This is a genomic window from Actinoplanes sp. NBRC 101535, assembly GCF_030269225.1.
In the GTDB taxonomy this organism is placed as follows: domain Bacteria; phylum Actinomycetota; class Actinomycetes; order Mycobacteriales; family Micromonosporaceae; genus Actinoplanes; species Actinoplanes rectilineatus.
Window position 1 is genome coordinate 1 of the sequence record NZ_BSSY01000026.1, and the last position, 57,671, is coordinate 57,671.

Annotated in this window: 53 protein-coding genes, 1 tRNA gene and 1 riboswitch (1 of these 55 running past the window's edge); of the genes, 28 read left to right on the forward strand and 26 right to left on the reverse strand. The window is 70.3% G+C overall.

The features are described 5' to 3' along the window. Positions 1–2: 2 nt before the first annotated feature. The gene (locus QSK32_RS45635) at positions 3–422 is read left to right on the forward strand and encodes a zinc ribbon domain-containing protein (protein ID WP_353051017.1); all 420 of its coding nucleotides are present in this window, start codon (positions 3–5) and stop codon (positions 420–422) included. Positions 423–454: 32 nt separating this feature from the next. After that, positions 455–1,198: an aminotransferase class IV gene (locus QSK32_RS41405; RefSeq protein WP_285475055.1), complete on the forward strand. Its 744-nt coding sequence runs from the start codon at positions 455–457 to the stop codon at positions 1,196–1,198. A 55-nt stretch (positions 1,199–1,253) separates the two neighbouring features. Here QSK32_RS41405 and QSK32_RS41410 read toward each other — a convergent pair whose 3' ends face one another. Beyond that, positions 1,254–1,856, reverse strand: coding sequence for a heme-binding beta-barrel domain-containing protein (locus tag QSK32_RS41410; protein WP_045747834.1), 603 nt, complete (start codon positions 1,854–1,856; stop codon positions 1,254–1,256). Further along, complete coding sequence (gene mtfM / locus QSK32_RS41415; protein WP_045747835.1) at positions 1,853–1,957, reverse strand: small membrane protein MtfM; 105 nt, start codon at positions 1,955–1,957, stop codon at positions 1,853–1,855. Before mtfM ends, QSK32_RS41410 begins: the two co-directional genes overlap by 4 nt. Before the next feature lie 14 nt (positions 1,958–1,971). Between mtfM and QSK32_RS41420 the strand changes: the two genes are divergently transcribed. Further along, positions 1,972–2,346, forward strand: a complete 375-nt coding sequence (locus tag QSK32_RS41420) for a DsrE family protein (RefSeq protein ID WP_045747836.1) — start codon at positions 1,972–1,974, stop codon at positions 2,344–2,346. A gap of 60 nt (positions 2,347–2,406) precedes the next feature. Here the strand turns inward: QSK32_RS41420 and QSK32_RS41425 are convergent, their stop codons facing one another. After that, on the reverse strand, positions 2,407–3,243 hold the full coding sequence (locus QSK32_RS41425; protein WP_285475056.1) for a hypothetical protein: 837 nt from the start codon (positions 3,241–3,243) through the stop codon (positions 2,407–2,409). Between the two features lie 98 nt (positions 3,244–3,341). Here QSK32_RS41425 and QSK32_RS41430 point away from each other — a divergent pair, with 98 nt between their 5' ends. Next, on the forward strand, positions 3,342–3,713 hold the full coding sequence (locus QSK32_RS41430) for a type II toxin-antitoxin system RelE/ParE family toxin (RefSeq protein WP_285475057.1): 372 nt from the start codon (positions 3,342–3,344) through the stop codon (positions 3,711–3,713). Then, on the forward strand, positions 3,710–4,042 hold the full coding sequence (locus tag QSK32_RS41435; protein WP_045747837.1) for a helix-turn-helix domain-containing protein: 333 nt from the start codon (positions 3,710–3,712) through the stop codon (positions 4,040–4,042). The genes QSK32_RS41430 and QSK32_RS41435 overlap by 4 nt, the downstream gene beginning before the upstream one ends. Positions 4,043–4,053: 11 nt before the next feature. Here the strand turns inward: QSK32_RS41435 and QSK32_RS41440 are convergent, their stop codons facing one another. Then, positions 4,054–4,464 (reverse strand): NUDIX hydrolase, encoded by a 411-nt coding sequence (locus tag QSK32_RS41440; protein WP_285475058.1) that lies wholly within the window; start codon positions 4,462–4,464, stop codon positions 4,054–4,056. Positions 4,465–4,469: 5 nt separating this feature from the next. Further along, positions 4,470–6,464, reverse strand: coding sequence for an ATP-dependent DNA helicase (locus tag QSK32_RS41445; RefSeq protein WP_045747839.1), 1,995 nt, complete (start codon positions 6,462–6,464; stop codon positions 4,470–4,472). A 55-nt stretch (positions 6,465–6,519) separates the two neighbouring features. Here QSK32_RS41445 and QSK32_RS41450 point away from each other — a divergent pair, with 55 nt between their 5' ends. Next, complete coding sequence (locus tag QSK32_RS41450; protein WP_045747840.1) at positions 6,520–7,029, forward strand: DUF402 domain-containing protein; 510 nt, start codon at positions 6,520–6,522, stop codon at positions 7,027–7,029. Here QSK32_RS41450 and sigJ read toward each other — a convergent pair. Then, positions 7,009–7,899 (reverse strand): RNA polymerase sigma factor SigJ, encoded by an 891-nt coding sequence (sigJ, locus tag QSK32_RS41455; RefSeq protein ID WP_045747841.1) that lies wholly within the window; start codon positions 7,897–7,899, stop codon positions 7,009–7,011. The genes QSK32_RS41450 and sigJ overlap by 21 nt on opposite strands. Positions 7,900–7,990: 91 nt before the next feature. On the opposite strand from sigJ, the gene QSK32_RS41460 reads away from it, so the two are divergent. From QSK32_RS41460 to QSK32_RS41470, 3 genes are all read left to right on the forward strand, one after another. Next, positions 7,991–8,944, forward strand: a complete 954-nt coding sequence (locus tag QSK32_RS41460) for a PI-PLC domain-containing protein (protein WP_045747842.1) — start codon at positions 7,991–7,993, stop codon at positions 8,942–8,944. An 85-nt stretch (positions 8,945–9,029) separates the two neighbouring features. Then, positions 9,030–9,656, forward strand: coding sequence for a DUF47 domain-containing protein (locus tag QSK32_RS41465; RefSeq protein ID WP_045747843.1), 627 nt, complete (start codon positions 9,030–9,032; stop codon positions 9,654–9,656). 3 nt (positions 9,657–9,659) lie between these two features. Continuing rightward, positions 9,660–10,667 (forward strand): inorganic phosphate transporter, encoded by a 1,008-nt coding sequence (locus QSK32_RS41470; protein ID WP_045747844.1) that lies wholly within the window; start codon positions 9,660–9,662, stop codon positions 10,665–10,667. On the opposite strand, the gene QSK32_RS41475 is transcribed toward QSK32_RS41470, so the two are convergent. Continuing rightward, positions 10,637–11,422, reverse strand: a complete 786-nt coding sequence (locus QSK32_RS41475; protein WP_169792569.1) for an NUDIX hydrolase — start codon at positions 11,420–11,422, stop codon at positions 10,637–10,639. The two genes, QSK32_RS41470 and QSK32_RS41475, sit on opposite strands and share 31 nt — an antisense overlap. A 39-nt stretch (positions 11,423–11,461) precedes the next feature. Between QSK32_RS41475 and QSK32_RS41480 the strand changes: the two genes are divergently transcribed. Next, complete coding sequence (locus tag QSK32_RS41480) at positions 11,462–12,439, forward strand: Gfo/Idh/MocA family protein (RefSeq protein ID WP_285475059.1); 978 nt, start codon at positions 11,462–11,464, stop codon at positions 12,437–12,439. A 163-nt stretch (positions 12,440–12,602) separates the two neighbouring features. Here QSK32_RS41480 and pstB read toward each other — a convergent pair whose 3' ends face one another. The 6 genes from pstB to QSK32_RS41510 form a co-directional block, all read right to left on the reverse strand. Next, positions 12,603–13,379, reverse strand: coding sequence for a phosphate ABC transporter ATP-binding protein PstB (gene pstB / locus QSK32_RS41485; protein ID WP_045747846.1), 777 nt, complete (start codon positions 13,377–13,379; stop codon positions 12,603–12,605). Between the two features lie 11 nt (positions 13,380–13,390). Beyond that, positions 13,391–14,476, reverse strand: a complete 1,086-nt coding sequence (gene pstA / locus QSK32_RS41490; RefSeq protein ID WP_285475060.1) for a phosphate ABC transporter permease PstA — start codon at positions 14,474–14,476, stop codon at positions 13,391–13,393. Positions 14,477–14,549: 73 nt separating this feature from the next. Further along, positions 14,550–15,620, reverse strand: a complete 1,071-nt coding sequence (gene pstC, locus QSK32_RS41495) for a phosphate ABC transporter permease subunit PstC (RefSeq protein ID WP_045747848.1) — start codon at positions 15,618–15,620, stop codon at positions 14,550–14,552. Between the two features lie 60 nt (positions 15,621–15,680). Next, positions 15,681–16,772, reverse strand: a complete 1,092-nt coding sequence (gene pstS / locus QSK32_RS41500; protein ID WP_045747849.1) for a phosphate ABC transporter substrate-binding protein PstS — start codon at positions 16,770–16,772, stop codon at positions 15,681–15,683. A gap of 502 nt (positions 16,773–17,274) precedes the next feature. After that, complete coding sequence (gene mshD, locus QSK32_RS41505) at positions 17,275–18,177, reverse strand: mycothiol synthase (protein WP_285475061.1); 903 nt, start codon at positions 18,175–18,177, stop codon at positions 17,275–17,277. Between the two features lie 16 nt (positions 18,178–18,193). Next, on the reverse strand, positions 18,194–18,910 hold the full coding sequence (locus QSK32_RS41510) for a winged helix-turn-helix transcriptional regulator (RefSeq protein WP_045747851.1): 717 nt from the start codon (positions 18,908–18,910) through the stop codon (positions 18,194–18,196). Positions 18,911–19,216: 306 nt separating this feature from the next. Here QSK32_RS41510 and QSK32_RS41515 point away from each other — a divergent pair, with 306 nt between their 5' ends. From QSK32_RS41515 to QSK32_RS41530, 5 genes are all read left to right on the forward strand, one after another. After that, positions 19,217–20,209 (forward strand): hypothetical protein, encoded by a 993-nt coding sequence (locus QSK32_RS41515; protein WP_245674335.1) that lies wholly within the window; start codon positions 19,217–19,219, stop codon positions 20,207–20,209. A gap of 158 nt (positions 20,210–20,367) precedes the next feature. Next, entirely contained in the window at positions 20,368–21,075 is a 708-nt protein-coding gene (locus QSK32_RS41520; protein ID WP_245674336.1) for an LmeA family phospholipid-binding protein, read from the forward strand. Between the two features lie 85 nt (positions 21,076–21,160). After that, on the forward strand, positions 21,161–21,232 hold the full coding sequence (locus QSK32_RS45640) for an Ms5788A family Cys-rich leader peptide (RefSeq protein ID WP_342669831.1): 72 nt from the start codon (positions 21,161–21,163) through the stop codon (positions 21,230–21,232). A 174-nt stretch (positions 21,233–21,406) separates the two neighbouring features. Next, entirely contained in the window at positions 21,407–22,255 is an 849-nt protein-coding gene (locus tag QSK32_RS41525) for a sulfurtransferase (RefSeq protein ID WP_045747853.1), read from the forward strand. 2 nt (positions 22,256–22,257) lie between these two features. After that, a complete protein-coding gene (locus QSK32_RS41530) occupies positions 22,258–22,593 on the forward strand; it encodes a DUF1416 domain-containing protein (RefSeq protein ID WP_045747854.1) in 336 nt (111 codons plus the stop codon). Positions 22,594–22,874: 281 nt separating this feature from the next. Here the strand turns inward: QSK32_RS41530 and QSK32_RS41535 are convergent, their stop codons facing one another. Continuing rightward, positions 22,875–24,134 carry an AI-2E family transporter gene (locus QSK32_RS41535; RefSeq protein WP_045744536.1) on the reverse strand — a complete coding sequence of 420 codons (1,260 nt, stop codon included), beginning with the start codon at positions 24,132–24,134 and terminating at the stop codon, positions 22,875–22,877. A gap of 167 nt (positions 24,135–24,301) precedes the next feature. Here QSK32_RS41535 and QSK32_RS41540 point away from each other — a divergent pair, with 167 nt between their 5' ends. Continuing rightward, a complete protein-coding gene (locus tag QSK32_RS41540) occupies positions 24,302–24,598 on the forward strand; it encodes a GroES family chaperonin (protein ID WP_211275439.1) in 297 nt (98 codons plus the stop codon). Between the two features lie 291 nt (positions 24,599–24,889). On the opposite strand, the gene QSK32_RS41545 is transcribed toward QSK32_RS41540, so the two are convergent. Both QSK32_RS41545 and QSK32_RS41550 read right to left on the reverse strand, forming a co-directional pair. Next, positions 24,890–26,821, reverse strand: coding sequence for a PrsW family intramembrane metalloprotease (locus tag QSK32_RS41545; RefSeq protein ID WP_285475062.1), 1,932 nt, complete (start codon positions 26,819–26,821; stop codon positions 24,890–24,892). Positions 26,822–26,878: 57 nt separating this feature from the next. After that, positions 26,879–28,057: an FUSC family protein gene (locus QSK32_RS41550; protein WP_045744534.1), complete on the reverse strand. Its 1,179-nt coding sequence runs from the start codon at positions 28,055–28,057 to the stop codon at positions 26,879–26,881. A gap of 29 nt (positions 28,058–28,086) precedes the next feature. Here QSK32_RS41550 and QSK32_RS41555 point away from each other — a divergent pair, with 29 nt between their 5' ends. Next, positions 28,087–28,725, forward strand: a complete 639-nt coding sequence (locus QSK32_RS41555; protein WP_045744533.1) for an HD domain-containing protein — start codon at positions 28,087–28,089, stop codon at positions 28,723–28,725. Here QSK32_RS41555 and QSK32_RS41560 read toward each other — a convergent pair. Both QSK32_RS41560 and QSK32_RS41565 read right to left on the reverse strand, forming a co-directional pair. After that, positions 28,697–28,981 (reverse strand): DUF4031 domain-containing protein, encoded by a 285-nt coding sequence (locus QSK32_RS41560; RefSeq protein ID WP_045744532.1) that lies wholly within the window; start codon positions 28,979–28,981, stop codon positions 28,697–28,699. The genes QSK32_RS41555 and QSK32_RS41560 overlap by 29 nt on opposite strands. Then, positions 28,978–30,777 (reverse strand): glycerol-3-phosphate dehydrogenase/oxidase, encoded by a 1,800-nt coding sequence (locus QSK32_RS41565; RefSeq protein ID WP_045744531.1) that lies wholly within the window; start codon positions 30,775–30,777, stop codon positions 28,978–28,980. Before QSK32_RS41565 ends, QSK32_RS41560 begins: the two co-directional genes overlap by 4 nt. A gap of 168 nt (positions 30,778–30,945) precedes the next feature. Here QSK32_RS41565 and QSK32_RS41570 point away from each other — a divergent pair, with 168 nt between their 5' ends. Beyond that, positions 30,946–36,315, forward strand: a complete 5,370-nt coding sequence (locus QSK32_RS41570) for a beta strand repeat-containing protein (RefSeq protein WP_285475063.1) — start codon at positions 30,946–30,948, stop codon at positions 36,313–36,315. A 1,861-nt stretch (positions 36,316–38,176) separates the two neighbouring features. On the opposite strand, the gene groL is transcribed toward QSK32_RS41570, so the two are convergent. Beyond that, the gene (groL, locus tag QSK32_RS41575) at positions 38,177–39,799 is read right to left on the reverse strand and encodes a chaperonin GroEL (protein ID WP_045744530.1); all 1,623 of its coding nucleotides are present in this window, start codon (positions 39,797–39,799) and stop codon (positions 38,177–38,179) included. 419 nt (positions 39,800–40,218) lie between these two features. Here groL and QSK32_RS41580 point away from each other — a divergent pair, with 419 nt between their 5' ends. Further along, complete coding sequence (locus QSK32_RS41580; protein WP_045744529.1) at positions 40,219–40,722, forward strand: GNAT family N-acetyltransferase; 504 nt, start codon at positions 40,219–40,221, stop codon at positions 40,720–40,722. 17 nt (positions 40,723–40,739) lie between these two features. Further along, on the forward strand, positions 40,740–41,180 hold the full coding sequence (locus QSK32_RS41585; RefSeq protein ID WP_285475064.1) for a hypothetical protein: 441 nt from the start codon (positions 40,740–40,742) through the stop codon (positions 41,178–41,180). Positions 41,181–41,355: 175 nt separating this feature from the next. Here QSK32_RS41585 and thrC read toward each other — a convergent pair whose 3' ends face one another. The 5 genes from thrC to QSK32_RS41610 form a co-directional block, all read right to left on the reverse strand. Next, a complete protein-coding gene (gene thrC, locus QSK32_RS41590; protein ID WP_045744527.1) occupies positions 41,356–42,636 on the reverse strand; it encodes a threonine synthase in 1,281 nt (426 codons plus the stop codon). Positions 42,637–42,647: 11 nt separating this feature from the next. Then, a riboswitch (SAM riboswitch) is annotated at positions 42,648–42,784 on the reverse strand. A gap of 355 nt (positions 42,785–43,139) precedes the next feature. Further along, positions 43,140–44,042 carry a GNAT family N-acetyltransferase gene (locus QSK32_RS41595; RefSeq protein ID WP_285475065.1) on the reverse strand — a complete coding sequence of 301 codons (903 nt, stop codon included), beginning with the start codon at positions 44,040–44,042 and terminating at the stop codon, positions 43,140–43,142. 42 nt (positions 44,043–44,084) lie between these two features. After that, a complete protein-coding gene (locus QSK32_RS41600) occupies positions 44,085–44,951 on the reverse strand; it encodes an ABC transporter permease (RefSeq protein ID WP_045744525.1) in 867 nt (288 codons plus the stop codon). Then, the gene (locus QSK32_RS41605; protein ID WP_285475066.1) at positions 44,948–47,764 is read right to left on the reverse strand and encodes an alpha/beta fold hydrolase; all 2,817 of its coding nucleotides are present in this window, start codon (positions 47,762–47,764) and stop codon (positions 44,948–44,950) included. Before QSK32_RS41605 ends, QSK32_RS41600 begins: the two co-directional genes overlap by 4 nt. Positions 47,765–47,855: 91 nt before the next feature. Beyond that, a complete protein-coding gene (locus tag QSK32_RS41610; protein ID WP_157411210.1) occupies positions 47,856–48,488 on the reverse strand; it encodes a hypothetical protein in 633 nt (210 codons plus the stop codon). Positions 48,489–48,594: 106 nt separating this feature from the next. On the opposite strand from QSK32_RS41610, the gene QSK32_RS41615 reads away from it, so the two are divergent. The 4 genes from QSK32_RS41615 to QSK32_RS41630 all read left to right on the forward strand — a co-directional run bounded on the left by QSK32_RS41615 (position 48,595) and on the right by QSK32_RS41630 (position 53,400). Continuing rightward, entirely contained in the window at positions 48,595–50,832 is a 2,238-nt protein-coding gene (locus QSK32_RS41615) for an AAA family ATPase (protein WP_285475067.1), read from the forward strand. A 40-nt stretch (positions 50,833–50,872) separates the two neighbouring features. Continuing rightward, positions 50,873–51,853: an ABC transporter ATP-binding protein gene (locus tag QSK32_RS41620; RefSeq protein WP_045744521.1), complete on the forward strand. Its 981-nt coding sequence runs from the start codon at positions 50,873–50,875 to the stop codon at positions 51,851–51,853. Further along, the gene (locus tag QSK32_RS41625; protein WP_285475068.1) at positions 51,850–52,848 is read left to right on the forward strand and encodes an ABC transporter permease; all 999 of its coding nucleotides are present in this window, start codon (positions 51,850–51,852) and stop codon (positions 52,846–52,848) included. The genes QSK32_RS41620 and QSK32_RS41625 overlap by 4 nt, the downstream gene beginning before the upstream one ends. 96 nt (positions 52,849–52,944) lie before the next feature. Continuing rightward, positions 52,945–53,400 carry a DUF3263 domain-containing protein gene (locus QSK32_RS41630; protein WP_285475069.1) on the forward strand — a complete coding sequence of 152 codons (456 nt, stop codon included), beginning with the start codon at positions 52,945–52,947 and terminating at the stop codon, positions 53,398–53,400. Between the two features lie 75 nt (positions 53,401–53,475). Here the strand turns inward: QSK32_RS41630 and QSK32_RS41635 are convergent, their stop codons facing one another. Then, a complete protein-coding gene (locus QSK32_RS41635; RefSeq protein WP_045744520.1) occupies positions 53,476–54,261 on the reverse strand; it encodes a DeoR/GlpR family DNA-binding transcription regulator in 786 nt (261 codons plus the stop codon). 231 nt (positions 54,262–54,492) lie between these two features. On the opposite strand from QSK32_RS41635, the gene QSK32_RS41640 reads away from it, so the two are divergent. The 3 genes from QSK32_RS41640 to nagA are packed head-to-tail and all read left to right on the forward strand — an operon-like array spanning position 54,493 to position 57,442. Next, positions 54,493–55,416 (forward strand): SIS domain-containing protein, encoded by a 924-nt coding sequence (locus QSK32_RS41640; RefSeq protein ID WP_045744519.1) that lies wholly within the window; start codon positions 54,493–54,495, stop codon positions 55,414–55,416. Next, positions 55,413–56,348: an ROK family protein gene (locus QSK32_RS41645; RefSeq protein WP_045744518.1), complete on the forward strand. Its 936-nt coding sequence runs from the start codon at positions 55,413–55,415 to the stop codon at positions 56,346–56,348. Before QSK32_RS41640 ends, QSK32_RS41645 begins: the two co-directional genes overlap by 4 nt. Then, positions 56,345–57,442: an N-acetylglucosamine-6-phosphate deacetylase gene (nagA, locus tag QSK32_RS41650; protein WP_285475070.1), complete on the forward strand. Its 1,098-nt coding sequence runs from the start codon at positions 56,345–56,347 to the stop codon at positions 57,440–57,442. The genes QSK32_RS41645 and nagA overlap by 4 nt, the downstream gene beginning before the upstream one ends. 6 nt (positions 57,443–57,448) lie before the next feature. Here nagA and QSK32_RS41655 read toward each other — a convergent pair. Next, positions 57,449–57,525 (reverse strand) — tRNA-Thr (locus QSK32_RS41655). Between the two features lie 139 nt (positions 57,526–57,664). On the opposite strand from QSK32_RS41655, the gene QSK32_RS41660 reads away from it, so the two are divergent. After that, positions 57,665–57,671: the beginning of an ABC transporter ATP-binding protein gene (locus QSK32_RS41660; RefSeq protein ID WP_045744516.1), read on the forward strand. Its footprint extends 1,079 nt past the window's final position; the window shows 7 of its 1,086 coding nt (coding positions 1–7); its start codon is at positions 57,665–57,667; its stop codon lies off the right edge, out of view.

A 57,671-nucleotide genomic window follows, 5' to 3' on the forward strand; every position in this document is an offset into this window, starting at 1 on the left:
TCCTGCAGGACAAGGCCGCCCTCGCCGGGATCCGGGTCCATCTGGTCGACGAACGCGGCACCTCGTCCACCTGCCCGCACTGCCGCACACGCATCACCAAACCGAAGGGCAGGGTCATGACCTGCCCTCACTGCACGTTCACCGGGCACCGCGACCTCGCTGCGGCGTCCACCATCGCCACCCGTATCCCGGGAGGCGCGACCACCACCCCACCGAGAATCACCTCAGGTGGGTTGGTCATGCACCGTCGGGCCGGACGGCACCTCCCCGGTGTCGCAACGGCACGGCGTGACCCCCGACGCCCACCAGCGCCGACAGGGTCGAATGGCCGGCGGAGGCCCGCCCCACCCCTACGGGAGGGGAGTCGCTCGCACACACCCGTGCGCGAGGATCCACAACGCACACCGACACCCACCCGGTGAACGCTCGTGGACACCGCACTAGTTTCCGACTCGTGAACGACCGCATCCCGGTTCCGCCGGCGGACCTGCTCGGCGACGGTGTCTTCGAGACCCTGCACCTGCGTCCGTCCGGCCCGTGGCTGCTCGACGCCCACCTGGATCGGCTGGACCGATCGGCCGCGCTCCTCGACATGCCGCCCCCGCCGGACGTCCGGGACCGGGCGCTCGCTGCGGCACGAGATACCGGGGCGATGCGCATCGTCTACACCCGGAGCCTGATTCTGCACATCGACGTCTCGCCGGTGCCGGAGCAGGTCCTGCGGGAACGCCGCGACGGCGTGCGGGTGCTCAGCGCCGACACGGGCGTGTCAGCCCTCCGGCGGCCGCCGTGGTCGGTCACCGCGGCCAAGTCACTCTCCTACGCGAGCAGCTTCGCGGCGCGGCGCTGGGCGAGGCGGCACGGGGCCGAGGACGTGGTCTGGCTCTCCTCCGAGGGGTACGCGCTGGAAGCGCCCACGTCATCGATCGTCTGGCTGGTGGGAGACACGCTGTGCACGGTCCCGCCGGAGCAGGCCGGGATCCTGGCCGGCATCACCGCGGCACACCTGCTGTCGCTGGCGCCGTCGCTGGGCCTGACCGCCGCGGAGACCATGGTCACGCTGCCGGAACTGGCCGCGGCCGACGCGATCTGGCTGGCCTCGTCGCTGCGGGGCCTGGCCGAGGTGACCAGCCTGGACGGGGTCCCGCGGCAACGTTCCGCCTGGACCCCGCGGTTGCTGGACGCGCTCGGTTTCTGAGAACCGCCGGCGCTCTCGCTTCCGAGGAATCGCCGGCGGAACCATTTCTTGTGCTTTATCCGCCGATGCGGGGGAGGCGCGCCGACATGTGCGGCCTCAGGCCGCTGTTGCCGACCGCGATCTCCTGCGCGTAGAGCAGGGCGCCGTCGACGATGCCGAAGAGCCGCTGGCCACCGGTCACCGGCAGGCCGGACGGCGTGTAGGCCACCGCGTCCGCCTCCATCTCCAGCCGGGTGGCGCTGACGGTCTTGCCCAGGTAGATCTCGGCCACCCCGTCCGGGCGGATCATCGTGGCCTCCATCTCGTCACCGGGACGACCGTCGACCAGCACCGGACGCCAGAAACCGGACTCGGTCAGCGCCATCCCGGTCGGCTTCGACTCGTCGTCGAGCAGCCAGGCACGCGACTCGTAGCGCAGGAACGGCCGGCCGTCGTGGCTGATCCGGATCTCCTGGGCGAAGTTGTAGTCCTCCTCCGCCGGGAAACCACCCTGACCACGGCCCCGCCACAGGCCCACGAACGGCAGCAGGCCGAGCAGCTCCGGATTCAGATCCGGGCCGACCCGCAGGTCGTGCGTGTCCTCGTAGGGGTACCCGTCGACCGCCGGCGCATTGAGCCACGGCGGGGGTCCCAGTGGGTTGTCCTGCTCGCCGGTCACCAACGCCCCCTTGAAATACGCATCGCCAGATATCCGAAGCCGCCCGCCATGCCGCCCAGAGCGGCCACCAGCAGGCTCACGAACCCGATTTCCGTAACCATGACGCGCCCATCCTATGCTGACCGGTATGGCACGCTTGCTGGTCGTCAAGACCACCGCCGGAGCCGATGCGCCAGAACGCTGCTCGCAGGCGTTCACCGTGGCGAGCACGGCTGCCGCGTCCGGGGTCGAGGTGTCGCTCTGGCTCACCGGGGAGTCGGCGTGGTTCGCCCTGCCCGGACGGGCCGCCGAGTTCACCCTGGAGCACGCGGCACCGTTGCCGGACCTGCTCGAGGTGCTGCTGGAGGCGGGCCGGATCACGCTGTGCACGCAGTGCGCGGCCCGGCGCGGCATCGGCCCCGACGACGTGATCCCGGGCATCCGGATCGCCGGCGCCGCCGTCTTCGTCGAAGAGATCATGTCCGAAAACGCCCAGGCACTCGTCTACTGACACACCCGTCTCGATCTTGGTGCACTGACCGGCGCACCCAGGGTCAACGGGGTCACGGCGCTATGCGGGGCGGCAGTTCGTGGTGACGTTCAGCAGGAGGCGGCCACCCTCGGCGGCGACCACCACCGCGTCACCGCCCGCCCGGTAGGCCCACCCGTCCGCGCCGGACCACAACAGTTCGGTGCCGCCCGGCACCCCGCGCGGCGTGATCTCCGCATCGGCCGGTCCCACGTCCACCGTGAAGGTCACCGTGGTCCCGCCGTCCGGGCAGCTCACCGCCCGCGTCCCGGTCACCGGCGTCCCCACCGCGTCCAGCCCCTGCAGCGCCGTGGTGAGCGCGGCCGGCTCGGCCCCACCGACCGGGTCACCGATCTCGGGAACCCCGGACGACGGCCGGCACCCGGTGTAGACCCGCAGGCTCAGCTCCTGGTCGGTCGACTGCCCGGTCGCCTCGATCCCGACGAACTCCCCGGCGTCGGCGGCGAACAGCAGTTTCGTCCCGCCCCGGGTGGCCACGGTCACCGCCTGGTAGTCCTCCGGCAGCCGTTGGGCGACCGTCTCCAGGGCCGTGCGAGCGTCGCCCTCCGCCACATAGAGCACCACGTCCCGGGTCAGCTCCTGCCCACCACGGACCGGGGTGATCGCGCAGTCCTCGACCCGGGTCGCACCCAGCCGGATCGCCCAACGCTCGTCCTGCGCCGCCGCGGCCAGCGCCCCGAACGCCGTCCGCAACTCGGGCACGGCTTTCGCGACGTCCCGCTGCTCGGCCACGGTGGGCGGATCGTTGCGCACCGACCAGACGATGCCGCCGGCCAGCAGCACCGCCCACCCCGCGGCCACGGCGGGCAGCACCCAGCGCCGCCGCTCCCGCGTCCCTCCAGCACCAGGCCCCGTCACGGCAGCCATGGTGGCACGCCCCGCCGACAACGCAAGCCCCACCTCGCCCACCGAGGCCACCCGTCCAAAGATCATAAGTTTTACTTATAATCAGAGCCATGTGGGAGGTCGTACTTCATCTGGAGGTGGAGGCATGGTTTCCACGGGTTTGCGAGACGGATCCGGTCAGCGCCGATCAGATCGCCGAAGCGATAGAAGTTCTCGTCGCACGAGGTCCCGCCCTCGGGCGCCCTCTTGTCGATCGGCTGAAGGGCAGCGCATATCACAATATGAAGGGACTACGGACCGCCTCGACCGGGCAGTCGGAGCTGCGGCTGATCTTTGCTTTCGACCCGGCTCGTCAGGCGATCTTCCTAGTGGCAGGAGACAAGTCCGGGCAGTGGCAAGAATGGTACGAGGCCGCGATTCCGCTGGCTGACGCACGATTCACCGAACACCCGAAGAGGCTCGGCAAGGAGGGTGAGCGATGACCGATGCCGTGAACTGGCGTGATGTCAAAGCGAAGGCGCGTGCGGCGGATCCGGACTGGGATGCGCCCGACCGGATGGAGCGGCGCCGTCACATGCGCGAGCAGATGCTCGCCTCCGTCAGCGGCGCACGCCTGGCCGAAATCCGCAAAGACCTGGGTATGACGCAGAGCCGGCTCGGTGAGGCGACCGGCCTCACCCAGGCCCGGATCAGCCAGATCGAGAACGGCGAGGCGGTCAGTCTCGACGTTCTGCGGGTGTACGTCGCAGGGCTGGGCGGCCAAGTCGACGTCGTGGCCAGGATCGGCGACATCCGGCTCGACGTGGCCTGACCTCCGGGCTGTCAGAACAGCGCCGCGTATTCCGGGGAGTTCAGGAAACGGGTGATGACCTCGACGCTGCCCGGAGTGAAGGGCCGTTCGAGGACCTCGGACGGCGGGATGAAGAGCATCGCGGCGCCCTCGCCGAGCACCACGTCGTCCTGCGTGGCCGACGTGCCGCCGTAGAAGTAGTGCTTGAGGCGGTCCTGCTCGGGCAGCTCCTGCTTGGCGAACAGGCGCAGCGGCCCGTCGGCCCGTAGCGACGTCTCCTCCCACAGCTCGCGGGCCGCGCCCTCCTCCGGCGTCTCCTCGCCCTCGATCGCGCCGCCGGGCAGGCCCCAGACGTTCGGGTAGTACGGCGCGTGTTCGTCGCGGAGTTGCAGCAGCAACGCGCCGGAACGGTCGACGAGCAGGGTGCAGGCGATCCACATCATGGCTGTCAGCCTTTCGCGAGCCGGTTGAGCGCGCCGATCGCCACCTCGGTCTTGGTGGTGTACCAGAACGGGGGCAGGGACCGGCGCAGGAACGTGCCGTAGCTGCGGGCGGTCTCCAGGCGCGAGTCCAGGATGGCGACCACGCCCTTGTCGCCCGTGGAGCGGATCAGCCGGCCCACGCCCTGTGCCAGCCGGACGGCGGCGATCGGGACGCTCACCGACGAGAAGCCGGAACCGGGCCGGGAGGCGTCGGCGGCGGCCGAGCGGGCGGCAGCCAGCGGCTCGTCGGGGCGGGGGAACGGCAGCCGGTCGATCACCACGAGCTGGCAGGAGTCACCGGGCACATCCACGCCCTGCCAGAGTGACATCACCCCGAACAGGCAGCTCTCCTTCTGCTCCCGGAATTTGCGGACCAGGATCGGCAGGGTCTCGTCGCCCTGCAGCAGGATCGGCAGGTCGGTGCGGGCGCGCAGAAGCTCGGCGGCCTGGCTGGCGGCCTTGCGGGAGGAGAACAGCCCGAGGGTCCGCCCGCCGAGCGCCTGGACCAGCTTGAGGAGTTCCTCGCCCGCGGCCTCGGGCAGGCCCGACATGGCCGGGCGCGGCAGGTGCGCCGCCACGTAGAGGATGCCCTGTTTCGGATAGTCGAACGGGGAGCCGACATCGAGGGAGGTCCAACCGTCACCCTCGCTGTCGGTGGTCCCGGCGGGCAGGCCGAGGGAGCGGGCGACGGTGTCGAAGCGCCCGCCGAGGGTCAGCGTGGCGGAGGTGACCACCACGGTCCGGTCGGCGTAGAGGCTCTGGGCGAGCGTGCCGGCCACCGAGAGCGGCGCCACGACCAGGGCGCGACGACCGCTGCCCATGTCGGATTTCTCCACCCAGGCGACGTCGGACGCGTCCTCCTCGAGGAGGCGCTGCGCGGTGGTGGAGATGTCGTCGAGGACCGCTTTGGCCTGCTGTTTGGTGACCGGGTCGGGGTCGTCGGACTTGACCTCGCCGATGCCGGTGAGCCCCGCCCGGGTGGCCGACTCGATCTGGGAGACGGCCAGGCGCAGCGATTCGGGCAGGCCGTCGGTGAGCCGCCCGGCGGGGATGTCGGCGAGTCCGACGGTGAGCGCGTCGGCTGCGGCGGCGAGGGCCTCGGCGGTGGCCGGGGAGATGAGGGTGCGGGACCGGCGGCCGGCCCGTTCGACCGCCTCGGCGGTGAGCTCGGCCTGCGCCGCCGAGGAGACCCGGTCGGCCAGTTCGTGGGCCTCGTCGACGACGAGCAGTTTGTGCGGCGGGACGATCTGGTGCTCGGCGATCATGTCGACGGCGAGCAGGCTGTGGTTGGTGACGACGATGTCGGCTTCGCGGGCGCGGACCCGGGACGCCTCGGCGAAGCACTCCGCGCCGTACGGACAGCGGGCGGCACCGACGCAGTCGCGGGCCGGCATGGAGACCTGTTTCCAGGCCGTGTCGTCGACGCCGGGGTCGAGCTCGTCACGGTCGCCGGTCTCGGTCTTCTCCGCCCAGGCGCGGACCCGCTGGATCTGCTTGCCGAGTTTGCCGGCCTCGCCGAGCCACTGGCCGGCCCGGGGCGCGGGCGCGTCGTCGAACAGCGTGTCGGTCGGGGTCTCCTCGTCGGCGTGTTCGAGTTTCGCCACGCAGAGGTAGTGGTGGCGGCCTTTGAGGACGGCGAACGACGGCCGCCGGCCGAGGACCGGCTGGACCGCCTCGACCAGGCGGGGCAGGTCGTGCTCGACGAGCTGGTTCTGCAGGGCGAGGGTGGCGGTGGAGACCACCACCGGACCGTCGACGAGCAGCGCGGGCGTGAGGTATCCCAGGCTCTTGCCGGTGCCCGTGCCGGCCTGGACGAGCAGGTGTTCCTTGCTCTTGACTGCCTTGTCGATGGCTTCGACCATCGCCTTCTGGCCAGGGCGGGAAGCCCCTCCCGGGACGGCTCCGACCGCGGCGGCGAGGATCTGCTCGGCGGTCGGCTTCTTCTTGGAGGCTGCGGGCACGCAGGAACCGTACCCGCCACCACCGACAGAACCGGACCACCGTTAGGGTGCACCCATGCCGAGCGAGATGGTCCGGGTCATCTTTACGAAGTACGACGGTTCGGCCCATCGTGACTACCCGGCTCGACGACTGGCCGAGGACGACCTCGGCGTCTGGGTGGGTGTGACTCGCGGGACGGCGTCGGTCTACCACGGACGGCCCTCGGTGGAGCAGATTCCGTTCGTGCTGCTCATCCCCCATTCGGCGTGGTGGACCGGGATGTTCAACCCGCCGCCGCGGACCAGTGAGGTCTACTGCGACATCACCACTCCGGCGCGCTGGGAGGGTGACACTGTTCACCTGATCGACCTCGATCTGGACGCGGTCCGCCGCCGTGAGAGCGGCCTGGTGGAGTTGCGCGACGAGGACGAGTTCGACGAGCACCGCGCCTCGTTCGGTTACCCCGAGGACGTGGTGGGACACGCCCGGGCGGCCGCCGAGCAGCTGCTGGTCTGGCTGGGCGACGGCACCGAGCCGTTCGCCACGCACTACCGCAAGCACCTGCTACAGGTCACCGAGGACTAGTTTCTCCGGGTTCTGCTGGTTGAACACCCCGGTGATCCGCCCCTCGTCGACCGCGACGGTGATCACCGCGAGCAGCCGGGCGCCGTCGGTCCGGGTGCCGCGCACCAGCAGCGCCGCCGCCCCGTTGACCAGCACCGGCGTCACCTCCATGTCGGTGATCCCGGCCAGCTTGCGGGTGAGCAGGCCGACGTAGAAGCGGGCCACCTTGTCGGCGCCGTACACCGGCTGGAGTGCGGAGCGGACCACACCGCCGCCGTCGCTGACGGCCACCACGTCGGGGGCGAGGACCGCCGCGAGGGTACGCATGTCGCCGCTGCTCGCCGCGGTGAGGAACGCCTCCAGGACCTTGCGCTGCTCGGCCAGTCCCGCGGTGTGCCGGACGCCACCGGCGGCGACCGCCTTGCGGGCGCGGGAGGCGTGCTGGCGTGCGGTGGCGACGGTGGTGTCCAGGACCGCGGCGACCTCCTCGAACGGGACGGCGAACGCGTCGTGCAGGACCAGGGCCACCCGTTGTTCCGGGCTGAGTTTCTCGAGCACCACGAGCAGGGCCACGCTGACCTGGTCGGCGAGTTCGGCGTGGTCGGCCGGGTCGGCGTCCGGCGCGACCAGGTAGGCCGGCAACCACTGGCCGGGGTACGCGGTGCGGCGTACCCGTGCGGAGTTGAGCTGGTCCAGGCAGATGCGGGCGGTGACCGTGGTGAGCCAGCCGCGGACGTCGCGGATCTCGTCGTGGTGGGCGGCGTACCGCAGCCAGGCCTCCTGCACCGCGTCCTCGGCCTCGGACCGGTTGCCGAGCATGCGGTAGGCGACGGCGATCAGGTAGGACCGCTGCGCCTCGAACTCACCGGTGACCACCGAAGAAGACGGCATGGCACGAATTCTGCGCGACATTACGCGATCGGAGCTAGCGACTATGCCACAGTATTAACCTCTCATTTCGTACGAATCGGATGGTGTTGTCGTGCAGGACATCGCGACTGTCGCCGGCGGCCTCGTCGGTCTGGCCGGGGCGGGCGGCGCGATCTCGGTCGCGGTCCTCCGCCGCGCCCGGCCCTACCTGCCCACCGGCCACGCGCTCACCGGGACCTCGGCATACCCCCTGCCCACGGCCCTCAAGCTGGGCTTCGCCGGGATGACCGCGCAGGTACGGCCGGGCCCGCACGGCGAGCTCTACCTCGGCTCGGGCGCACCACAGCCGGGACGCACCCTGCGCCGGCTCGTGCTGGCGCCGCTCTTCGCCCGCGCGCACGCCGGCGGTGGACGGCTCTGGCGCAACCAGCAGGCGCCGTTCCGGCTGGTCATCGAGTTCGGCGGGGACAACCGGGACACCGAGGCGCTGCTCCGGGCGTACCGGATGCTCGACCGGCAGCTGCAGGACCACGCCGCGCTGCTCAGCAAATGCCGCGGCGACGAGCTGGTCCCGGGGGTGGTGACCGTGACGGTCACCGGCGTCGTCGACGTCCGTGAGCTGCTCGCCGCCCAACCCGAGCGGTACGCCTTCGCCGACGGCACCTTCGACGACCTGGGTTCGCACTCCGCCCCGCCCAGCCTGGTCCCGATGATCAGCGAGCCGTGGAACCGCCGGTTCGGCTGGGACGGTCAGGAGGCGATCACCGCCGAGGAGCGTCACCAGCTGCACGCGCTGATCCGGGCCGCGCACGAGGACGGCCGTACCGTGCGGATCTGCGGGCTGCCCGAGGGATCGTCGCGGCGGGCCCGTGCGGCGGTCTGGTCCGAGCTCGGGGCCGCCGGGGTCGATGTGATCGCGGACACCGACCTGACCGGCCTGGCCCGGCACCTGCGACGACACCCGGTGAGCCCGCCTCCCCGCTCCCACCTGCCCACCAGGGCGGTACGGCGGTCGGCGCCCCGCCCGACGGCACCACGGACAGTCACCCACCACGAGCCGGTTTGAGACCATGGCGGACGGGTGACCCTCCGTGGACCAGTAGCATGCCCTCCGGAGATCCAACAAAAGCCCGTCGATCGAGGTCGCAGCCGTGAAGTTCTCTTTCCGTCCCGTCGAGGGCGCTTTCTTCGATCTCTTCACCAGAGCCGCGCTCAACCTGGTGAAGGGCACCGAACTGCTCAACGAGCTGGCGCTGCCGGGCGTGGACGTCGCGTCGGTCGCGGACCGGCTCGGCGATGTCGAGCACGACAGCGACTCGATCACCCACGAGCTCTACAAGAAGATCAACTCCACCTTCATCACGCCGTTCGACCGGGAGGACATCTACTCGCTGGGCTCCCAGCTCGACGACGTGATGGACCACCTGGAGGCGGCCGGCAACCTGCTCTACCTGTACGGGCTGACCGCCCTCCCGTCGCTGCCCCGCGAGATGCACGAGCTGGTGACCGTCCTCGACCAGCAGGCGAAACTGACCGCGGAGGCGATGCCCCGGCTGCGGTCGATGAAGGGTCTCGAGGAGTACTGGATCGAGATCAACCGTCTGGAGAACGACGGCGACCGCGCCTACCGGATGCTGCTGGTGCGCCTCTTCTCCGGCGAGTACGACGCTCTGACCGTCCTCAAGATGAAAGAGGTCGTCGACGAGCTGGAGGCGGCCTGTGACGCGTTCGAGCACGTGGCGAACACCATCGAGACCATCGCGGTCAAGGAGTCCTAGGCCTTGACTCCCGAACTGATCGCCGTCCTGGCGGTGATCGCCGCCGCGATGGTCTTCGACTACACCAACGGCTTCCACGACGCGGCGAACGCCATCGCCACCAGTGTCAGCACCCGCGCCCTCACCCCACGGATCGCGCTGGGGATGGCCGCGATCGGCAACTTCATCGGCGCGCACCTGGGCACCGAGGTCGCGAAGACCGTCGGCGACGGTCTCGTCACCCTGCCGCTCGGCGTGCCGAGCCTGGGCATCGTCTTCGCCGGCGTGCTCGGCGCCATCGCCTGGAACCTGATCACCTGGTACTTCGGACTGCCCTCCAGCTCCTCGCACGCCCTGTTCGGCGGGCTGGTCGGCGCCACGCTCTTCGCCACCGCCGGCGAGGTCCAGTGGGGCAACATCGTCGCGAAGGTCCTGGTCCCGATGGTGGTGTCGCCCGTGGTCGGCCTGATCCTCGGGTTCTTCATGATGATCGCGATCATGTGGATCTTCCGGCGTGGTCACCCGGCGAAACTGAACCGCGGCTTCCGCATCGCCCAGATGGTCTCCGCCGCCGGCATGGCGATCGGCCACGGCATGCAGGACGCCGCCAAGACCATGGGCATCGTGGTGCTGGCCCTCTACACCGGCGGCTTCCAGAGCTCGTCGTCGCACATCCCGGAGTGGGTGTACTGGGCGTCCGCGACCATGCTGGCGGCGGGCACCTACGCCGGCGGCTGGCGGATCATCCGCACCCTGGGCCGGAAGATCATCGACCTCGGGCCCGCGGAGGGCTTCGCCGCCGAGACGGTGGCCAGCTCGGTGCTCTACTTCAACGCCCTGGTGCTGCACGCGCCGATCTCGACCACGCACACCATCACCTCGGCGATCATGGGCGTGGGCGCGACGAAACGGCTCAGCGCGGTCCGCTGGAACGTGGCGAGCAACATCATCATCGCCTGGGTGACGACGTTCCCCGCCGCCGCGGTCATCTCCTGCCTGGTCTACTTCGCGGTCCGCCCGCTGTTCGGCTGATCCGGCACCCGCAGCAGCCACCGGCCGTCCGGCGCGGCCTCCACCCGCGGGTTCAGCGGCGTCGCCGCGTCCCGCTCCAAGGAGGCGGCCACCACGGCGTCGACGCTCCCCGCCCCGGCCAGCTGGTGCAGCGTGTGCCGGGTCGGCGGCAGCATCGGCAGGTCACCGTGCCGGTCCGGGTCGATCCACGCGGTCCGGTCCGCCTCACCGGAGACGTCCCGCGCCTGCTGCCCGTCCGGCAGCAGCGCCGCGAAGAACCAGGTGTCGTACCGCCGCGGCTCGAACTCGGGCGTCACCCAGCGGGCCCACGGCAGCAGCAGATCGTCGCGCAGCCGCAGGCCACGGCGCTCCAGCAGCTCGGTCATGGTCAGCTCCCGGCGCAGCACCGCCAGCCGGTCCGCCTCCCAGTCCGGCGCGTCCACCCCGATCACTCCGGGGCCGGCCAGCAACACCCCGGCCTCCTCGAACAGCTCCCGCGCCGCGGCACCCACCACCGCGCGGGCCTGCTCGTCCGGCACACCCAGCCGCGCCGCCCAGTCCGCCCGCACCGTCGCCGGCCGGTCCGACGGGTCCACCGCGCCACCGGGGAACGCGTAAAGCCCTCCGAAGACCATGGTTTTCGCCCGGCGCAGCACGTACACCTGAAACGCCGGACCGGAAGGTCGCAGAAGGACCACGGTCGCCGCCGGACGGGCCGGCACCGGCGGCCCGGTGAACTCTCGTGCCCGCTGTGCCATCGCCTCGGGCAGCACCATCGGATCCATCCCGCCACTTTTGCATATACCGTGCTGATCATGACGGAACAGAACGTGCGCTGGGGCATCCTCGGCCCCGGCGGGATCGCCAACGCCTTCGCCGCCGACCTCAAGCTCGTGCCGGGCGCCGAACTCGCCGCCGTGGGCTCACGTTCCGCGGCCACCGCGGAGACCTTCGCCGCGCGCCACGGGTTCGCGCGGGCGCACGGCTCCTACGCCGAGCTGGCCGCCGACGACGACGTGGACGTCGTCTACGTCGCGACGCCGCACGCCTTCCACCTCGAGGGTGCGCTGCTCTGCATCGAAGCCGGCAAGGCCGTGCTGGTGGAGAAGCCGCTCACCCTGGACCTGCCGACGTCCGCGCATCTCGTCCAGGCCGCCCGCAGCGCCGGTGTCTTCCTGATGGAGGCCATGTGGATGCGCTGCAACCCGGCCATCCGCAAGATCGCCGAGTTGGTCGCGGACGGTGTCATCGGCGACGTGGCCTCGGTGCACGCCGACTTCGGCCTGCACGGGCCGTTCGAGCCCTCGCACCGCCTGCGTGACCCGAAGCTCGGCGGTGGCGCCCTGCTGGACCTGGGCGTGTACCCGCTGCACCTGGCCCATCTGGTCCTGGGCACGCCGGCCTCCGTGCACGGCTGGGCCAAGCTGACGCCGGAGAACGTCGACGAGACCAGCGGCATCCTGCTCGGTTACGAGTCCGGCGCGGTGGCCGCCCTCACCTGCAGCATCAACGGCGAGAGCCCGAACGGCGCCTCGATCTCCGGCACTCTCGGCCGCATCGAGATCCCGCCGGGCTTCATGGTGCCGCGGTCGTTCACGCTGCACCGCCCGGGTCAGGACGTGGAGACCTTCGAATTCCCGTTCGAGGGCACCGGCTACCAGTTCGAGGCCGCCGAGGTGCAGCGCTGCCTGGCGCGGGGCGAGCTGGAGAGCCCGCTGGTCTCGCACACCACGACGCTCGAGGTCATGACGCTCCTCGACACGCTGCGGGAGCAGATGGGCGTCGTCTACTGACGTCCGGTCGCGGCCGTCGCTGATCACCCTCTCTCGGGGGTACGCGTCAACGGCCACCCCGGTCCGGCACGAAGACACGGAATGATCGCCAGGTCGATCCGCCCACGAGAAAGGGGAGTCGCGTCCGCGACTCCCCTTTCTCGAAGCGGTGCAGAACGGGGACTCAGCCGAACCGGCCGGTGATGTAGTCCTCGGTCTTCTTCTGCGACGGGTTGCTGAAGATCTTCTGGGTGTCGTCGTACTCGATCAGACGGCCCGGGTCACCGGTCTTGTCGATCGAGAAGAAGCCGGTCTTGTCGCTGACGCGGGCCGCCTGCTGCATGTTGTGCGTGACGATGATGATCGTGAAGCGGTCCTTCAGCTTGAACATCAGGTCCTCGATCGCCAGCGTGGAGATCGGGTCGAGGGCCGAGCAGGGCTCGTCCATCAGCACGACCTGCGGCTCGACGGCGATCGTGCGGGCGATGCACAGACGCTGCTGCTGACCGCCGGAGAGGCCCGCGCCCGGCCGGTCGAGGCGGTCCTTGACCTCGTCCCAGATGTTCGCGGCGCGCAGCGACTTCTCGGCGGCCTCGTCGAGGATCGACTTCTTCTTGACGCCGTTCAGCTTGAGGCCGGCGACCGCGTTCTCGTAGATCGACATGGTTGGGAACGGGTTGGGCCGCTGGAAGACCATGCCGATCATGCGACGGACCGCGGTCACGTCGACGTCCGGGTCGTAGATGTTCTGGTCGTCGATCGTCAGGCGCCCCTCGATCCGGGCGTTCGGCAGCACCTCGTGCATGCGGTTGATGGACCGCAGGAAGGTGGACTTGCCGCAGCCGGACGGGCCGATCAGGGCGGTGATGGTCTTCGGCTCGACGGTCATCGACACGCTGTCGATCGCCTTGAAGTCGCCGTAGTAGGAGGAGACGTTGCTCGCCTCGATGCGCTTGGCCATGGGGAATCCTCTTATCGGGACAGCTTGTTGCGACGGGCGAGCAGCTTGGCGGCGATGGTCAGCGCCAGGACCAGCACCACCAGGGTGAGCGCCGCGGTCCAGGCACGGGCCGGTGCGTACTTGGAGGCGTCTCCGGCCTGCTGGTACACGAAGAGCGCGAGCGACTGCTGGTTGCCCGCGAACGGGTCGAAGTTGATCGCGGCGGCGCCACCGGCGACGAGCATCACCGGGGCGGTCTCGCCGGCGGCCCGGGCGATGGAGAGCATCACGCCGGTGACGATGCCGGGCAGGGCGGTGGGCAGGACGACCTTGAGGATCGTCTTCCACTGCGGAACACCGAGCGCGTAGGAGCCCTCCCGGAGCGGCCCGGGCACCAGGCGCAACATCTCCTCGGTGGAACGCACGATCGTCGGCAGCATCAGGACCGCCAGCGCGAGCGCCGCGGCGAACCCGGAGAACTGGGGGCGTCCGTCGTTGAAGTACGGGCTGACGATCAGCACCCAGAACGAGAGGATGAAGAGGCCGGCGACGATCGACGGGATGCCCGTCATGACGTCGACGAAGAACCGGACCGTGGCGGCAAAACGTCCCTTGCCGTATTCGACCAGGTAGATCGCACCGAGAACACCGAGCGGGACGGCCATCAGCGCGGCGATGCCGACCTGCTCCAGGGTGCCGATGATGGCGTGGTAGGCGCCGCCCATCGGGTCCCGGGCACTGATGTTGTTCATCGAGGTGCCGAAGAAGTCGCCGTCCAGGCGGGAGGCGCCCTTGGACACCAGGGTCCAGACCACGGAGGCCAGCGGCAGCACGGCCAGCACGCAGGCGGCGTAGATCAGCGACTTCATGGTGCGGTTGCGCGCGGCCCGGACGCCTTCGACCCGGCCGGCGGCGAGGAACAGCCCACCCAGGTAGAACGCGGCGCCGAGCACGATGACCAGCACCCAGTTGCCGATGCCGAGGCCGAGCACGAGGGCTGCGGCGACGACGAGGGCGGCGACCGCGACACCGAGGTTGACGGCCGGGGGGAGTTTCCGCGTGCGGATGTTGTCCGGCGTCATGACGACGCCCGGGACTTCCTGCTCCAGAACGCTCATGCCGGCACTCCGCTTCGCGCCATGCCGTCATGAGTTTGACGGCTGAGCTTGCTGATTCGTTCGTTGCGCTCTCTCATGCGGCACTGTCCCGGAACTCGCGACGGCGGTAGATGATCGCCCGCGCCGTCATGTTGACCACCAGTGTGATCGCGAAGAGCACCAGGCCGGAGGCGATCAGTGCGCCGCGGCCGGTGGCGTTGGCCTCGGCGAAGCTGTTCGCGATGTTGGCGGCGATCGAGTTGCCGCCGTTCTGGATCAGGTTGAACGAGATGTCGAAGGTGATGCCGAGCGTCAGGGCCAGGGCGATGGTCTCGCCGAGCGCGCGGCCGAGGCCGAGCATCACGGCGGCGATCACGCCGGGCTTGCCGTAGGGCAGGACCGCGGTTCGGATCATCTCCCAGCGGGTGGCGCCGAGAGCCAGCGCCGCCTCCTCGTTCATGCCGGGCGTCTGCTGGAAGACCTCGCGGGAGAGCGAGGTGACGATCGGAAGAACCATGATCGCCAGGACCAGTGCGCCGAGCATGATGGACTGACCGAACGGGCCCTCGCCGCCGAAGATGGGCAGCCAGCCGAAGTACTCGTTGAGCCAGATCGAGAAGTCTCGAACGGGCTGCTGGAAGTAGTCGCGGCCCCAGAGACCGAAGACGACACTGGGCACGGCCGCGAGGAGGTCGATCACGAAGCCCAGCGGCGTGGCCAGTCGCTTGGGCGCGTAGTGCGAGAGGAACAGGGCGATGGCCAGCGCGATCGGCACCGAGATGAGCAGTGCGAGAAGCGAGCTGAGCACGGTACCGAAAGCGAGCGCGGCGATGCCGAACACCGGTTCCGCGTCGTTCGGGAACCAGGTCGTCTCGGTCAGGAAGTTGCCGTTGTTCTTCTGGAGAGCCGGCACCGCCTTGGAGACCAGGAAGGCGGCGATGGCAACGATGATGACCAGCACCATCGCGCCGGCTGCCGTTGACAGGGCGCGGAACGCCGTCTCGACGGAGAACCGGGCTTTCTTGGGCAGTGCGCCACCACCGCCGACCGGGGGTTCGTCATTGCTGCTCGGGTACACACCGGCGCCGGCGCCCTGAGCGTGACGGGAAGTCACACCCAGGTCGCCGGCGGTGGCGTTGTCCGAGCGAGAGGGGTAGTCACCCATCTGCGCGCTCGCTGTCGTCTAGGAGGGTCGTTGTTCGCCAAGGAGGGATTGACGAAGACTTCAGGAGATCGCGGCGACCGAGGCCTCGACCTTGGTGCGCAGCGTCTCGGGCAGCGGGGCGTAGCCCAGCTCGGCGAGCGCGGTCTGACCCGCGGTGCTCGAGGTGTACTTCAGGAAGGACTGGATCTCCTTGGCCTTGGCGGAACCCTTGCTGCAGGCGATCTCGTAGGTCACCAGCACGATCGGGTACGCGCCCGCGGTCGAGGTGTTGTAGTCCAGCTCGAGGGCCAGGTCGCCGTCGGTGCCCTTGACGGTGGCGTTCTCGAAGGTCTTGCCGGCCGACTCGCCGGTCAGCTCGACGAACTCGCCGGCGCCGTTCTTGATCTTGGCCTTCTGCAGGTCGCTGTTCTCCGCGAAGGAGAGCTCGACGTAGGAGATGGTGTTCGGGGTGCTCTTGACCTTGGTGGCCACACCGTCCGACTTGGCGGCGCCGGTGCCGCCCGGGGCCTTCCACGCCTTGGCGTTACCGAACGACCAGTCGGCCTCGGCGGACTTGCTGAGGTACTTGGTGAAGTTGTCGGTGGTGCCCGACTCGTCCGAGCGGTGAACGGTCTCGATGGTCGCGTCCGGGAGGGTCGCGCCGGCGTTCTCGGCGGCGATCGCCGGGTCGTTCCACTTCTTGACCGTGCCGGCGAAGATCTTGGCGATCGTCGAGGCCGACAGCTGCAGGCCGTCGACGCCCTGCACGTTGTAGACGACCGCGACCGGGCCGATGACCATCGGGAGGTTGAGGGCCTTGCCGCCGGGGCACTTGGCGTCCGCCTGGGCGACCTCCTCCTCCTTCAGCGCGGAGTCGGAGCCGGCGAAGTCGGCGGTGCCGGCGATGAACGCCTCGATGCCCGCGCCGGAACCGTTGCCCTGGTAGTCGACGGCAGAGCCGGCGCACTGACCCTGGTAGGCCTTGATCCACTCATCCATGGCGTTCTTCTGGGCGGTGGAGCCCTGCGCCGTGAGGGAGCTGCCGGCAACGCAGTCACCAGGGGCGGCGGAACCGCTCGCCGCCGGCGCCTCGTTGTCCGAACCGCACCCGGTGAGCGCGATCGTCGCAGTCAAAGCAATGCCGGCCAGGTAACCGGACCGCTGGAGCTTCACAATGTTCCCTTCGGGTTTGCAACCGGTCTCTCACCGGCTCACACCCCGAAAGTTAGGAGCGCGAAGTGACCACCTCCCCGGTCACAAGTGAACTGAGGGTGAACACGTTCGCCCCGGAAGGTAGCCATCCCCCAAGTGAGAGTTGTCCGTTAAGTGAACTGCGGCCTTGCCATCCGATATGTCGTATATATACGGGCGGCTGTAATCGCGCCGAGATCTCGCCTTGTCCGTAGCGTGACCATCACGCCACGTCGAACGACCCACGGACACAGCCTTTCACCGCGACACGACCGACGCCCGACTGTTCGACCTGCATCGATGTCCTGCCCGGCCACCCCCGTCGGGCACGGCGGGCGTTCCTCTTCCGCCCTTTTCAGGGGTACGGGTGACCGCACGAGAACCGCCCCGAGCCGGATACGACTCGGGGCGGGGATGGTCGGAGGAGGTGCCGTTCACGCGTACCCCGGAACGGGCGCGAGTGAGGCGCTCGGCGCGCCCACCGTCAGGGTCGCCGGTAGTTGACGTCCGTCTTGTGGATCGTGAACCCGAGACGGTGGTAGAGCGCGACCGCGGCCGGGTTCGACTCGTCCACGTAGAGGTTCGCGACGGTCAGCCCCGCCCGGGCCAGGTGGCGCAGGCCGGCGACGCTGAGCGCGGCGCCCAGACCTCGGCGGTGGCCGGCCGGGTCGACGGCGAGGACGTAGATCTCACCCAGCGCCGGATCCGGACCCTCGGGCGCATGCACCTTGGTCCAGTGGAAACCCAGCACCGTGTCCGCGATGTCCACGGCGAGCAGGAAGCCGGCCGGGTCGAACCACGGCTCCGACTCCCGGGTGAGCAGGTCGTCGAGGACCCAGCCGCCCTGCTCCGGGTGGTGGGCGAAGGCCCGCGCGTTCACGTCGAGCCAGGCCTGCTCGTCGGCACCGGGACGGAACCCACGGATCGTGACGCCCTCGGGCAGCGGGATGTCCGGCAGCGGCTCGAGCAGCGACCGCCGCATCTGCCACAGGACCCGGTCGCGGGTGAAGCCGTTGCGCTCGCCGAAGGCCGCCGCACCCGGGTCGTCACCGTGCGCCCAGAAGCTCAACGGGCCGGGACCGGCCGCGGCCATCAGCGCGGTGCCGTGACCGGCGCGGCGGTGCAGCGGGTCGACGACCAGCTCGCCGGCCGGGCCCGCACCGTCCGGGGACGGAAGGAAGGCGTAACCGGCCAGACGGCCGTCGGAGCCGGTGGAGAGAAGATGCCGCCCGCCGTGGTCGACGTCGCCGCGGACCCGCAGCACGACGTCCTCGGAGAGCGGGTAGACGCCGTCCACCTCACCGGCGGCGGCCGCCAGGGCGAGAACGTCGTCGACCTCGGACGCGGAAAGCCGGCCCGCAGCGCGGACCGGCTGCTCCGTCGTCATGAGACCTCGACCCCGATCAGACCGGCAGGGAGACCGGCTCGTTGTCCGGCAGCTGCCGGCCGTTCGGCGGGGTCACGAACTTGTAGCCCACCTGGCGCACGGTGCCGATCATCGACTCGTACTCCGAGCCGAGCTTGGCTCGCAGACGCCGGACGTGCACGTCGACGGTGCGGGTGCCACCGAAGTAGTCGTAGCCCCAGACCTCGCGCAGCAGCTGGTCGCGGGTGAAGACCCGGCCCGGGTGCTGGGCGAGGAACTTGAGGAGCTCGAACTCCTTGTAGGTCAGGTCCAGCGGACGGCCCTTGAGCTTCGCCGCGTAGGTGTCCGGGTCGATGTTGAGCTCACCGGCACGGATCGAACCGCCGGCGCCGGCGGTCGCGTTGTTCAGCCGGCCGACGGCCATCCGCAGCCGTGCCTCGACCTCGGCGGGACCAGCGCTGGCCAGGATGACGTCGTCGACACCCCAGTCCGCGTTCAGTGCGATCAGGCCGGCCTCGGTGACCACCGCGACCAGCGGGACGCCGATGCCGGTCGCGTGCAGCATGCGACAGGTGGCACGGGCTTCGGACAGCTCGGAACGTGCGTCGACGAGCACGGCGTCAGGGCTGGGCCCGGACACCAGGGTGCGGACGTCGCGCGGGGCAGTGCGCACCGAGTGGGGAAGAAGGTCCAGAGCGGGCAGTACGGCGGAAGGTTCGCCGGCACGTGCCGTGACCAGCAGAAGGATCTCCACACTCACCTCCGTCCTCGCGGCGTTCAGCCGCTCGGGTGACCCGGTTCGCGCAGCTGACAAGCTTCGCCACCGGAGAACATGGGGCCCGGCGTCACCGACGGGTGGGTTGCGATTACCTTAACCGATGCATCAGGGCCCATACCCAGGTCCGATACGCAAGTGATGTAGAGAACGCCGCGAAGGTGTCTGAACGGCGGATTCGTAACCAGCCTTTTACCCGATCGGTTATAGCCGGGTTCTTCTATAAGGCGCTGGTGTGGACTCGTCGATTGGGACGACGGTCACCGGTCTGGCACGATCGCAGTCGTGTTCCCCTCCATGCCGCAGGAAGACCCCTGGGACGCCGACGCCTCCAAGCAGGTCGCGCGTCTCACTCCGGGCAAGCCGAAGGCCGGGATGTACAACGCCGTCCCGGACGAGGAGGAGGACGACCGGCCGTCGTCCGACGACGATCTCGAAGAGATCCCGGTCATCCCGGTCCGCCCGCGACTGTCGGTCGCGATCGCCGGGTTCGCCGGGCTGCTCACCATCGCGCTCGCCCTCGGCGCGCAGACCACCGGACCGGACGCCCGGTACCCGTACGCGATCGTGCTGTTCGGGATCCAGCTGCTCGGCGTGCTGGCCTGGACGATGGCGCTGACCCCGCCGGCCGCGGCCGTCACCGCGGGAGCCGCCGCCCTGGCCGCGCTGACCGCCGACTACCTGGCGGTCACCGGCACACCGGTCTCGCTGATGCCGCTGCTCTACACCACCGGCGCCGGATTCGTCGTCGCGGCCGTCGCCCAGGTGCTCCGGGCCGACGACCGGCGACGGGCCCGGGACATGTGGCGGTCCACCCTGATGCTGGTGGGCGGCGCGGTGGCGTACGCGTTCCTGCTCCTGCTCATCCGCGAGCCGCTCGGCGCGCAGACGATCCTGGTCTGCTGCGTCGGCGCCGGCGTGTCGCTGGTGGTCGCCCGGCTGGCCGACGCGGTCCTGCCGAAACCCCGGATCGCGGCGCAGGTGCCGCGTGGCGCGGCCGGCATCGTGCTCGGCGCGATGCTGGGCACGCTCGCCGCCGCCCTGGTCGGCAGTTACCTGGTGCTGCCGTTCACCCCGGCCAACTGCGCGGTCGTCGGCCTGGTCGCCGCGGTCGCCGCCACCCTGGTCGACCTGGCCGTCAACTTCGGCGAGGCGGGACGTGAACTGGCCGGTGACGCGCCGACGTTCTGGCTGGCCCGGCACATGCAGGGCCCGCTCGGCGGGTTCGCGCTGATGGCTCCGGCGGCGTACGTGTTGGTCCACTGGTATCTGTCCTGACCGTTTCGTTACACCACCCGCCCGCCCTGTTTCATTGAACCCACAGCGCGGGCATGTACGTTCCCGAGGGCAAGTGGGCCGAATCGGGAGGATCAGTGACCGAGGTGTACGAGACGCAACGCCCGCGCCGTCGCGGCCGTGGACTTCTGATAACCCTCGTGGTCCTTCTGCTTCTCCTGGTGGGTGGCCTGGTGGCCGCGGACCGGCTCGGCGCGTCGTATGCCGAACGCGTCCTGGCCGACCGGGTGGCCCAGGAGGTGGCGAACCAGGGATCCAGCAGCGGCAAGCCGGAGGTCTCCATCGCCGGGGTGCCGTTCCTCACCCAGGTGCTCGCCGGCGAGTACCAGGAGATCCGGATCGAACTCCCCGAGTTCACCGCCAACACCGGCAAGGACCAGCAGGTCCGCATGGCGCTGCTGGACATCCGCGCGCAGGACGTGCAGGCCCCGCTCGACTCGCTGCGCAACGGCACCGGTGACGTGGTGGCCGGCGCGGTCAGCGGCACGGGCACGGTGGCCTACCAGGACCTGGTCGACCTGATCGCCCTCGACGGTCTCGAGCTGACCGAGGAGGACGGCAAGCTGATCGGCTCCGCGCCGCTGTCGCTGGCCGGCCAGACCTTCCAGCTCTCCGGGACGGCCGAGCTGGCCGTGACCGACAATCTGATCCGGGTGCGTTTCTCCGACGTGTCCGCGGACAACCTGCCGAGCATCCTGGTCAATCAGTTCGCCGACCGGTTCTCGTTCGACCTGCGGGTGCCGGCACTGCCGATGAACCTCGCGGTCCGGCAGGTCGAGGTACTCCCCGAGGGGCTGCGGATGACCGCCGCCGCCGAGAACGTGACCCTCTCCGCGGGCGGTCTGTAGACAACGCAGCGGAGCCGTTCGTTCCCGGATGGTGGTCGGTGCTGTTCCACGCGTCGGGCCCACTGGTAAGGTCGATGGCATGAGTATGGTGCTCACCAAAAGGCGCGCGGTCGACCTGTGCCGCGTGGCCGCATGCCTGTGTCGTCCCGTCATCTGACGGGGCCACTCGGTGCTGAGCACCTTCTTCAGTTAGCCCAGGGCACTTCTTAGCCCGGCAGTGGCGCCGTCGCACAGCAGCCCGTGATCCCACCTACCGATGGGTCCGCGCGGAGTGCGATGAGGCATACCTCCGTGCGCTGACTCTCCCCTCACCCACCAAGGGAGTGAATCGATGAGTCGCGACACCGCACTCGTTTCGGCCGACTGGGCCGAGAAGAACCTGGAGACCCCGGGAATCGTGTTCGTCGAGGTCGACGAGGACACCACCGCCTACGACGGTGGCCACATCCCCGGCGCTATCAAGATCGACTGGAAGCAGGACCTGCAGGACCCGGTCCGGCGGGACTTCGTCGACCAGGAGCAGTTCGCCGCTCTGCTCTCCGAGCGCGGCATCTCCAACGACGACACCGTGGTCCTCTACGGCGGCAACAACAACTGGTTCGCGGCGTACGCGTTCTGGTACTTCAAGCTGTACGGCCACGGCGACGTGAAGCTGCTCGACGGCGGCCGCAAGAAGTGGGAACTCGACGCCCGGGTGTACACCAAGGACGTCCCGAGCCGTCCCGCCACCAGCTACGTCGCCAAGCCGCAGGACGCCTCGATCCGCGCCTTCCGCGACGAGGTCGTCGACGCCATCGGCACGAAGAACCTGGTCGACGTGCGCAGCCCCGACGAGTTCGCCGGCCGCCTGCTCGCCCCGGCCCACCTCCCGCAGGAGCAGTCGCAGCGGGGTGGCCACATCCCCACCGCGATCAACATCCCGTGGAGCAAGACCGCCAACGAGGACGGCACCTTCAAGTCCGACGACGACCTCGCCAAGCTGTACGGCGACGCGGGTCTCGACGGCACCAAGGACACCATCGCGTACTGCCGGATCGGCGAGCGCTCCTCGCACTCCTGGTTCGTGCTCAAGGAACTCCTCGGCCACGAGAACGTGAAGAACTACGACGGCTCCTGGACCGAGTACGGCTCGCTCATCGGTGTGCCGATCGCCCTCGGCGACGAGCCCGGAAAGGCCTGACCATGACCTCTCCGTCTGCCAACATCGCGGCCGGCTGCGCCGCTCCGGACCAGTCCGCGCCCCTCCCCGCCAGCGTGGACCTGGAGAAGGAGACCGTCATCACCGGCTTCGTGCGCAACGCCGAGGGCGAGGTGGTCGGCGGTGCCTACGTCCGGCTGCTCGACGCCTCCGGCGAGTTCACCGCCGAGGTGGTCTCCTCCCCCGAGGGTGTGTTCCGCTTCTTCGCGGCGCCCGGCTCGTGGACCGTGCGGGCGCTCAGCCGGCACGGCAACGGCGAACTGGCCGTCGACGCCGCCCGCGGCGTGAACGAGATCGCCCTCAGCGTCGCCGCTTCCTGACCGCTCACGCTCTGTTACCCACTGGTGTGGTGATTTCCGGCGCGCTAAGCGCCCTAAATCACCACACCACACGGGGTGTGTTGAGTTAGGGCGCCGTGGACGCCGCAACTCAACACAGCTCTTTGGGTGTGGTGAATTACGGCGCCATGGACGCCGCAACTCAACACAGCCCTTGGGGTGTGGTGACTTAGGGCGCCATGAACGCCGCAACTCAACACAGCCCTTGGAGTGTGGTGAATTGGGGCGCCGTGGACGCCGCAATTCAACACACCGAACGGGGGTCAGGCGTTTCCGGTGGTCACCACGACCGCGTCGGGTGGGATCTCGGGTCGCCGCCGGGACAGTCGCCGGACGCCGGTGTTCAGCACCGCGATCAGCGGCACCGCCACCAGCGCGCCGATGATGCCGGCCAGCACCACACCACAGGCGATCCCGATGATCACCGCGAGCGGGTGCACGGCCACCGCCCGGCCCATGATCAGCGGCTGCAGCACGTGACCCTCCACCTGCTGCACCAGGATCACCGCGCCCAGCGTGATCAGGGCGACCACCCAGCCCTGATCGACCAGCGCCACCAGCACGGCCACCGCACCCGACACGCTCGCCCCGACGATCGGGATGAACGCGCCCAGGAACACCAGGGCGGCCAGCGGGAACGGGAACGGCACCTCGAGCACCAGCAGGGCCAGGCCGATGCCGAGAGCATCGATGAACGCCACCAGCACCGTGGCCCGCACGTACGCGCCCAGGGTCCGCCAGGACGCGTCCCCGGCGTCGGCCAGCGACCAGCGCGCGCTCACCGGGAACAGCCGCACGAGGAACCGCCAGATCTTGCGGCCGTCACGCAGGAAGAAGAACGTCGCGAAGAGCACCAGCAGCAGACCGGTCACCAGCTCCGCGATGGTCGCCGCGGTGGCGATGCCGGTCGACGTCAGCGACGACGTGTTCGCGTTGATCCACTCCTGGCCGGAGTCGATCGCCTGGTCGACCTGCGCGTCGGACAGGTGCAGCGGGCCGGTCCGCGCCCAGTCCTGGATCTGCCGGACACCCGCCGTCGCGTTCTGGGTCAGCTGCGGCACGCCCTCGATGAACTGGTTCACCACCAGCGTCAACGTGCCGGCCACCGCGGCCAGCCCGCCGACCAGCACCAGGAAGGTCGCCAGCGACGGCGGCAACCGCAGACCGAGCAGCCAGCCGACGGCCGGCTTGAGCAGCGCGGTGAGCAGCAGCGCGATGGCGAGCGGCACCACCACCACACTGACCACCCCGATCAGCTGCAACAGCGCCCAGCCGACCACACCGACCACGATCAGCCGCCAGCTCCATGCGGCCGCTATCCGCAACGGCTGCGGCACATCGGCGTCGTCGCGACTGCTCGTCGAGTGGTGCACGATCGCCGGATCCGGCGGTGGTGGAACGAACTCGTCGTAGTCGGTCCAGCGCTCCTGTGAGGACGAGGCCGCGCGAGCAGTACGCACCGAGTCCCGCCCGGAGTCGTAGGCCCTCTTCAGGTTGTCCCGAACGCGCCGGAAGCGATTCAACCGGCTACCCCCTCACCATCGGTCACACGGCTCTCACGGTAGTGCCCGCGCACCGGTGACGCAGTACCGGCCATACCCGGACCACGCCGACAACTACCCAGGACAGCGGCGTACCGTCTGCACTCGTGAGCGCCGACACCCGCACCGACACCGGATTGCCGATCCGGATGCTGCACGACCGCGTCCTCGTCCGCCAGGACGGCGGCGAGGGCGAACGACGATCGACCGCGGGCATCGTGATCCCCGCGACGGCCTCGATGGGCCGTCGCCTGTCCTGGGCGACCGCGGTGGGAGTCGGGCCGAACGTGCGGTCGATCGTGGTCGGCGACCGGGTGCTGTTCGACCCGGACGACCGTTCCGAGGTGGAGCTGCACGGCAAGGGCTACGTCCTGCTCCGCGAGCGGGACGTGCACGCCGTCGCGGCGGACCGGGTGGAGTCGGACGGGACCGGGCTCTACCTCTAGACCCGTTCCACGATCAGCGTCCGTGTGGTGACAGTGCTGACCACCCGAAAACACCACACCCCCCACGGGTGTGGTGACTTGGGGCGTCCAGCGCGCCCGTAATCACCACACCCCCACCGGTGTGGTGACTTGGGGCGTCCAGCGCGCCCGAAATCACCACACCCCCACGGGTGTGGTGACTTGGGGCGTCCAGCGCGCCCGAAATCACCACGCGGACGGGCTTCGCGCCCGGACCACGAAACGTGTCTGGGCCTCCGGCTCTGGTTCGCCGGCTTCGTCTCTCCGGGCGGGTCAGCCCTGCGGGGGCTGCCACGGGTTGTGGTCCGGCTGCGGCTGCCCGTACTGCGGCGGCTGCCCGTACTGCGGCGGCTGCCCGTCATAGTGAGGCTGACCGTACTGGGGCTGCTGACCGTACTGAGGTGGCGGGCCGTACTGGGGCTGCTGCCCGTACTGGGGCTGCTGACCGTACTGAGGCTGCTGACCGTACTGAGGCTGCTGACCGTACTGAGGCGGCGGACCGTAGTACGGCGGCGCCGACGGCTGACCGTAGTGACCCGGCATGCCGGAACTCGGCACCGGGGCGAACGGCGGCACACTCGTCGGGTATCCCGGGTATCCCTGCTGACCCGGGTAACCCGGATATCCCCCATAGGTGGGGTAGACCGGCGGCGGAGGCGGCGCGGGCATCGTCACCGGCACCGGCATGACCGGTTCGGCCGGTGGCGTGACCATCCGCACCACCCCGTCCGGGAACGCGATCCGATAGGTGTGCCCGTCCCACCAGGCCTGCGGCATCTGCGGATCCCGGCCGGCGAAGACCGAACGGTATCCGGTGACCGCGGCGAGGAGTTCCCGCTCCTCGATCGTCGACCGTTCCAGATCACGCGGGCTTCGGGCCAGACCGCGCTGCATGCCGTCACGTAGCAGCGCCAGCCGGGTCGAGGCGAACTGGAAGCTGCGCATCGCCCGGTGACCGTCCGGCCCGGCCACCCGGCGGGCCCACTGCCGGGCCGAGTGCCGGCGGCCCAGGCTGCCCAGCGCGGCCACCTCCGGCGGCGCGAACCAGCCGGTCCGCACGTAGTAGTGCAGCACCCGCTCGGCCAGCCGGCCCTCCCAGCTGCGCAGCGCGATGGCGAAGCCGACGACCGCGAAGAAGAACGGCACCATGAAGCCGAGGTACCCGTACAGCATGATGTAGGACTCGCCGGTGGCCGCGGAGAGCGTCGGCAGCAGGTTGAACGTGCCGTGCAGGATCATCGCGGCGAGCAGGCCGGCGACCGGGGCGAGCCAGCGCACCGTCCGGTCGGCGGACCGGGCCGCGATGCCCAGGCCGATGCCGGCCATCGAGGTGAAGAGCGGGTGCGCGAATCCGGTGAACAGGATCCGCACGATGAAGATCAGGAAGACGTTCTGCAGGCCGGTCGCCGGGCCGTACTCGTCGGCGCCGGTGGCGTAGCCGTGGCCGCCGAGGTAGAGCACGTTCTCCACCATCGCGAAGCCGAGCGCGGAGAGACCGCAGTAGACGATGCCGTCGGTGATGCCGGACCACTCGGCGCGGCGCCGCCAGAACAGCAGCAGCGGGCCGAGGACCTTCATCGACTCCTCGATGAAGGGGGCGATCAGGACCGCGACCAGCGCGTCGGGCAGACCGATCTTGTCGAACAGCCAGGCCGCGCCGGTGTTGACCACCAGGGCGACCGCGGTCGCCACGGCCGCACCCCAGGCGAAGCAGAAGACCAGATATTTCACCGGCTCCGGCTCGTAGCGGTCGAGCCAGGCGAAGCTGCTGGCCAGCAGCGGGACCGGCAGGATCGCCGCGGTCAGGCCGATGGCCAGCGCGGTGATGCCGAGGCTGTAGCCGAGGTAGACCAGCATGCCGATGGCCGCGGCGGCGATCAGCGAGATGACCGCGCCGATCGGCAGCCAGCGCCGCCATCCGATGCGGCGGCCCGGGATCGGCGCCTTCGCGTCGGTCGCCGCCGGGTAGGGCGGCACCGGGTCCTGCGCCACCGTGTCCGGCAGGATCACCTGCCCGGTCGTCTCCCCGTCGGCGGCGGCCTGCTCGTAAGAGGCCTGCTCATGCTCATGAGAGGCCTGCTCGTAAGAGGGCGAGGGCGCGGCGGTGACCGCCTCGGGCACGCCCTGGGGCGCTTCGGCGTCAGGGGTGACTGCCTGCGGGTGGGCAGCCGGGTCGGGCGACCCGGCCGGCGAGACGTCGGCCATGTCCGCCAGCGTAGTCACCGGTTCCGCACCGGACGTGCCCGAGGAGGGCGAAACCGATCAAGAAGGCATCGATCCGGACCCGGGCGCCGCCGGACGGGTCCGTCCCTGGCGCCGCCGGCTGCCGTGCGAGCGCTCCGTCCAGCCGATCGCCTCGCGGACCTGACGGGTCGCCTCGGCGTGTTCGATGCCGGTGGCCCGCAGCAGATCACCGACCGAGGTCCGGATCTGCGCCACCACCACCCCGCCGGAATATCCGACCCCGGCCTGGTACGCCACGCCCGACTCGGCCGCCGCGACCAGCGCCTGTGCCCGAGCCCCGGCCGGCTCGTCCCCGTGGTCCCATTCCAGTCGCAGCAGTTCCACCGCGTCGCCGAGGTGCCGCATCGCGACCGGCAGCACCTCCGGGATCGGCTCGTTGTCCTGCAGCGCGGTCAGCGAGCGGCGGATCATCACCCGCACGTTGCGCAGCGAGTAGGTGAGCTGTGCCGCACCGTCCACGTACTGGGCGAGGGCTCCGCGGGCCCGCCAGCGTGCGGGGGCGAACGCCACGTTCTCCTCGGCCGCGTCGATCGCGGTACGGAAGGCGGCGAACGTACCCTCGGCGGCGCGCAACCGGTCCAACGAGGCCTGGACCACCACCGGGTCGGCGTCCGCCAGGCCGCGGGCCGCCTCGTGGAGCCCGTCGGTGAAGGCGCGCAGCGCGGGGTTCGCGGCCCGTCGCACCACGGTCAGCGGGTTGATCGGCAGCAGCACGGTCATCACCGCGAGCGCGATGCCCCCGCCGACCAGCGCGTCGAAGAACCGGGTCCACGGCTGGCCGGTGGTGGAGGTCAGGGTGGCCACCAGCACCGCCGACGACGCGGATTGCACGATCAGCGGGGAGCCGCCGCCGACCGCGGTGGCCAGCAGCACGGCGAGCAGCACGATCAGGCCGATCTGCATCGGCCCGGCCCCGATCAGCAGGATGATCCCGTCGCCGAGACCGATCCCGGCCGCGACGCCGATCACCAGTTCGGAGGTCCGCCGCAGCCGCTGCCCCACCGACGAGCCCAGCGTGATCACCGCGGCGATCGGCGCGAAGAACGGCATCTGCCGGCCGAACACGTCGTGGGCCAGGAACCAGGCCAGTCCGGCGGCGAGGCCGGCCTGCAGGGCCAGCATCAGCCCGGCCCGGCCCCGGTGCAGCGCCGCGTTGACCCGGACCGTGACGCGGTCCGGCTTGCCGAGGCGGATCATGGCCTCAACCTACGTGTCAGGATGCCGGGGTGACATCTCTGCCCGAAGCTTTCCGGACGGCGGCCCGTGACGCGGGCGCCGGCACGAGCGACGCCGACCTCGACGCCGCCGCGCAGTACCTGCTCAGCCGCTGGACCGAACCGCAGCGGCACTACCACGACGTGACGCATCTGACGGAGGTGCTGGCGGTGGTGGACCGGTTCGCCGCGCTCGCCCCGCACCCCGAACGGGTTCGCCTGGCCGCCTGGATGCACGACGCCGTCTACGACCCGCGGGCGCTCGGCGACTCCAACGAGCGGGACAGCGCCGAGTTCGCCGAAGGCCTGTTGCAGAGCCTGGGCGTGCCGGACGAGGTGGCCGCGGACGTGTCCCGCCTGGTCGGGCTGACCGCCGGGCACGCCACCGAGGACGACGACCCGGACGGCGAGCTGCTCTGCGACGCCGACCTGGCGATCCTGGCCGCCGACGACGAGCGGTACGCCCGATACACCGACGCGATCCGCCGCGAGTACGCGCACGTCCCGGACACCGCGTTCCGCGAGGGCCGGACCCGGGTGCTGACCGCGCTGCTGGAACTGCCGTCGATCTACCGGCACGCGGCCGTCCGCGACGAGTGGGAGGACCGCGCGCAGGCCAATCTCAAGGCCGAGCTGGAAGCACTCGCCTGACCAGGTGCTTCGGGCGTCGCAGGCCGGACGCCCGGAGCCGGGCGGCGATCTCGCGGGACGGCAGCAGCGTCGCGCCCAGCCAGAGCGCGCTGGGGAACCGGAACGCCGGGATGTCGTAGTGGTCGCGGTCGAACGCCCTGCGCGGCGCACCGAGCATCTCGGCGAAGACGTGCAGCTCCGCGTAGGAGACGTCGCTGACCAGGTGTGACCAGAGGTGGCCACGACCCGGCCAGCGAGGTTCGTCGACGAGGATCAAAGTTCGATCTCGTGCAGGTCCACCGAGCGGTCGGCGGCCAGGCCACGCACGTCCGGCGCGCCGATGCGGGCCGCGTCGGCGGTCGCGTCGTCCGGCATGGTCTGCGACTGCCGTTCCGCGGTGACCCGCGCCAGGTAGTGCTCGATCTCCTTCTGCCGAACGGTCGCGTCCCAGCCGAGCACCTCGCCCATCACCTCGGCGGCGTGCGCGGCCGACTCGGCGCCGCGGTGCGCGGTCTCGATCGACACGCGCAGGCGCCGGGTCAGCACGTCGTCCAGGTGCAGCGCGCCTTCGGCGAGCGCCGCGTAGGCGATCTCGACCGCGAGGTATTCCGGTGCCCCGGCCAGCGGTGCGGCGAGCGCCGGCTCCGCTTCCATCATCGCCAGCAGGTGTACGGTCAGCGTCCCGTACCGCTCCAGGAGGTGTTCCACGACGCCCGTGGTGACGCCGTGCCGCCGGGCGGTGTCCTGCCGGTCGCGCCACGCCGCGGTGTACCCGTCCGCGCCGAGGAGGGGGAGTTCCGCGGTCCGTGACGGCCGGGCGGCCCCGCCGAGGCGGCGCACCGCGCGGTCGATGACGTCCGCGGCCATCACCCGGTAGGTGGTGTATTTCCCGCCGGCGACCAGCAGCAGGCCCAGCATCGGCTCGACCACGGCGTGCTCACGGGACAGTTTCGAGGTCGAGTCGGCCTCGCCGGAGAGCAGCGGGCGCAGGCCGGCGTACACGCCCTCGATGTCGTCGGTGGTCAGCGGCCGGTCGAGGACCGAGTTGACCTGGTCCAGCAGGTAGCGGATGTCGCGGGCCGAGGCTGCCGGGTGCGAGCGGTCCAGCTGCCAGTCGGTGTCGGTGGTGCCGATGATCCAGTGGCCGCCCCACGGGATCACGAAGAGCACGCTGGTGGCGGTCCGCAGGATCAGGCCGGCCTCGCCGGTGATCGCCGAACGGGGCACCACCAGGTGTACGCCCTTGGAGGCGCGGACCCGCAGACCCGGGCGGACACCCACGTCGCGCAGCATCTGCGACATGTCGTCGCTCCACACGCCGGTGGCGGCGACGACCGTCCTGGCCCGGACCTCGAACTCCTCGGAGTCGGGGGTTTCCAGGTCGCGGACCCGGACACCGACGACCTCGCGCGCCTCGCGCACGAAACCGGTGACCCGGGCACTGGTGACCACGGCCGCGCCGAGGCTGGCCGCGGTGCGGGCCAGGTTGACCACCAGCCGCGCGTCGTCGACCTGGCCGTCGTAGTAGCGGATCGCACCGGCCACCTGGTCGGCCCGCAGACTGGGGAAGAGGTGCCGGGTGCCCTCGCGGGTCAGGTGCCGGTGCAGCGGCATCCCCCGGCCCGTGCCGAAGACACCGGCGAACACGTCGTACGCCGCGACGCCGAGCCCGTAATATGCCCGCTGCCAGGCACGTTGCGGCAGGCCGGTGGCGGGCAGCGGGACCAGGATGGGCACCGGGCGCACCAGGTGCGGCGCGAGACGGGTGGCGAGCAGCCCCCGTTCGGTCAGCGCCTCGTGCACCAGGTGCAGCTCGAGCTGTTCCAGGTATCGCAGGCCACCGTGGATGAGCTTGCTGGACCGGCTGGACGTGCCGGCGGCGAAGTCGCGGGCCTCGACGAGGGCGACCTTCAAGCCCCGGGAGGCGGCGTCCAGGGCCGCACCGGCACCGGTGACACCACCACCGATGACCAGCACGTCGAACTGTTCGTCACGGAGTCGTCGCAGGTCGGCGGTGCGCCGGATGGGCGAGAGCCGGCCTGCGGCATAACGGGAGACGGAGGGATCGCGCACCTGTCCCAGACTAGCCGCCGTACGCCTGCCGGTCGTTGGAACCGAACGGCACCCGGGATGCAACCGATCTGCACCACGGGTTTGCTCGTCCTGCACCTGAGCGTTCCTAGCGTCGGCCGTGCGGCCCGGGCTGTCGGAGCTCGGGCTCATGCACGATCGGGACGACTAATGCATAGAGTTGCTCTGCGCGCCCGCCCGTACCGGCCGGTCGCTCTCCTGGCTGCCGTCGCCCTGCTGGCGGTGACGGGCATCGCGGTCTTCACCGAGGACGCCAACGCGGCGATCACGAACCCGTTCACCTCGCGGTTCAGCGCCAACACCAACGGAGCGATCGAGCTTCGCGGCAACACCGTCATGCAGTGCCCGGCGGCCACCACCAACTGCACGGCCGGTCAACAGGGTGTGGACAACGGCGGCGACACGCTGAACAACAACGGGTACAACATGGAGTACATCAACACCGACAGTGATGCGACGACGTTCAATCACAGCTCGGCGACCATCTCCATGCCCACCGGAAGCAACGTGCTCTTCGCCGGTCTCTATTGGAGCGGCAACCTCACAGCCGGCACCAACGGCGCGGCGGCGCTCACCGCGGCGGACAACAACAAGGTGCTCTTCGCGACGCCCGCCACCGGTTCCTGGACCACGCTCACCGCGGACACGCTCTACAGCGACAGCACGATCAACTCGTATCAGGGCTTCAAGGACGTGACGACGCTGGTCTCCGGCGCGGGCAACGGAAGCTACACGGTCGCCAACGTCCAGGCGGGCACCGGCGTGGACCGGTATGCCGGATGGTCGCTGGTGATCGCGTACCACAACGACAACCTGTCGGTCCGCAGCCTGCGCGTCTACGACGGGTTCGGCGTGGTGAACACCACCACGTCCTCCGTCGACATCCCGATCTCCGGTTTCAAGACGCCGTCGAACGGCCAGGACAACGCCAAGATCGGTGCCGTCGTGTACGAGGGCGACCTGGGGCGCACCGGCGACCAGCTCAAACTGGACGGCGTGGCGATGTCGGACGCCCTCAACCCGGTGACCAATTTCTTCAACAGCACGGTGAGCGAGAACGGCGTCGCGATCACCGACCGGACACCGAGCTATCCCAACCTGATGGGTGTCGACGCCGACCAGTTCGACGCGAGCGGCAAACTGGCGGCCGGCGCCACCATGGCCACGCTGACGCTGTCCACCGGCGGCGAGGTCTTCTATCCGGGTGTCGTCACCTTCACCACCGACGTGATCGCCCCGCGGCTGGTCGCCACCACCACACCCACCGACCTCAACGGCGGCGACCTGGTGCCCGGCGACATCGTCGAGTACTCGATCCTGGTGCGCAACACCGGCGACGACACCGCCGACAGCACCCTGCTGACCGACGCGATCCCCAGCAACACCACCTACGTCCCCGGGACGCTCACCATCGACGGCAACACCAAGACCGATGCGAGCGACACCGACGAGGCGAACTTCGGCAGTGCCAGGACGACCTTCGATCTGGGTACGCTGACGCCCTCCCCGGCCACCGGATCGTCCAAGACCGTCACGTTCCGGGTGAAGATCGACACTGCGACCCCGGCCGGCACCAGCATCGTCAACGTGGCGAACATGTCGTCCAACGGCAACTCCACCTCGGTCTCGGTCACCAGCACCGGCGACACCTCCACCCTGACCGTCCAGCAGCCGGACGCCGACCTGCGGGCCGACGTCGCGGTGGCGCCGACCGTGGTGCAGCGGGCCGCGGGCACCAGCACGATCAGCTACACCGTCACCGTGGACAACATCGGACCGGAACTCGAACCGGCACCCCGGGCCGTACTCACCCTGCCGACCGGCGTCACCGCGGGCACCCTGCCCAGCGGTTGCACCGCCGCCGGCCAGGTGATCACCTGCACGCTCGCCGACCTCGCCCCCACCACCCAGACGACGGTGACGATCCCGGCGACGGCCGGCAACACGGCGAGCGCGACGGCGACCGCGACGGTCACCGCCTCCGGATCCGGCTCCGACCCGGACAGCAGCAACAACACGGCCTCCGCCGGGCTGCGGGTCAACACCGCGCCCCAGCCGGTCGGAGACACCGCGACCACGCCGCACGACACCCCGGTCGACATCGACGTGCTGGCCAACGACACCGACGCGGACAACCAGCAGAGCGACCTGACCGTCACCGCCGCCACCGCGCCCAGCCACGGGACGGTCGTGGTCAACGCCGACTACACGATCACGTACACGCCGACGCCGAGCAGCTGGCGCGGGGCCGACACGTTCTCGTACACGGTCAGCGACGGCGAAGGCGGGTCGACGAGCGGCACGGTCACGGTCACCACGCAGAACGCGCCGCCGGTCGCGGCCGACGACACGGTCGCCACCGCGGCCAACACCCCGATCACGATCGACGTGGTCGCCAACGACACCGACCCGAACAACGACGCCCGGACGGTCAACGCGGTGACCCAGCCGCAGTCCGGGGCGGGCGCGGTGACCATCAACAGCGGCACCAACCGGGTGGTCTACACGCCGAGCAGCACGTTCAAGGGGACGGCGGTCTTCACGTACACCATCGCTGACGGCGCGGGCGGCACCGACACCGCGACCGTACGGGTCACGGTGGCCAACGCGACGCCGGTGGCCGCCGGCGACACGGCGACCGTGGCGTACGGCGGCACGGCGACGATCGACGTGCTGGCCAACGACACCGACGCGAACGGCGACACGCTGAGCATCTCCGCGGTCGGCACGCCGAACCACGGCACGGCGAGCATCAGCAACGGCAAGATCCTCTACACGCCGCCGAGCGGGTACTCCGGAGCCGCCACCTTCACGTACACGATCACCGACGGCACGAACACCGCGACCGGCACCGTCACCGTGAACATCGGCAACGCCCCACCGGTGGCGGTCGACAAGACACCGGCCACGCCGTACGGCACACCGGTGACCCTGGACCCGGCCGGTGACTCCACCGACCCGAACGGCGACACCCTCACGGTCACCGGCACGACGACACCGGCACACGGCACCGTGGTGCGCAACAGCAACGGCACGATCACCTACACCCCGGACACCGGATTCTCGGGTACGGACTCCTTCACGTACACGATCAGCGACGGCAAAGGCGGAACCGACACCGGCACGGTGACCGTAACGGTGGCCAACGGGGTGCCGACCGCCGGAGACATCGCCGTCACGGTCAGCACCAACGCGCCCGAGACGATCACCGTGCCGGCCACCGACCCGAACGGCGACACGCTGACCATCACCATCGACACCCCGCCCACCCACGGCACCGCGACCGTGGTCAACGGCAAGATCGTCTACACCCCGCGGGACGGCTTCATCGGGAAGGACACCTTCCACTACACGGTGACCGACGGCAAGGGCGGCTCGGCCGGCGGCGACGGCGAGGTCACCGTGGTCAACTCGGCGCCGACCGCCCAGCCCGACGCGGCCACCACCGACACGGACACCGCGGTCACCGTCCCGGTACTGGCCAACGACACCGACCCGAACGGCGACACCCTCACCCTGAGCGCGTCGACCACACCGGCGTACGGGACGGCCGTCCGCAACGCCGACGGCAGCATCACGTACACGCCGAAGTCCGGATTCTCCGGCACCGACACCTTCACCTACACCGCGGCCGACGGCCACGGCCTCAGCGACACCGGCACGGTCACCATCACGGTGAACAACGCGCCACCGATCGCCGTCGACGACACCTACCCGATCACGCCCGGCGAGACGAAGATCCTGCCCGTCCTGGCCAATGACACCGACCCGAACAAGGACCCGAACACCGGCGTGCAACAGACACTGACGGTGCTCTCGGTGACCACCCCGGCGAAAGGCACGGCCACCCTGGACAACGGTGAGGTCACCTACACCGCGGCCGCCGACGCCACCGGCAGCGACACCTTCAGCTACACGGTCAGCGACTCGGCAGGCGGCCAGGACCAGGCCACCGTCACGATGGTCATCGACGGAGCACCGATCGCGACGGCGGACACCGCGACCACCGAGACCGGCAAACCCGTCACGATCGACGTGCTGGGCAACGACACCGATCCCGAAGGCGACGCCCTCACCGTGGCGTCGGTGAGCCAGCCCGCCCACGGCACCGCGACGATCAACGCCGGCAAGACGGTCACCTACACGCCGGCGGCGAAGTACCGGGGCGACGACACCTTCACGTACGTGGCCCAGGACACCGGCGGGCACACCTCCACCGCGACGATCAACGTGACGGTGAAGAACGCGCCGCCCGTCGCGGTGGCGGACACCGCCGCCGTCGTACACGACGAAGCCGTCGACATCTCCGTCCTGGACAACGACACCGACGCCAACGACGACGAACTGAGCGTGACAGCGGTCGGCACACCCGGACACGGCACCGCGGAGATCACCGGCAAAATGGTCCGGTACACCCCAGAAGCCGGATTCTCCGGGGCCGACACCTTCACGTACGAGGTGTCCGACAGTGACGGCGGCACCGCCACGGGAACAGTCACCGTGACGGTCGCCGACGACAAACCGGTCGCCGTCGACGACACGGCCAGCACGGCGTACGGCAAAGCAGTGAGCATCGACGTCCTCGAGAACGACGTCGACCCGAGCGGCTCCCTCACCCTGACCGAGGTCGGCACACCGACCAAGGGCAACGCCGTCCAGGACGACCAGAAGGTCACCTACACCCCGCCGACCGGCTTCACCGGCGTGGCCACCTTCGAATACACCGCCGGCGACGCGAACAACAACGAGGTCACCGCCACCGTGACCGTGACCGTGAACAAGCCGCCCGCCGCACCCGACAAGACGGTCCGCGCCAAACCGGGCACCGCCCTGACGATCACCATGCCGACCGTCGACAAGAACGGCAAGAAGATCACCCCCACCTCGATCGGCGAACCGGACAACGGCACCGCGGTCCTGAACGCGGACGGCACGGTCACGTACACGCCGAACGAAGGTTTCCGGGGCACCGACTCCTTCACTTACGAGGCGGTGGACGACGAAGGCAACGTGACACAGGGGACGATCACCGTGACGGTGGCCGGCACCAACCAGCCACCGGTGGCGACCGACAACACCCTGACCGTCACCGCCGGATACGCGATAGTTTTCAACCCGGCGGTCGACGACACCGACCCTGACGGCGACGACATCACGATCACCAGCGTCGGCAAGGCCGAACACGGCACCGCGGTCCTCACGACGGCCGGGCTGGTGGCCTACAAGCCCAAGGACAGCTTCGCGAGCGGGACGGACTCGTTCGCGTACACGATCAGCGACGGCCAGGGCGGCACCGACTCCGCCGAGGTGACGATCGAGGTGACCGCGGCCGACAGCCTGGCCACGACCGGCCAGAACATCGCCACGATGGTCACGACGGGCACCGTGGTCCTGTTGTTCGGCGGCATCCTGTACACGATCGGCGTACGCGGTCCGGCCCTCCTGCCGGAAGGCATCCGCGAGGTCTTCCTCGGCACCGGTCCGGGCCGACACCGTAATGGGGGCCGCCACCGTCGCTGACCTCCCACTCCCATAGCCCACTCGCAGGGGCGGACCACCAGGTCCGCCCCTGCTTCCTATCCGAGGCCCGCCCCGTGCCCGTCCCGTGCCCGTCCCGGCCCCGCTCGTTGCCTGTCCCGGCCCCACTCACTGCGCGTCCCGGCCCCGCTCGTTGCCTGTCCCGGCCCCAATCACTGCGCCTCCCGGCCCCGCTCGCTGCCTGCCCTGCCCCCTCTCGCTGTCCGCCCTGTCCCGCTCGTGGCCTGTTCCGGCCTCGCTCGCACTGCCCGCCCCGGCCCCACTCACTGCCCGCCCCGGCCCCGCTCGCTGCCCGCCCGCCAAGCAGCACAGAACGAAGAACGCACCTGATCACGACGGTCCCGGACAGCATGCGCACCCAATCACGACGGTCCTAGGCGGCAGCCGCACCCAATCACGACGAGTCAGGCGGCAGGAGCACCCGATCGCGATAAGCAAGGACGGCAGACGCACCCGATCACAGCGAGTCGAGGCGACAACCGCACCCGATCATGGGTCTGGGTGCGTCGACTGCCCCAAAACGGCAGGTACCCGCACCCGATGATTGATCCGGTGCGCTGACCACCCGCAATAGCCGACGGCACCGCCGGACGAAACCAACCCGCCAAACCCGACCCTGGCGGCCGAGCCGAGCCGGGCTGGGCCGAGCAGCCGGGCCGAGCAGCCGGGCCGAGCAGCCGGGCCGAGCAGCCGGGCCGAGCGAATGCTGGATGAACCCTCAGACGTAGGACTTTCCCTGCGGTAACGTCCCGATCTGAGTGGCCCGGTTCGGGTGGGCGAGGGCTGACGTGCCTGACCTCACGCTCTACCCCATGACTCGAAGAATGCCGCAGCTCGGTTTTCCGGCCGTGCTCCAGGGCTGTTCTCCGGCGGGCACCCTTATTGCTCGTGTGTGAACCGTGGCTGACGGCTCGACCAGCTGAACCGTCAGCCACGGCTCTACGGGAGGCACAGCTCAACCACCAGTAACGGCGGGAACAATCCGACCGCCGCCTGCCGGCGTCAGACGACCGCAGACGACGGCTCGCGGTCGCCAGCCGTACGCCACGGTTGCCATCGGCTTACGGATGAACCATGGACGACGGCCCGGGACGCCCGGCCGTGTCCCATGGCTGCTCTCGGCTCACGAATGGACCGTGGACGACGGCCCGGGGTGCCCAGCCGCACTTCATGGCTGCCTTCGACCCACAGATGGACCGTGGACCACGGCCCGGGATGCCCAGCCGCACTTCATGGCTGCCTTCGACCCACAGATGAACCATGGACGACGGCCCGGGACGCCCAGCCGCACTTCATGGCTGCCTTCGACCCACGGAAAGACCGTGGACCACGGCTCGGCTGGCTAAGCCGTCGCTACGGCTCTCCAAGAGGAAAAACTCAATCGCCAGGAACGGAAGTACCGGCCCGGCCGTCATCTGCGGCTCCTGGTCGGTTCGGCTCCGCCTACGGCTGATTACCAGCTCGACCGTCGTCTGGCCCGGTCGACCGTCGTCGAACAAGGCCAGCCGTCGTGAACAGGGCCGGCCGTCGTGAACAAGGCCGGCCGTCGTGAACAGGGTCAGCTGTCATGAACAGGGCCAGCCGTCGGTTGGTTCGGTCAACCGTCATGCACGGCGGGATCGGCCGTCTCGCCCGCGGCGTGTAGGCGATGCGCGAAAGACGACGACACGGAAAGCACGACATCCCGAGCGGCTCGGAAAGGCACAACACAGCCAGCGGCAACGGCAACGGGATAAGCGCGGGTGACGGCGTGGCAGAACGACCGCGAGCGCAGGAACGGGGCGAAACAGGAAGCGGGCCGCTCGAAAGAGCGGCCCGCCTCCGTCATGCCTTACGACTGGACTCAGAAGTCCATGTCACCGCCGCCCGGGGCGCCGGCCGGGGCCGGGTTCTTCTCGGGCTTGTCGGCCACGACGGCCTCGGTGGTGAGGAACAGCGCGGCGATCGACGCGGCGTTCTGCAGCGCCGAGCGGGTGACCTTGGCCGGGTCGATGATGCCCGCGGCCAGGAGGTCGACGTACTCGCCGTTCGCGGCGTTCAGGCCCCAACCCGCTTCGAGGTTGCGCACCTTCTCCACCACGACGCCGCCTTCGAGGCCGGCGTTCACGGCGATCTGACGCAGCGGGGCGTCGAGCGCGACCTTGACGATGTTGGCACCGGTGGCCTCGTCGCCGGACAGGTCCAGCTTGTCGAACGCGGTCTTGCCGGCCTGGACCAGCGCCACGCCACCGCCGGGGACGATGCCCTCCTCGACGGCCGCCTTCGCGTTGCGAACGGCGTCCTCGATGCGGTGCTTGCGCTCCTTGAGCTCGACCTCGGTGGCCGCGCCGACCTTGATGACCGCAACGCCGCCGGCCAGCTTGGCCAGACGCTCCTGCAGCTTCTCACGGTCGTAGTCGGAGTCCGAGCGCTCGATCTCGGCGCGGATCTGGTTGACCCGGCCCTGGATCTGCTCGGCGTTGCCGGCACCGTCGACGATGGTGGTCTCGTCCTTGGTGATGACGACCTTGCGGGCGGAGCCCAGCAGGGTCAGGTCGGCGGCGTCGAGCTTGAGGCCGACCTCTTCGCTGATGACGGCGCCACCGGTCAGGATGGCGATGTCCTCCAGCATGGCCTTGCGGCGGTCACCGAAGCCCGGGGCCTTGACGGCGACGGACTTGAAGGTGCCACGGACCTTGTTGACCACCAGGGTCGCCAGGGCCTCGCCCTCGACGTCCTCGGCGATGATGATCAGCGGCTTGCCCGACTGCATGACCTTCTCGAGGACGGGCAGCAGGTCCTTGACCGCGGAGATCTTGCTGTTGGCGATCAGGATGTAGGGGTCGTCGAAGACGGCCTCCATACGCTCCGCGTCGGTCATGAAGTACGCCGAGACGAAGCCCTTGTCGAAGCGCATGCCCTCGGTGAGCTCGAGCTCGAGACCGAAGGTGTTGCTCTCCTCGACGGTGATGACGCCTTCCTTGCCGACCTTGTCCATGGCCTCGGCGATGATCTCGCCGACCGTGGAGTCACCGGCGGAGATGGAGGCGGTGGAGGCGATCTGCTCCTTGGTCTCCACGTCCTTCGCCAGCTGCGACAGGCCCTCGGAGACGCTCGCCACGGCGGCCTCGATGCCCCGCTTCAGGGCCATCGGGTTGGCGCCGGCGGCGACGTTGCGCAGGCCCTCACGGACCAGCGCCTGCGCCAGGACGGTCGCGGTCGTCGTGCCGTCACCGGCCACGTCGTCGGTCTTCTTGGCGACCTCCTTGACCAGCTCGGCGCCGATCTTCTCGAAGGTGTCCTCGAGCTCGATCTCCTTGGCGATGGACACACCATCGTTGGTGATCGTGGGGGCGCCCCACTTCTTCTCGAGGACGACGTTGCGGCCCTTGGGGCCGAGCGTCACCTTGACGGCGTCGGCAAGCTGGTTCATGCCGCGCTCGAGGCCCCGACGAGCCTCCTCGTCGAATGCGATGATCTTGGCCATACGGCGTTGTCCTCCCGGACATCCCGCGGCAGCCGGACCTGTTCGGCCCCGCTCTCCGCATGTTGAGGAACGTCTGTGGACGTCACCACCTGGCGATGTGACGTCCTCAGGCCGAGCCGGAAAGCCCGCGACGACCGGTTTCGTGCCGAAGCGCCGATGGCAACGCCCCGGACGGAACCCCACCGTCCCGACCTGCTGGCACTCACGTGGCGCGAGTGCCAATCACTTGTTTAGCACTCCCCCAGGCCGAGTGCAAGGAAGCCCATCTTCCCGCGAAACTCGCGAGCCGTGTTCGGTTTCCCTGCAAAGATCTTGAACGCCCAGCTCAGGCGTGCGACGCCCTCCGAACAGGGGCGGGAAAAGTTCGGTTTACGTCAACCTGGTTGCCGCCCGGCACTGGGAGCGGTAGTGAGTACGGTATGGACAACTGGACGGTTCGGCGGGTCACCCCGGAGGACGCGGGACGGATGCGAGCCCTGCGCCTGGAGATGCTCGCGGACAGTCCGCTCGCGTTCCTGGAGACGCTCGCCCAGGCCGCGGCCCGGCCGCACGAGAGTTACCGGCAGCGGATCGTGCAGGCGGCCTTCGGATCGGGGACGGCACAGTTCATCGCCGACCCGGGCGGCCCGCTGATCGGGCACGCCGGCGGCACCACCCTGGCCGACGAGCCGGGCTGCACGGTGGTCTTCGCGGTCTACCTCACCCCGGCCTACCGGGGTGGCAAGGTGCTGGCGCAGATGGTCGACGCGGTGGCCGACTGGTCGGTGGCGTCCGGGCGTGACGAGCTGATGCTCGAGGTGGTGGTCGGCAACGACCGGGCCGTCCGGGCGTACGAGAAACTGGGTTTCGCCGACACCGGTGTCCGCCTGCCGCACCCGACCGTCCCGGAGCTCACCGAGCTACAAATGCGCCGTAAAGCATGAAAAATCGCCTCAGAAGCGTGGTCAACACCTTGAACGGCACCACCGCCGCCGGCCTACTGATCGCCGTCGCCGCCGGTTCACGGATCCGAAGGGCCCCGGACGGCATCCTGATCGCCGAGAACTACCGCTTCCGGACGCCCGCGGCATCCTGCTTCACGGTCGGCTCAGTGATCATCACGAGGCACAGCGCCGAGTGGCTGCTGGACGACAGACGATCCGCCCTGCTGGCCCACGAGACCCACCACACGGCCCAGTACGCGATCCTGGGCCCACTGTTCTGGCCGGCCTATTGGCTGGCCTGCGGGTATTCGATCTGCGTCACGCCGTCGTTCGGCGCCCGGAACGTCTTCGAGAAGCGGGCCGGCCTGCGCGAGGGCGGTTATCCCGAGGATCTGCCGCTGCGCACATGGCTGAAGTTTGGTCGGGAGGACGGACGCACAGCACCTCCTGGCACGTAGCCATTGGGTCAGCACTGGGTCGTTGGGTCCCTCGAGATTGTCGCCAAGCTCAGGTGAGGGGCCTCGTACGGCGTCGCGTCCTCCCGCGCATGCATCTTGCACGTTTTTCTAGACGCCCCGCAAGTCCTCGAAGGAGGGAATCTTCAACAACCGGCAGGACACCGATTACGGACAGCTATCCCAGCAGTCCGGCCTCGCGGGCGCCGCGCAGCGACGGCTTGATGGTGTGGGTGGGTCCAACCTGGCCGGCCACCGCGTCGAGCGTCTTCAGGCCCTCGCCGGTGTTGTAGACCACCGTCTCCTTCGACGGGTCCAGCCTGCCGCTCGCCACCAGCTTCTTGAGCACCGCCACCGTGGTGCCGCCGGCGGTCTCGGCGAACACGCCGGTCGTCTCGGCCAGCAGCCGGATGCCGTCGCGGATCTCGTCGTCGTTCGCGTAGTCCATCCAGCCGCCGGTGCGCTTGACGGCTTCGATCGCGTACGGGCCGGCCGCCGGGTCGCCGATGTTGAGCGACTTGGCGATGCCGGTCGGCTTCACTGGGGTGATCACATCGGTGTCGGCGTGCAGGGCGACGGCGATCGGGTTACAGCCCTCGGACTGCGCACCGAACACGGTCCAGCCGCCCTCGGGCGCCGTGGCCAGTCCGATCTCGACCAGCTCGCTGAACGCCTTGTCCACCTTGGTGAGCAGTTCACCGGACGCCATCGGGATGACGACCTGGGCCGGGATGCGCCAGCCCAGCTGCTCGGCGACCTCGTACCCCAGGGTCTTGGAGCCCTCGGCGTAGAACGGACGGACGTTCACGTTCACGAACGCGGTGTCCTCGAACTCGTCGGTCTCCACGAGCTCACTGCAGAGCCGGTTGACGTCGTCGTAGGAACCTTCGATCGCGACCAGCTCACCCCCGTACACCGCGGTGGTGATGATCTTGCCCTGCTCCAGGTCGGAGGGGATGAAGACGATGCTCGGCACCCCGGCCCGGGCCGCGTGGGCGGCGACCGAGTTGGCCAGATTGCCCGTCGAGGCGCACGAGAACCGCTTGAAGCCCAGCTCCTTGGCGGCGGTCAGCGCCACCGACACGACCCGGTCCTTGAACGAGTGCGTCGGGTTCTGCGAGTCGTCCTTCACCCACAGCGGCGCGCTCAGACCGATCGCCTCGGCCAGCGCGGGCGCGGCGACCAGCGGGGTCAGACCGGGGTCGAGCGTCACCCGGGTGTCCGGGTTCTGCCCGGCCGGAAGCAGCCCGGCGTAGCGCCAGATGTTCTGCGGACCCGCCTCGATCTGGGCCCGGGTCACCCGCGCGAGCGCCGCCTCGTCATAGGCGACCTCGAGCGGGCCGAAACATTCGTAACAAGCGTGCTGCGCGGCGAGCGGGTATTCGGCACCACACGCGCGGCAGATCAGCCCACGGGCCGGAGATTCGGTGGAGACAGGTGCACTGACGGCAGACGTCATCGAGGCCTTCCCTCTCATCTTTCCCCGCGGCGACCTGCCGAAACGGGGACGGAATTAGCACCTGCCGCGCGCGGCCTCGTCATCGAGACATGCACGGTGGTTGCCGGGGCTTCGTCGGGCCGTATCCCTCTGCCCCTCTGGATGAGGTATTCAGTTGTTACCGCCACCTTACGACGCCCTCTCGGGATCCTCGAAGATGATTCCCGAGGTGTGAGCGAGTTATCGACGGTCAGCGCCAAAATACGAGCAAAACACTTCAAAAGCTTAAGAACCATGTCGTAGCGGGGTGGTGGGTACAGACCGTCGCTCCCGCCGAGGGCCCGGCGACTCCCGCTGGCCGCTACGCGTCCAACCCGCGAGAGCCACCGGGCGGCCTGCGTGAGTGGTGACGCCCGAAAAACCCAGACACGTTCCGTGGTAAGGGCACGAAGCCCATCCGCATGGTGACCTCAGCCGCACTCAGCGCCGCACATCACCACGCGGATGCCGGGCAGGAACCTTGACTAGAGGGTGATCACGCCGGAGAACTGGCGGGCGATCGGCCGGTAGCCGAGACGGGCGTTGACGGCGAGCATGGCGACGTTGGACTCGTCATTGGCGGTGTAGGCGACCGTCACCCCGTGTTCGGCCGCCCGCAGCAGAGCCGCCGTCTTCGCCGCCAGAGCCACGCCACGCCCCCGGAACGCGGGAACGGTGGCGGTCATGTCGGACCAGGCGCGGTGACCGTCCCGCAGGATCAGGGAGTACCCGATCGGGTCGTCCCCGGCCATCGCAACCGTGCTCGCGGACCGATCCAGATCAGGGTTGTCCCAGACGTCCTGCCGCCACGAGTCGAACGGGATCGGAGCCGTGGGCGTGTCACCGGGTTCGTCGGCGGTGGCCAGCCGGTCGGCCGCATACAGATCGTGGGCGGAGATGTCGATCAGCGGAACGAGCCGGATCCCCACGGGCGGCACCGGCGGGGAGACGAGGGGGCTCAGGTCGAGGGCGGAGTAGCGCACCTCGCGGGTCGGCTCCAAGCCGCGGCGGCGGGCGAAGTCGAGCGCCTCCGGGGTGGTCAGCGCGGCCGTGCGGCGGATGCCGATCGAACGCAGATGATCGGTGACCGCGGTGAACAGGGCGCCGCCGATGCCCCGGCACCGATACGACGGGTGCACCTGGAGTTGGAGGATCTGGCCGAAGTCCGGTTCGGCGGAGCCCAGATTGCGCAGGCCGGCCACCCAGCCGACCACCTCGCCGGCACGGACCGCCACGAAACAACCCCACTGCTCGGCCGTCGGCGGTGCGGTGATGGTGTGCCTGGTGGCGTGCTCACCGCGTACCAGATAAGGGTGGATCTCGGCTCGGAGAGCGACCACCCCGGCGGCGTCACCGGACCGCGCGGCCCGGATCTCGAAGTTCGGCATCGCGCTCGATCTTCGAAGTCCCGGACCGCGGGGTCAACGCATTTACGAGGTGACGTCCTTGCGGGTGAAGCGGTAGAACGCCACCGACCAGAAGATCGTCGCGTAGACGACCGCGGAGATCGCCCCCTTGGCCAGGTCCTCGGTCTGGATCGGGGTGGAGAGCAGCCCCATCCAGGCGTCGTTGTAGTGCGACGGCAGCGCGTTGCGGATCGTCCCGAGCGCCTCGATCTGGTCCAGGATGCTGGACAGGATCCAGAGCAGCACCGCGCCGCCGACCGCGCCCAGCGCCGCGTCGGTCAGCACCGACAGCAGGAACGCCAGGCCCGCGACGACCAGCAGGGTGACCGCGAAGTACGCCAGGATGCCCAGCAGCCGCAGCACACCCTCACCCGGTGGGATCTCCGCCGCGATGCTGCTGCCCAGCGGACCCCAGCCGTAGCGGATCGTGCCGAGCAGCATCCCGGTTCCGGCCAGCAGGAAGAGCGCCACCAGGGAGTATCCGGCGGCCACGATCAGCTTGACGCCGAGCAGCCGTGCCCGCGGCACCGGAATCGCCAGCAGGTATCGCAGGCTGCCCCAGGAGGCCTCGCTGGCGACCGTGTCGCCGAAGCACAACGCCACGACCACGACCAGCAGGAAGCTCGACGAGACGGCCAGGCAGAACAGGGTGAAGTTCAGTCCGCCGGAGGTGGCCAGGTCGGCCAGGCTGCTGAACGCGCCCCCGCCGCCACCGCCGTCGTCGTCGCGCCGGTCGGTGTCGAACTCGAAGGCCAGCAGGATGATCACCGGCAGCAGCACCATGAAGCCCAGGGCCAGCTGGGTCCGCCGCCGGGACGCCTGACGCCGCACCTCCGCCCAGATCGGCATGGTGCGTGACGCCTTGTAGCCGGTCGCCGCCGAGGCGCTCATCGGTCTCCACTTCCCCGCGAATTGTCGCCCACCAGGGCCAGGAACGCGTCCTCGAGACGCCGGCGCGGCACCAGACGTTCCACGCCGATGCCCGCGCCCACCAGCGAGGCGACCACCTCGGAGCGAGGCGTGCCGTTGGTGTCCACGATCAGTCCGCTCGTGCCCTCGGTGCCGAGCGTGGTCACGCCCAGCTCTTCCAGGACCCGGGTCGCGGCCGGCACGTCGGTCACGTCGACCTGCACCGACGGCGAGTCGCCGACGATGTCGCCGACCGGGCCGGACGCCACGATCCGGCCCTTGTTGACCACCACCGCGTGCGTGCAGGTCTGTTCCACCTCGGCGAGCAGGTGACTGGAGACCAGCACCGCCCGGCCGTCGGTGGCGTACCGCTGCAACACCCGGCGCATCTCGGCGATCTGCGGCGGGTCCAGCCCGTCGGTCGGCTCGTCGAGCACCAGCAGTTCGGGCAGGCCGAGCATGGCCTGGGCGATGGCGAGACGCTGCCGCATGCCGTGGCTGTACTTGCGGGTCCGGCGGTGCACCGAGTCACCCAGTCCGGCGATCTCCAGCGCCTCGTCGAACCGGGCGTCCTCCCACGGCCGGCCGGTGGCCCGCCAGTACGCCCTCAGGTTCTCGTAGCCGCTCAGGTGCGGCAGGAAGCCGGGGCCCTCGACGAGCGCGCCGACCCGGGACAGGATGGGTGCGCCCGGAACCAGACGGTGGCCGAAGACGTAGATCTCGCCCTTGGTCGGCTGGGTCAGGCCCATCAGCACCCGCAGCGTGGTGGTCTTGCCCGCGCCGTTGGGTCCGAGCAGGCCGACGACCTGGCCGCGCTGGACCGTGAAGCTGATCTCCTGGACCGCCACGAAGCCGTCCCCGTACGCCTTGCGCAGCCCGAACACCGCGAGCGGGGTGTCCGCGTACTCCTCGGTGACGGTGCTCTCCCGGCGGCGCTGCCGCAGGTGGCGGATCAGCAGGATCAGGGCCAGTCCGAGCAGGATCGCCCCGACCACGCCGGCGAGCACCCACCACCAGATGGTGCCGGCGTCGGCGATCCGGGTGCCGGCCAGCGTCGGCAGGGTCAGCACGGGGTCGACCGCGACGGCGTAGACGGCCGGGGCGGCCGGGGTGAGGTAGGCCTGGTCGCTGGTGGCGACGACGACCTTCAGGGTGTGGCCGGCCTCGATCCGCCGGACGATCGCCGGCAGGGTCACGGTGACCGGCTGCGCCTGGTCGATGGTGGCGGGCAGGCCGGTGAGCCGGACCGGGGCGACCAGGCCCGCGCTGAGCGTGGACGCACCGTTCTGGTCGACGTCGTACAGCTTGACGAAGACGGTGGCCTCACCGGTCGGCGAGGCGACCCGCAGGCGGACCGTGGGCGCGCCGCCCGCTTCGATCGCGCCGGTGATCGCGGCGGACGGGAAGCTCGCGTTCTGCCCCGGCACGTCGGCGGCGACACCCCCGCTGAGCAGCGAGGACAGTCGGCTGGTCAGGCCGGGCAGCGAGGAGATCGCGCCCGGGTTGCCGTTCGGCGGGTTGGCGATCTGCTGCGCCTCACCGGTCAGGGTCACCTCGGTGGAGCCGGTGCCGCCCAGTCCGGGGTACGCCCCCGCGGAGTAGCCGTTGGTGACCAGGCCGCGGTCGGTGGCGCTGTAGCCGGCCACCCGGGACCAGGTGAAGTCGTCGCCGGGCGCGTCACCGTCACCCTTGAGGTAGTGGTTCAGCCACTGGACCGTCAGGTATTCGATCCGGTCGGAGTCGGTGGTCGGTCCGGTGCCGCCGTCGTGGCCGCCGGTGAACCAGGCGACTTTGACCGGGGTGCCGGTCGCGGCGATGCCACGGGCGTTGGCGTCCGCCTCGGAGAGCGGGAACAGGCTGTCGACGGCTCCCTGGACCAGCAGCGTCGGCGCTTTGATCTTGTCGAGGACGGCGGCCGGGCTGGACTGCGCCAGCAGCGCCAGGGTCGCCTCGTCGGGGGTGCCCGCGGTGGCCATCTGCAGGTACGCCGCGCAGATCGCCTCGGAGAACCGTCCGCAGGCGGGGTTGGTCGTCTCCGGGCCGCCGCCGGTGCCGGCGCCGCCCGGGCCGGGCGCCTCCTCGCCGCCGCCGGTCAGGTTGGTGACCGCGGATTCGCCGGTCGCCGCGCCGTTGCCGAAGAACATCCCGGCCCAGGCCTTCTTGAACACACCGGTCACCGTGGTGTCCGCGGACTGCGGCAGGAACGCCCGGCCCAGGTCGTTCCAGGTGATCGACGGGACGATCGCGTCGACCCGCTGGTCCTGGCCGGCCAGGAGCAGGGCGAGGGCCCCGCCGTACGAGCCGCCGACCACGCCGACCTTGGGGTCGCCGGCGGCGTCGGTGGCCACCTCGTCCCGGGTCGCCAGCCAGTCGACCAGGCGCTGGGCGTCCTTGACCTCGTAGTCCGGGTGGTCCAGGTGGATCTGCCCGCCGCTGCGGCCGAAACCGCGGGCGGTCCAGGTCAGCACCGCGTAGCCCTGCTCGGCCAGCTTCTCGGCCTCGTCCCGGACCGACTGCTTGGTGCCGCCGAACCCGTGGGCGAGCAGCACCGCCGGAACCTTGCCGGAGGAGTCCCGGGGCAGGTAGAACCGCGCGTCGAGGTCGAGCTGCTCGTCGTCGGCCGGCCCGGAACGGACGGTGAGCCGCAGGTCCTCCGCGGTCCAGGGGTCACGTTCCGGGCGTACGGCCCAGACGGCAGCGCCGGCGATGATCAGGAGCGCGACGGCGCCGGAGAGGGCCCGGCGCCGGGTGGGCCGGGGCAGCATGCGCCGCAACCCGGCGGACAGGGCAGACATGGCGGACACGCTATCCGCTCACGGCTGAGTAGCGGCTGTGAACGCTCTCAGCAGCCCTGACCTCGGCTCTCAGTGATGGCGACGCTGTCTCTCAGCAACCCTGGCCGGTGGTGAAGGTCTTGTCGACGCTCGTGGCCAGACCGCCGACCAGAGCGCTCACCTTGTCGCCGGTGATCTCGAAGAGCAGCGCGTTGGTCTCCTCGACGACCTTCCACCCCTGGGTGCCGGACGCGGCGGTGACCGCCGTGCCGGACGGGTACGCCGCCTGCACCTCGGCGAGGGTCGCGCCGATCTTCACACCCTCCGCGGTGGACAGCGTGGCGGCGGTGCCCTTGACCTGCACCACCTTGCCACCGGTCAGCAGCACCGTGGGCGAGCCGAACATCTCCGAGCCGGTGCCGGTGGTGCAGCCCGCCGCGTCGGCCGGGTTGCTGAGCATCTCACCCTCGACGAGGTCGGTCTGCAGTTCGTCCACCTGGTACGGACCGAGACCGGCGGCACCGATCTGGAACGGCGACCGTCCCGCGGTCCCGGTGCCCTCCCCGCCCGGCTCGGTGCGCTCGGCCTTCGGCACCGCCGATGCCTCCGCCGACGCGTCACCCGCGCCTGCGACCGCGGCCGAGCTGCTCGCGGCCGGAGCCGCCTTCTCCTCGTCGTCGCTGCAACCGGCGAGTGCGGTCAGAGCGAGCACGGCGGTCAGAGCGATGAAAGGACTACGCCTCATCCAGAGCCTCCCCGAAGGCTGGTCACGGAGTGGGGAGCGCTGAGCGACCCCACGGCGGATAGCGTGGACCACGCCAGAGCCCCACGATCGATCGGAGGCATCCGCGGTGGCTGATGATCTCACGCTGACCGTGACCCTGCGGTCCGCGGCCCTCGACGCGCGGCGCGGCATCGTCCGCCTGCATCCGGAGGTGATCGCGGCCCTCGCGTTACGGCCCGGCGCCCCGGTCCGGCTGACCGGTCCCGGCCGCACCACGGCCGGCCTGGTGGCCCGGGCCGAGGCGACCTCGAGCCGGGCGCTGCTCTACGCCGACGACCTCACTCTCGGCAATCTGGGCATGCGCGACGGCGGCCAGGTCACGGTCACCCCGATCCCGGTGGTCCCGGCCCGCCGGGTGACGCTCGCCGGCCCGGCCGAGATCGTCGCCGTGGTCTCCCCGGAGATGCTGCGGCTGGCCCTGCTCGGCAAGGTGGTCAGTGCCGGCGACGACGTGTCGCTGTTGCCGCAGGACGTCTTCGCCGACTCCGGCAACCGGTCGCTGGTCGAGGCGGCCCGGCGCAGTCTCGCCAACCGGGTCGGCTACGCCTGGACCAGCACCCTGCTGTCCGTCGTCGACGTGACCGCCGGGAACGCCGGGAACGCCGGGAACGCCGCGCTGGTCACCATGGACACCGTGGTCGGCTGGCAGGACGGCCCCACCGCGGCGGCGGCCGGCACCGCGGCCACCCGGCCGGTGCACGCCGAGGCGCCCGCCTCGACCGACCCCGAGGTGCCGCCGCCCAGCCTCGACGACCTGCCCGGTCTGCGCGCCCAGGCCAAGGAGCTGGAGGAGCTGCTCGACCTGGGGTTCCACCACCGCGAGGTGCTGCAACGCCTGGGCACCCGGGTCGCGCTCGGCGTGTTGCTCTCCGGGCCGTCCGGTTCCGGCAAGTCGGCGCTGGTCCGGGCGGTCGGCGCGACGGTCGGCGCCCGGGTCCGCACGGTCTGGGCGCCGGAGCTGGCCGCGCTCACCAACAACGCGGCGGCCGCACGGCTGCGCGAGCTGGTCCCGTCGGCGGCGGCCGCCGCCGAGCCGTCCGTCCTTCTCGTCTCGGACGTCGAGGCGCTCGCCCCCCGCGACGAGCCGGGACCGATCTCCACCGTGTTCCGCCAGGTGCTGACCGAGATCGTCGCCGGTGGCGCGGCGGTGGTCTGCACCACCAGCAAGCCGGAGTCGGTCGACCCGGCGCTGCGGGCCCCGGACCTGCTCGCCGTGCAGCTGACCGTGCCGCTTCCGGACGCCGCGATGCGCCGGGAACAGCTCGGGGTGCTGACCCGCGGGATGCCGCTCGCCGAGGACGTCCGGCTGGACGACGTGGCCGGGCGTACCCCCGGTTTCGTCGCGGCCGACCTGGGCGCGCTGGCCCGGGAGGCCGGTGTCCGGGCGGCACTGCGCCAGAAGGACGCCGCCTCGCCGACGGTCACGATGGCCGATTTCGAGGCCGCCCTCGACGTGGTCCGGCCCACCTCGATGGCCGACTCCACGCTCGAGGTGGCCGCGGTGACCCTGGACGACGTCGGCGACATGGCCGACGTCAAGCAGGTGCTGACCGAGTCGGTGCTGTGGCCGCTGACCTATCCGGACACGTTCGCCCGGCTCGGTGTCTCGCCGCCCCGGGGTGTGCTGCTCTACGGCCCACCCGGCTGCGGCAAGACGTACCTGGTGAAGGCGATCGCCGGCACCGGCAAGGCGAACGTGCTCTCGGTCAAGGGCGCCGAGCTGCTCAGCAAGTGGGTGGGCGACAGCGAACGGGCGGTCCGGGAACTCTTCCGCCGGGCCCGGGAGGCCGCGCCGACCCTGGTGTTCCTGGACGAGGTGGACGCGCTGGCGCCGACGCGCGGTCAGGCCACCGACGGCGGCACCGCCGACCGAGTGGTGGCCGCACTGCTCACCGAGCTGGACGGGGTCGAGGACCTGCGCAACGTGGTGGTGATCGGCGCGACCAACCGTCCCGACCTGATCGACCCGGCCCTGCTGCGTCCCGGCCGCCTGGAGCGTCTGGTCTTCGTGCCGCCGCCGGACGCCGAGGCCCGTACCGCGATCCTGCGGGCGTCGGCGAAGTCGGTCCCGCTGGACGAGGCGGTCGACCTGGTCGCGCTCGGCGCCGAGCTGGAGGGGTTCTCGGCGGCCGACTGTTCGGCGCTGATCCGCGAGGCGGCGCTGGCCGCCATGCGGGACTCGCTGGAGGCCACGACGGTCACCGCGGCCAACGTGGCGACGGCCCGCCGGCGCGTTCGGGCGTCCCTGGACCCCGACCAGGTCGCGTGGCTGCAGGCGTACGCCGACAACCACGCCCCGCAGTGACCGGGCACCGGAATTTGGGGTGATCACTTAAGGTGCGGCGATGACCGCCGTACTCGAGATATCAGGGCTGCGGAAGACCTATCGCAGCCGCAAGGGTGTCCGGAACGCGCTGGACGGCTTCGACATGCTGGTGGAGGCCGGCCAGGTGCACGGGTTCCTCGGCCCCAACGGGTCGGGCAAGACCACCACCTTGCGGACGCTCCTCGGCCTGATCCGGCCGAACGAGGGCCGCATGGCGATCCTCGGCCACGAGGTGCCCCGTCACCTGCCGGAGGTGGCCTCCGGGGTCGGCGCGATCGTGGAGAGCCCGCAGTTCTTCGGCAATTTCACCGCGCTGGAGACGCTGACCCTGCTCGCCATCGCCGGCGACGTGAACCGCAACCGGGTGCACGCGGTGCTGGAGCTGGTCGGTCTGCGGGAGCGGGCCAAGGAGAAGGTGAAGACCTATTCGCTGGGCATGAAGCAGCGTCTGGCCGTGGCGTCGGCACTGCTCAAGGAGCCGAAGCTGCTGATCCTGGACGAGCCGGCGAACGGCTTGGACCCGGGCGGGATCCGGGAGATGCGCACCCTGATGCGTGACCTGTCGGATTCCGGCATGACCGTGCTGCTGTCCAGCCACATCCTCGGCGAGATCCAGCTGATCTGCGACTCGGTGACGATCATCGCGGCCGGCCGCCGGGTGTCGTCCGGGTCGGTGGCCGACGTGCTGGCCCAGCACACGTCGGCGTCGGTGAAGGTCCGGCTGGAGCCGGGCGTCGACCTGCTGAACGCCGCGCAGCTGCTGCGGACCGCCGGTGCCGAGGTACGCCTGGAGAGTGATCACTTCGTGGTCGGCAACGCGGGCAATCCGGCGCAGATCACCAAGCTGCTCGCCGAGCAGCAGATCTTCGTGGCCGAGCTGACGCCGATCTCAGCCGACCTGGAGAGCGTCTTCCTGGAACTGACCGGCACCGCGCCGGTCGACGGAGAGAACCGGCAGGTCGACCAGGTCGCCGCCGCGGGTGGAGGGTGGGGTCGGTGAGCCTCTATCGGGCCGAGACGCGACGACTGGTCAAACGACGGTTCACCCGGGTGTTCGTGGTCCTGACGCTGCTGGTGCTGGGGTTGATCGTCGGCGGGGTCGGGATCTTCAGCACGAAGCTCACCCCGGCGGTGACGGCGCGGGCCCAGACGCAGGCGACCGCGGAGTATCAGAGCGCCCTGGAGTACGCCGCGGAGGAGAAACGGCTCTGCGCGGTGGATTCGGCGGCGTACGGCGGCGACTGCGACTCCATCTACCAGCCGACCCCCGGGGACTACGAAGCCCAGTGGTATCTCCCGTTCTCCTTCAATTTCGGGGAGAGCTTCGAGGACATGCTGGTGGTGCTGACGGCGCTGCTGGCAATGGTGGCGTTTGCGATCGGCGCCTCGTTCGTGGGTGTCGAGTGGCGTAACGGCGGCATGATGAACCTGCTGCTGTGGCGTCCACGGCGGGCGCAGGTGCTGCTCACCAAGCTGGGCGCGCTGCTCGCCGGGCTGGTCGGCCTGACCGTGGTGACCGGTCTGCTGTGGACCGCGACGTTCTGGGCGATCGGCCGGTTCCGCGGCGATCTGGGCAAACTGACGCCGGGTGTGTGGCAGTCGTTCGGTCTGACCGGTCTGCGGGCACTGGCGCTGGTGGTGGTCGCCGGGGCGCTCGGGTTCGGTCTGGCCTCGATCGGCCGGCACACCGCGGCGGCGTTCGGTGTCGCGATCGGTGCGCTGGTGGTGATGCAGTTCGGCCTCAGCACGGTGCTGAACATGGCCTCGGCGCGGTACGCCGACCTCTACCTGGCGGACAAGTGGGTGACCGCCTGGATGTACAAGTCGGCGGAGGTGATCGACTGGTCGGCCCCTTGTGACTATGCGTCCGGCGGGAATTGCGAACAACCGGTCTTCACCATCACCTGGCAGATGGCCGGTGGACTGCTGACTGCGCTGTTCGTCCTCGTCACGGTGGTGGCAATGTGGACTTTCCGTAAGCGGGACATCGCTTGAGGTAACGTGCGCGGGGGTCACCGGCCATGTTTATGCTGGTGATCCCCGCGTATATCCGTGCGGACCGATTTCCCGCCGCTGCCGTTTGGGAGTGTCATGCCGCCCGCCGCTGAACCCACCGGAGAACAGCAGGCCGAGGAACTCATACTCGGCGAGCAGCACATCCCCGCGCCGCGCGCGGAGGCCTCACCACTGGAGACCGCGCCGCGCGCGGAGGCCCCACCGCTGGAGACCGCGCCCCACGCGGAGGCCCCACCACTGGAAACCGCGCCGCACCCGGAGGCGTCACCACTCGAACCGGCTCCGACTTCGGCTCCGGCGCCCGCCCTTTCCGAGCGGGAGGCGAAGATCCTCGCGTTCGAGGCGAAGTGGTGGAAACACGCGGGCGCCAAGGAGCAGGCGATCCGGGACGCCTTCGAGCTGTCCTCGACCCGTTACTACCAGCTGTTGAACGCGCTCCTGGACAATCCCGCGGCCCTCGAGCAGGACCCGGTGCTGATCGGCCGCCTGCGCCGCCTGCGTTCGGCGAGGGCCCGCACCAGGAGACGGTGATCCCCGAGCTCAGGAGACGGTGAACCCGGGCTCAGGCGACGATGAAGCAGACCTCGGGCGCTGACGAAGCCGGCCTCAGGCGGTGATGACGTCCACGCCCGCCTCGCGGAACGCGGCCATCACCGCGGGCGACGCCCCGGAATCCGTCACCAGGGTCTCGATCCTGTCGATCGGGCAGATCCGGGCGAACGCGTGACCGCCCAGCTTGGACGAGTCGGCGATCACCACGACCCGCTTGGCCCGGGCCACCATCAGGCTGTTCATCGCGGCCTCACCCTCATGGTGTGACGCCGCGCCCAGCTCCACGTCGAGCGCGTCGACGCCGAGCAGCACGATGTCGAGGGTGACCTCCTTGAGCAGCGCCCCGCCGAGCGGGCCGACCACCTCGAAGGACTGCGGCCGGACCACGCCGCCGGCCACCACGATCTTCATGCGGGAGCGGAGCAGCAGCTCGTTGGCGATGTTCAGTGCGTTGGTGACCACGGTCAGCTGGGCGCCGTCACCGCCGGCGTTCAGGTCGGGGCGTACCGCCAGGGCACGGGCCACCTCGGTGATCGTGGTGCCGCCGTTGAGGCCGACGACGGTGCCGGGTTCGACCAGGCGGGCGGCGGCCTCGCCGATCCGCTGCTTCTCGGCGGAGTGTTTGGCGCTCTTGTAGCGCAGCGGCAGGTCGTAGGAGACACCGTTGGCGACCGCGCCGCCCCGGGTCCGGGTGATCATCTGCTGCTGGGCGAGTTGGTCGAAGTCGCGCCGGATGGTCGCCTGGGAGACGTCGAGGCGTTCGGAGGCCTCCTCGACCGAGACCCTGCCGCTCTCGGTGAGTAGCTCGAGCAGGGCATTCCACCGCGCGTACCGGTCCACCCGACACTCCCAGCTGCACGTTCCATGATAAGTGTGTGCACATTAGTGCGCGAAAGACCCGAAAGCAAAGCGACCCGGTGCGCAAAGGGCCGAAGGACCTTGCTCCACGGACCACGTTCTGAGCACAATAACGCTCGAAAGACCCGGGATACGAGCGCTAATGCGCAGCTCTGTCGCGGTAATGCCCCGTAACGGGCGGTACCGCGCAGCAACTACCGGTGAGGAACAGTCATGAGCCATGTCAAAGCGGAAATCGCCACCCAGCCCGAATGCTGGCGGCAGGCGGCGAAACTAGCCACCGCACCGGGACTCCCGCTTCCCGGCGAACGGGTCGCCGTCGTCGGATGCGGCACCTCCTGGTTCATGGCCAAGTCGTACGCGGTGCTCCGCGAGCAGGCCGGCCAGGGCGAGACCGACGCCTTCCAGGCCTCCGACTTCCCGCACGGACGGCGCTACGACCGGATCGTCGCGATCACCCGCTCCGGCACCACCACCGAGGCCCTCGACGTGATGCGTGAGGCCGGTGCGAACACCCCGGTCACCGCCATCACCGCGGACGGCTCCCAGCCGGCCGCCGAGATCGCCCGGCACGCCGTGGTGCTCGACTTCGCCGACGAGCAGTCGGTCGTGCAGACCCGCTTCGCCACCAGCGTCCTCGCCCTGCTCCGCACCCACCTGGGCACCGACATCGAGGCCGCCGCGCAGGACGCCGAGGTGGCCGTCCGGCTGCCGCTCCCGGTGCACCCGGCCCTCTTCGACCAGATCACCTTCCTCGGCCGGGGCTGGACCGTCGGCCTCGCCGAGGAGGCCGCCCTGAAGTGCCGGGAGACGGCCGGCTTCTGGACCGAGTCGTACCCGGCGATGGACTATCGGCACGGACCCATCTCGATCGCCGGACCGCGCCGCGTGGTGTGGGCGTTCGGCGACCTGCCGGCCGGTCTCGCCGACGAGGTGGAGGCCACCGGCGCGGCGTTCGTGCACAGCCGCCACCACGGTGGGTACGCCTCGCTGGGCCGCTGGGTCGGCGGCCGGGAACCCCTGGACCCGATGGCCGACCTGGTCCTGGCGCAGCGGGTGGCCGTGCTCCTGGCCACCACGCAGGGCGTCGACCCGGACCACCCCCGCAACCTGACCCGCTCCGTGGTCCTCACGTGAGCGATCAGGTCGTCGTCGCCCTCGACGTCGGGGGCACCGGAATGAAATGTGCGCTGGTCCGGCCGGACGGCACGGTCCACCACGAGGAACGGCACGCCACCCCGGCCGACCGCGGCCCCGAGGCGGTCACCGAGACCATCCTGGCCGTCGCCGCGTCGCTGGCCGGGAAGGCACGGGCCGACGGCCTCACCCCGATCGCGGCCGGCATCGGGGTGCCCGGGGTCGTCGACGAACAGAACGGCGTCGCGGTCTGGTCGGCGAATGTGGGCTTCCGGGACGTACCCCTGCGGGATCTGGCCGTGCAGCGGCTGGAACTGCCCGTGGCGCTCGGCCACGACATGCGGGTGGGCGCCCTCGCCGAAGCCCGGCTCGGTGCCGGGCGGGGTCGGCGGCACGTGCTGTTCGTGGCCATCGGCACCGGCATCTCCGCTGGTCTGGTGATCGACGGCGCCGCCTATCCGGGCGCCCACGGCGCGGCCGGCGAACTCGGTCATGTGGTGGTCCGCCCCGGCGGCACCGCCTGCGGCTGCGGCATGCGCGGCTGCCTGGAGGCGGAGGCCGGCGGCAAGGCCATCGGGCGGCGGTACGCGGAGCTGTCCGGCGAGCCGGGCGCGACCGCGTACGACGTGACCACCCGTGCCGCCCGGGGCGAGGAACTGGCCGTCCGGGTCTGGCAGGACGCGATCGAGGCCCTGGCCGACGGGCTGATCACCGCGCAGGCGCTGTACGACGTCGGCGTGATCGTCCTCGGCGGTGGACTGGCCGAAGCCGGCGACGCGCTGCTCACCCCGGTTCGCGCCGCCGTCGCCGCGCGGGTCACCTTCCACCGCTCCCCGGAGATCGTCCGGGCCGGACTCGGCGACGCCGCCGGCTGCCTGGGCGCCGCGCTGCTCGCCCTCGACGCACTCCCCGCCCAGGAAAAGAGCACATGACCCGCATCTCCGGCCGGATCGTCACCCCCGGCGCGGTCGTCACCGGCCACCTCGACCTGGACGGCCCGACGATCACCGCGATCGTGCCGGATGCGTCGGCCGGTGACGACGTGATCGTGCCCGGCTTCGTCGACCTGCACTGCCACGGCGGCGGCGGGCACACCTTCACCACCGGCGACCCGGACGCGGCCCGTGGCGCCGCCGGGTTCCACCTGCGGCACGGCACGACGACGATCCTGGCCAGTCTGGTGAGTTCGCCGTACGAGCTGATGCTGGCCGCCACCGGGGCGTACCGTCCGCTGGTCGCCGACGGGACCATCGCCGGGATCCACTTCGAGGGCCCGTACCTCTCGCACGTCCGCTGCGGCGCCCAGAACCCCGCCTACCTGCGCGATCCGGTGCCCGCCGAGCTGACCGGTCTGCTCGCGGCGGGCGGCGGCGTGATCCGGATGATGACCGTCGCGCCCGAACTGCCCGGCGCACTGGACGCGATCGGTCTCCTGCGCGACAACGGGGTGCTGGCCGCCGTCGGGCACACCGACGCGACGTACGACCAGACCCTGGCCGGGGTGGCAGCCGGTGCGTCGGTCGCCACCCACCTGTTCAACGGCATGCGCCCGCCGCATCACCGCGAGCCCGGCCCGGTCGTCGGCCTGCTCTCGTCGACGGCGTCGGTGGAGTTGATCGCCGACAACATCCACCTGCATCCGGGCATGCTGGCGTTCGCCGCCCGCAGCGCCGGCCGGGACCGCTCCCTGCTGGTCACCGACGCGATGGACGCCACCGGCATGCCGGACGGCCGGTACGACCTGGGCGGTCAGGAGGTGGTGGTCGCCGACCGGGTGGCCCGGCTGGTCCGGGACGGCTCGATCGCGGGCAGCACCCTGACGATGGACGGTGCCCTGCGCAACGCGGTGGCGGCGGGTCTCTCGCTGCCGGAGGCGTCCGCGATGGCCTCGACGACCCCGGCCCGGTTGTTGGGCCTGGCGGACACGCTCGGCGCTCTGGCACCGGGCCTGCGCGCCGATGTGGTCGTTCTCAGCCCGGATCTGCGCCCTGAACGCGTGTTCCGGGCCGGCATTGCGGTGGAATAGAACGAGTGGAGCCCCCGGTCGGGATCGAACCGACGACCTCCCGTTTACAAGACGGGTGCTCTGGCCAGCTGAGCTACAGGGGCGGGTCGGAAGTCAGCATAACGTCCCGAGATGCCGTCACCATCTTGGCAGGTGGGTCAAAACGAAATACGGTGGCGGGGCTGTTCCTTCTACTCGGATCGTCCGGCACGTTCCTGCCGGTGGAAAGGAAGTCGATACACCATGGCTA

Excerpts from the sequence above, each read along its gene's own strand:
- QSK32_RS41540 (WP_211275439.1), top strand. The coding sequence starts at position 24,302 with ATGCTGCACGACCGCGTCCTCGTCCGCCAGGACGGCGGCGAGGGCGAA.
- QSK32_RS41610 (WP_157411210.1), bottom strand. The coding sequence starts at position 48,488 with ATGAGGCGTAGTCCTTTCATCGCTCTGACCGCCGTGCTCGCTCTGACC.
- QSK32_RS41435 (WP_045747837.1), top strand. The coding sequence starts at position 3,710 with ATGACCGATGCCGTGAACTGGCGTGATGTCAAAGCGAAGGCGCGTGCG.
- mtfM (WP_045747835.1), bottom strand. The coding sequence starts at position 1,957 with ATGGTTACGGAAATCGGGTTCGTGAGCCTGCTGGTGGCCGCTCTGGGC.
- QSK32_RS41550 (WP_045744534.1), bottom strand. The coding sequence starts at position 28,057 with ATGATCCGCCTCGGCAAGCCGGACCGCGTCACGGTCCGGGTCAACGCG.
- groL (WP_045744530.1), bottom strand. The coding sequence starts at position 39,799 with ATGGCCAAGATCATCGCATTCGACGAGGAGGCTCGTCGGGGCCTCGAG.
- pstA (WP_285475060.1), bottom strand. The coding sequence starts at position 14,476 with ATGAGCGTTCTGGAGCAGGAAGTCCCGGGCGTCGTCATGACGCCGGAC.
- thrC (WP_045744527.1), bottom strand. The coding sequence starts at position 42,636 with ATGACGTCTGCCGTCAGTGCACCTGTCTCCACCGAATCTCCGGCCCGT.
- QSK32_RS41600 (WP_045744525.1), bottom strand. The coding sequence starts at position 44,951 with ATGAGCGCCTCGGCGGCGACCGGCTACAAGGCGTCACGCACCATGCCG.
- nagA (WP_285475070.1), top strand. The coding sequence starts at position 56,345 with ATGACCCGCATCTCCGGCCGGATCGTCACCCCCGGCGCGGTCGTCACC.
- QSK32_RS41420 (WP_045747836.1), top strand. The coding sequence starts at position 1,972 with ATGCTGACCGGTATGGCACGCTTGCTGGTCGTCAAGACCACCGCCGGA.
- QSK32_RS41525 (WP_045747853.1), top strand. The coding sequence starts at position 21,407 with ATGAGTCGCGACACCGCACTCGTTTCGGCCGACTGGGCCGAGAAGAAC.
- QSK32_RS41630 (WP_285475069.1), top strand. The coding sequence starts at position 52,945 with ATGCCGCCCGCCGCTGAACCCACCGGAGAACAGCAGGCCGAGGAACTC.
- QSK32_RS41595 (WP_285475065.1), bottom strand. The coding sequence starts at position 44,042 with ATGCCGAACTTCGAGATCCGGGCCGCGCGGTCCGGTGACGCCGCCGGG.
- QSK32_RS41580 (WP_045744529.1), top strand. The coding sequence starts at position 40,219 with ATGGACAACTGGACGGTTCGGCGGGTCACCCCGGAGGACGCGGGACGG.
- QSK32_RS41545 (WP_285475062.1), bottom strand. The coding sequence starts at position 26,821 with ATGGCCGACGTCTCGCCGGCCGGGTCGCCCGACCCGGCTGCCCACCCG.
- QSK32_RS41440 (WP_285475058.1), bottom strand. The coding sequence starts at position 4,464 with ATGATGTGGATCGCCTGCACCCTGCTCGTCGACCGTTCCGGCGCGTTG.
- QSK32_RS41480 (WP_285475059.1), top strand. The coding sequence starts at position 11,462 with ATGACGGAACAGAACGTGCGCTGGGGCATCCTCGGCCCCGGCGGGATC.
- QSK32_RS41430 (WP_285475057.1), top strand. The coding sequence starts at position 3,342 with ATGTGGGAGGTCGTACTTCATCTGGAGGTGGAGGCATGGTTTCCACGG.
- QSK32_RS41475 (WP_169792569.1), bottom strand. The coding sequence starts at position 11,422 with ATGGTGCTGCCCGAGGCGATGGCACAGCGGGCACGAGAGTTCACCGGG.
- mshD (WP_285475061.1), bottom strand. The coding sequence starts at position 18,177 with ATGACGACGGAGCAGCCGGTCCGCGCTGCGGGCCGGCTTTCCGCGTCC.
- QSK32_RS41570 (WP_285475063.1), top strand. The coding sequence starts at position 30,946 with ATGCATAGAGTTGCTCTGCGCGCCCGCCCGTACCGGCCGGTCGCTCTC.
- QSK32_RS41450 (WP_045747840.1), top strand. The coding sequence starts at position 6,520 with ATGCCGAGCGAGATGGTCCGGGTCATCTTTACGAAGTACGACGGTTCG.
- QSK32_RS41620 (WP_045744521.1), top strand. The coding sequence starts at position 50,873 with ATGACCGCCGTACTCGAGATATCAGGGCTGCGGAAGACCTATCGCAGC.
- sigJ (WP_045747841.1), bottom strand. The coding sequence starts at position 7,899 with ATGCCGTCTTCTTCGGTGGTCACCGGTGAGTTCGAGGCGCAGCGGTCC.
- pstC (WP_045747848.1), bottom strand. The coding sequence starts at position 15,620 with ATGGGTGACTACCCCTCTCGCTCGGACAACGCCACCGCCGGCGACCTG.
- pstB (WP_045747846.1), bottom strand. The coding sequence starts at position 13,379 with ATGGCCAAGCGCATCGAGGCGAGCAACGTCTCCTCCTACTACGGCGAC.
- QSK32_RS41605 (WP_285475066.1), bottom strand. The coding sequence starts at position 47,764 with ATGTCTGCCCTGTCCGCCGGGTTGCGGCGCATGCTGCCCCGGCCCACC.
- QSK32_RS41640 (WP_045744519.1), top strand. The coding sequence starts at position 54,493 with ATGAGCCATGTCAAAGCGGAAATCGCCACCCAGCCCGAATGCTGGCGG.
- QSK32_RS41530 (WP_045747854.1), top strand. The coding sequence starts at position 22,258 with ATGACCTCTCCGTCTGCCAACATCGCGGCCGGCTGCGCCGCTCCGGAC.